The organism is Alteromonas sp. WD8-37, from assembly GCF_055326825.1.
Map to the genome: position 1 here is coordinate 922742 of NZ_JBUZOV010000001.1, position 57671 is coordinate 980412.

The following is a 57671-nucleotide window of genomic DNA, read 5'->3' on the forward strand; positions in this document are numbered from 1 at the left end:
TTGCTGGTAACGCTGCCCGGCCAGTTCATACTGGTGCAAATCCATGCGTAATTGCGCCTCTGTGACCAAGCTGTCGAAAGTGAGTGCGCCATGCTGGCGTGCCTGAGCCCAGTCAAACACCGCCCGTGCCAGTGGTAATCCTTGTTCGGGCTTATACTGCTGCTTATGTAACCAGGCTTTTAATAACAAAAAACGCTGTGCAACCGGCTCAGCCGGCCGCATGCCCAAGCCCTGCTCAATGGCAATAATACTCATTTTACTGTCGCCGGCCAAAACGCCGGCCATGGCCAGCTCCAGATACGCCTGAATTTTTACCTCATCGGTAGGCGCATCGCGCAAATCAGCATACGCTTTGGCCACGGCTCCCTCCGGGCTCTCCCGCAGCATCTGTGCGGTGTCAAACACCTCTGTTCCGGTAAGCGGCGGCAGTAATAATTCAGCCCGCAGCGCAGGAGCGCTGGCCACTATCAGCAAGCCTGTCAAAAACTGGGCGAAGCGGGTTAACCGGGGCATGGTGCCTGTCATCCTGTACCGGGCAATAAGTAATCTAACTATAGCAACGAACTGTACTTGTGCACGCTTATGAACCTAACCCCACATATTACAAGTATTTAAGCAATATCAGATGAAAGATTCGAGGGTCTATGAGCACACAAAGCATAATGGGATTGCTGGACACACTGGTTGACGAAACCAGCGATGAGGTAACGATCGGCGACGTAGTGGCCTGCTTTGAAGAGCGTGGCTTTGGCCCCCTGATGTTGGTCCCTGCCCTGCTGGTACTGCTGCCAACCGGCGCGATCCCCGGTGTGCCATCTTTATGTGGGATCACCTTATTTTTAGTCTGCTGCCAGTTGGCTGCTGGTCGCGATCATCCCTGGCTGCCTTCCGGGCTAAAGCATCGTTCGCTGTCACACGATAAACTGGTCACGGCCACTGACAAAGCGCGCCCATATGTGGATCAGGTGGAAAGCTGGTTTCATACCCGCTTGCCCCAGCTGGCCAAAAAACCGTTCAAAAATCTTGTAGCCCTTATTAGCGGGGTCGCTGCGCTGGGCATGATCCCGCTAGAAATCATGCCGTTGGCTGCCGCTTTGCCGGCGTTTGCGATTTGCGTCACTGCCATTGGTATCACCAACCGAGACGGTGCATTTATCATCGCCGGGCTGGTGCTACAAAGCGGGACTGCCTATCTGGTGTACAAAGCTATTGGCATGATGCAGGGTTAACGCAAACGCTCGTAGGCCGGTGTGGCGTAGTATTTATCTGGGTCCTGTTCACGCAACGCCGCCAGTTGCTGTTGTTTGTGCCGGCGCTGGTCGCGGCTACAGCCATATATTTCCAGATGTGCCTCATCAATCATTTGACGGGCATCAGCCTGGCTTAACACATTAAGCCTTTGCGCGGCGTGAATCATACCCTCCAACCGGTACCAGCGTGGCTCGTCCTCGCGCCCCTCACGGCTGGCCCGATAAACCTCACGCAACTCTGCCTGACAAAAATCAATTAATCCCTGACTTTCCTTCATTCTGCTGCTCCGTCTTGCGGCCACTGTGCTGTTAGCTGCGGCCAGTGTTTAAGCCATTGTTTTTGTGCTACGCGCTGGCGATACAGTTCAGGGCGCGGATAGCGTGGGTTGATACTGATTATTCCCGCCCAGTTGTGCCGGATCCCATAGGGCGCATATACCGCCAACTCATCGTTAGGGGCCAGCGCCACCGCCACACATGTTTCCTTTTCCACCCAGCGATCAATGCCGGCCCGGGTGCTGGTAAAAGGCTCACAGTCATGAAGCATATGCATGCGGGCCTGGTTGCGAACTTGCCAGGTGGTGCCTGGCACCCATGCAGATAATTGCTGTTCGATCGTCTGTTCGTGCTCTTTGCTGATGTCAGCCTGGTCAAAAAATACCACGTCCACATCATTGAGCCGCCCGCGCGGCTGGCGCTGATGCAGGGCATCCCAGATAAGATTGCGCACAAAACCGGCCCCAATCATGGCCTGAGGCAGGCGCAGGGTGCGTACCGCTGCCAAGCATGTCATCCAGTACGGCTCGGCTTTGATCAATGCACAGGTTGCTGCAATAAGGGATGGTTCATCCCCTGCCATGTTTTTGGCACCGGCTTGAGGATCAAACACCGGTTGACCAGGCGGATTAATAGTGTGCATACCATGAACTCATGCTGGTGATTCCCTGGGCAAAGACTGAATGTTTGGATGAATCATTAAGCCCTAGCCTATCAAACATTCTGTGTCACCTGTACTTAGGGCCAGTTTTTATCTACATTAAGCGCAAATTTTGACGAGACACTGTATGCTAAGCTGTGCTGTGCGTTTGCTAAGCGCGTTGTTTTTTGTAAGCTTTCCGGCGTTTTCTGCGCACTGTTTGTTTGGCTGCCCCACCGGAATCAGTGGGCTGCAGGTTGAACATGATGTGTACACCCTTAACAATAACTCACACACCAAGCTGGCCAACTGGGTTGCCTACGAGGTCACCGCTGTCAGTCTGGATGGCCCCTCGCGGTCGCGCTACTGGCGCGCCGATCCCTTACTGACTGACGCCAGTACCCTGGAGCCGGACGATTATAAAGACGCCTATGCCACATTAGGCACCGACCGCGGCCACCTGGTGCCGCTGGCCACTTTTAGCCAGAACCCAAGCTGGCGCGAGTTAAATTATCTGTCCAATATCGCCCCGCAGGCCAGTGGTTTGAATCGTGGGCCGTGGAAATATCTGGAAAGTGCGGTACGCAAGCTGGCCCGCGAGGGCAATACTGTGCACGTGGTGACCGGCCCGTTGTTTGAAAGTTGGTTTGGCGAGTTACCGCAGGCGGATGAAGCACATCAGTTGCCCAGCGGCTTTTTTAAAGTGATCAGTGTGAACACCGGCGGCAGTACCGCCAGTGTGGCGTTTATCATGCCCCAGCAAGCTCGCCAGCAAGACAATTTTTGCCAATACCGGGTTAGTCTGGAACAGGTGGAAGTGCGCAGCGGCATGGACATTATGCCCGGCCTGGCACCGGCGCTGTCGCTGGACGGGGGCGCGCTGCCCAGCCGCCTGGGCTGTTAACCCAAACTGTCAGCTGCTTGGTAAAGATGCTCCCATTCGGTGTCGGTTACCGGCATAACCGACAGGCGGCTGGCTTTTTTAACCAGCGGGATCTGCTCAATCTGCGGCATGGCTTTAATGGTTTTAAGGCTCAGCACACCAGGAAACTTGTGCGCAAACTGCACATCCACACACACCCAGCGCGGATCATCAGTACTGGATTTTGGGTCATAGTAATCTGACTCCGGGTCAAACTGACTGGGGTCCGGATAGGCGGCGCTGACCACGGTGGCCACGCCGGCAATGCCGACATCTTTACAACTTGAATGGTAAATAAACACTTTGTCGCCGGGCGCAATGTCATCGCGCAAAAAGTTACGCGCCTGATAATTGCGAATGCCGTCCCAGGGTTCGGTCTGGTTCGGGCGCTGCGCCAAATCGTCAATTGAAAATGCGTCAGGTTCTGTTTTAAACAACCATTTTGCCATGCAAAAATCCTTAGTGGGCTGGCAGGCGCCACGCCTGCTGCTGTGGATTATTAAAGTTTGCGTCAAAACAATGATTGTCGGCAACCCCGGTGGTACAATGCAGCCCGTTTTTTTTCACCAGTTGTTGTTTATGCAAGCCACCATCAAAGCCGACCGCGGCCTTTTTTCCTACCCTAAATACTGGCCGCACTGCTTTGGTACCGCGCCCTTTTTACCCATGTCGAGAGCCGAAATGGACGAATTGGGCTGGGACAGCTGCGATGTCATTCTGGTGACCGGTGATGCCTATGTGGATCATCCCAGCTTTGGTATGGCCGTCATCGGCCGGGTGCTGGAAGCGCATGGCTTTCGGGTGGGTATCATCGCCCAGCCTGACTGGACCAGCAAAGACGACTTTATGAAGCTGGGCAAGCCCAATCTGTATTTTGGGGTCACCGCCGGCAACATGGACTCCATGATCAACCGCTATACCGCGGACAAAAAACTGCGCCACGATGATGCCTACACCCCTGGCAATGTGGGCGGTAAGCGCCCGGATCGGGCAGTCACAGTTTATTCTCAGCGTTGCCGCGAGGCCTTTAAGGGTGTGCCGGTGATTGTAGGCGGCATCGAAGCCAGCCTGCGGCGTATCGCGCATTATGATTACTGGTCAGAAAAAGTGCGTCGTTCGGTGCTGTTTGACAGCAAAGCCGACATGCTATTTTTTGGTAATGCTGAACGTCCACTGGTCGAAGTCACCCATCGTCTGGCTGCCGGTGAAAACATTGCCGATCTTACTGATATCCGCGGTACGGCCATTATTGTGAAACAAGCCTTGCCTGAATGGCAAGGAGTGGATTCCACCTCATTGGATAAACCGGGCAAAATCGACCCTATTCCCAGCCCCTATCAAATGGAGCCGGAGTGTGACAAAGCCGACCAGGCATCTGCTGATTCGGAACCACAAGCCGCTAAGCCAATTGTGGTACAACCGGCTGAACGGCGTAAACCTTGGGAAAATGTGTATGTGAAGCTGCCGGCATTTGAAACCGTGCGTGACAACAAAATGTTGTATGCCCATGCTTCACGGATTTTGCACCAGGAAGTGAATCCTGGCTGTGCCCGGGCACTGATGCAGCGCCACGGCGATCGTCATATCTGGATCAACTCACCGGCCATGCCGCTGGAAACTGATGAAATGGACGCGGTATTCGATTTGCCTTATCAGCGGGTGCCCCACCCGGTGTATGGCGAAGAGCGCATTCCGGCGTACGACATGATCCGCTTTAGCATCAATATCATGCGTGGTTGTTACGGCGGCTGTACCTTTTGCTCCATCACCGAGCACGAGGGGCGCATCATCCAAAGCCGCTCGGAAGACTCCATCATCCGCGAGATTGAAACTATCCGCGATACGGTGCCTGGCTTTACCGGGGTGATTTCAGATTTGGGCGGGCCTACCGCCAATATGTACCGCCTGCGCTGTAAAAGTGCAAAGGCCGAAGCCACCTGTAAGCGGCCGTCGTGCGTGTACCCCAGTATCTGTGCCCACATGGACACCGATCACTCACCGACCATTGATTTGTACAAGCGGGCACGCGAGCTGCCGGGCATCAAAAAGGTATTGATTGCGTCGGGCGTACGCTATGACCTGGCGGTGGAAGATCCGCGATATGTCAAAGAGCTGGCACTGCATCATACCGGCGGCTACCTGAAGATTGCGCCTGAGCATACTGAAGATGGCCCCTTAAGCATGATGATGAAACCGGGCATGGGCAGCTATTACCGCTTTAAGGAATTGTTTGATAAGTATTCTGAAGAAGCCGGTAAAAAACAGTATCTGATCCCGTATTTTATCGCCTCACACCCGGGCACCACCGATGAAGACATGTTGGCCCTGGCCATCTGGCTAAAAGAGAACCGCTTTAAACTGGACCAGGTGCAGAACTTTTACCCTTCACCGATGGCCACGGCGACCACCATGTATCACACCGAGGTGAACAGTCTGCGTAAGGTGAAAAAAGACAGCGACGCGGTACCCTCAGCCAAAGGTGAAATCCACCGGCGCCTGCACAAAGCCATGTTGCGCTATCATGACCCGAAAAACTTTGCTCAGATCCGTCAGGCACTGACTAAGATGGGCCGTGAAGATCTGATTGGCCGCGGGCCCCAGCATTTAGTGCCACCGGAAAGCAAAGATGAAAAACGGGCAAAAGCCAGTAAAGCCGGCCGGGGCCAGCGCGCACTGACCAAACATACTGGTTTGCCGCCTAAGGGCTTCAAAACCCAAGGACGAAAGCCAAAGCCTGGCAGCAATGCGCGCAAACCGCAGGCTAAGCCCGCGAAGCCGTAAACGACCACAAGGCTCTTTGAGATATTGGTGCACAGCGCATCATTTTGAACACAGTCGGGGGAAGAAGAACCCGGCTGGTTCAAAGATTGGCTGTTTTATAGTTATCTGGTAGCTTAAATGCAGTGTTGTTACCCTACTGTCGTAAAGAGGTCGTAAGCGTGTCGCAGCAGTGACGTCACTAAACCATGGATAACCTGGTTATGCTGAACACAGATTCAACATAACAAGGCTGAGGCAGGGATATGAAAATACACGCACCAATAATTGTACAATTGCGCCATCAACATGGCTGGAGCCAACAGCAACTGGCTGACATTTGCGGGCTAAGTTTACGCACAATCCAGCGGGTGGAAAATACCGGTACCGCTTCACTGGAAACACGTAAAGCGCTGGCAGCCGCCTTTCACAAGTCTCATCACGAATTGCTGGTGTCACCAGCTCCCGCGGATAAACAGCCCTCCCATAAGCAGGCTCCACCCCACACCCGCTTTTTTCGCCGCCACCTCAAACAGGCCTCGCTGGGCATACTGGCTACCGCTTTAATAAGCAGTGTAGTGCTTACCAGCGCCACCACAGCTGCGCCTAATTTTTTAGTGGAGGCGAAAAAAATGCAGTTTAACACTGCACTGGGCCAACGGCTTTTAGAAGGGGAAGTCACCCTGGTATTGCCTGATGACATGGAGTTCACGTTATCTCCAACGTCGGACTCTCGCGAAAGCGAATACACCGCCGTGTTAACCACACCTGATGGCAAGATACGGTTAATCAAACCAACGATCGACCGCACTGATGAGGGGATCAGAATTCAAAGCGCAAAGGCGTTGTGGACAAGCCACGAGAAGGCAGAAAATTAAAATTATAGGCTAAAGTCGCTTATATCTGCTTTTTCGGTTTTAGTGAAAGATTACGGAACTCATCTGGCAGACAGTTATAAACGAGTTGCGGCCATTCACCGCACTCAAAGCGGTGATCCACTGACGACAAGGAACGAGCGGTCAAATTCTTCAGGCCGATGGGTAGTTTGGTTGTTAAAGGCATCTATCATAGTAGCAAACAATGATTGTGTTCACTTTCGATCAAGCCCACCGCTTTTGAAGTATGAAGATTAACATCTATGCATCCCGAGACTGGTTTGAAACGGTTACTCTCTACCATTTTTTTCATCAGTATTGTGGTTAGTATCAAAGGCCATGCAGATTATTTGCAAGGTTGTGATGACCCTGAATATCATCAATATATCGCGCAACGTTTTAAGTATTTTGAAACGAGAAACCGGCGATTATTGGACGATACACTGCGTGACTATCAATTGAGCCTGTCAATCAATAGTAACGTGTACCGGGTTATCACTAATTTAAGTCGGCATATTAAATACAGCGCTCAATTTGAGCCAATTGAATTGGTTAAATTGAAAATTGACCAAGCCTTTGAGCACGCAAGAAAAATGAGCCGAGAGCAACAAATAGCTGGCGATGTTTACGATGGGTTCAGTACTGAAAACCATTATGTAGATATTGCAAGAGCATGGATTGCCTATCGAGAAGGTGACCTCGAGCGTGCATTTGAACAACTGCACAACGCAATAGATGAGGTCGACTCAGCACATTTGGACACATTCGGTCCAGACTTTGATTTAGTTCGACAACTCTACAGCGATGGCTACATTGACCCGGTGGTCGCTTATATCAAAAAAACCGAGTCGTTCTGGACGGGTAAGCGCCCAGATGCCCTGCGCAATGCCTGGCTCGATATGATCGATGCTGGCTGTAAAATTCAGTTCGATTCGATTGATGCAATAAACGCAAAACAATTAGGTGTTAGCTCTATCAATGTCCAGGAGGCGCTAGGTCTAAATTAATATAAGCATTTTCACTTAGTAAAAAATCCAGGCGATTTTACCTACCTTATCTAACCAAAAGTTATTTTGACTGGCAGAAAAAGATAAACAGCAGACGATCGAGCTTCTTAAACCTGACAGCCGCTGTGGGCCACATAGCAGCCATTTACACCTGATACATTGAGTATGACATAGCGTCAATACTTCTTATACTCATGCGCTACACTCTTAGATATGCGACGATGAGTAGCTGCTACTATCTTCGATATTTTTCTGGGCCGCTAAAATTCATATTGCCAGACTCCCGAGTTTATAAGCCAATTTTTGGAAGTATCGGAGATAGCTTACAAAGCTATCTCCGAATTGGGAGATTAATCGTCACTCGTTTTATAGAGATGCACATCTCGCTGCGGATAAGGGATGCTAATCCCTTCTTCATCAAAGGCTTTTTTTACTTTTTCCTGCATATCCCAGTAGTAAGGCCATAAGTCATCTGTGGCAACCCAGGGGCGAAACATCAGATCGACTGAGTTGTCGCCTAATCCACCCACACAAATCCTGGGTGCTGGGTCGGACAATGATCGCTCATCCTCTTCAAACAGGCGCTGCAACACTGCCTTTGCTTTGTCGATATCGTCATCATAGCCTATACCAAACGTCATATCGCAGCGTCGCTTATCGTATACGCTGACGTTAGTTAACGTGGCATTAGACAGACTACCGTTGGGGATGACAATACGCTTATTGTCGAAGGTATTAATTATGGTATAAAGAATTTGTATCTCATCCACGGAACCCAAGTAACCTTGTGCTTCAATGGTGTCACCCACTTTGAATGGTTTGAAAATCAGTATTAGCACACCGCCAGCAAAATTCGCCAGGCTGCCTTGTAACGCTAGACCTATGGCCAAACCAGCTGCACCCACTACGGCAATAAATGAGGTTGTTTCAATACCGATCATAGAGGCGACAGAAATCAACAACATCAATTTTAAAATGACGCTAATAAGTCCGCATAAAAACTTATTTAAAGTGGGATCCTTTCTTCCCAGCCTGTGGTCCAATAAACTCACAAAGCGATTCACCAACCATAGACCCACCACCAAGGTAAGAATGGCCAATAACAATTTGGGGGTATAAGTCATCACCAATGATATGGCTTTTTCGGTTAAATCCGATAAATCGATATTAGTTCCGAAGAAATCTTCCATAAATACCTCTGTCATTTATTAAACATGTTGTTTACATTGAAGAAAGAGCTTTAGATCGTTTTGATTCAACCCGTGTGGAATTGGTCCGATTACTCCTTCAAATAACGCTTGTTACAGTATGAAGCTGCTGGCTCTAGTGCTACTGATTGACGACAAGCAGAGACTCGATTGAAAAAGTCCGCTACACGTACAAAGCGGACTGGTATAAATAACCAGCGATAGATCCGTGTCCGGCACAAAGCAAATTGGTAAGTTTGACCTGGACCTAAGGTGGCTCAAGCCCGCTAGAGCACAGCAAAGCTTATAAAAAAGCCGGCGTAATTCGCCGGCACACAGATATTCTCAATCTGGTTTTAATTGTCTTTTTCAAACAAGCCTTTGAGCTTTTCCTTGGCTTTTTCTTTGACCTTGTCTTTTAGCTCGTCAGTTTTTTCCTGCAGTTTTTCGCGGGCTTTTTCTTTTACTTTTTCCCGGGCCTGTTCTTTGGCCTGGGCAATCGCCTGCTCCAGCATACTATCCAGGATAGCCGCACCCACTTCGTTGGCCGGTAAGCCATCCGGCTTGCCCACCGGGCCGGCGGTAAAGGTTGGCAGGGTCACTTCGTAGTTTTTCTTGGTGATTTGCAGATCCGCAGTGTTAACCGCTTCAAAATCCAGACGCAATTTAGCATTGCTGATGGTAACCTGCTCCACAATGACCCGGGCCATGGGCTCGCCACTGTCGGGCTTGGGTTCTGATTCGGCTGGTAAATTATCCTGCAGGCGCTGCTTGAGCACCAACAGATTACTTTCATTTTGCGCATTCATTTCGTACAAAATTTCTGGCGCATCAATGGCCACATTTTGTACCACATAGGGCTCTGAGGTCACCGCGCCCAAATCGAAGGTCATGGTGCGCATGGTAATGGCATCACTGTCGGTGAACCCATCTGGATTGGCAATTTTGAAGCCGGTGATATCCATCTTGGCTTTCTGATAGGCAATTTCTACCGCCGCCACCGATACTGGGGTATCCAGGTAGGCCGTGCCTTTTTCCTCAATCTGGGTGCGGATAAAATCGCCCGCCCCGCTCAGTACATACCAAATAGCACCGGCTGCAATCAGCGCAATGACCAGTACAACAATCAAAACCTTTTTCATAGGGTGTCCTTTTACACGTAGCTAGAGTATTCCTTTAACCAGCCTAACCCTATAAAGATCAAAATAGTAGCTTTTATGACATACAGTTAAAAAAGCCGGCGGGTGCCGGCTTTTGTGCTATGAATTGTGCATGTCTTTTTCACTGAAAAACAGCGAATACAACACGGGCACCGCCACCAGCGTCAGCAGGGTGGCAAATGTCAGCCCGGCCATGATGGTCACCGCCATGCTGGCAAAGAACGCATCCCACAGTAGCGGTAGCATCCCCAGCACTGTGGTCAGTACTGCCAGGATCACGGGGCGCACCCGGCTTAAGCTGGCTCCAAAGATGGCGCTTTGCAAATCACTGGCAGTGCCGCGCCGAATATCGGCCTCATCCACCAGCACGATGGCATTTTTGATCAGCATGCCCGACAAACTGAGCAGGCCCAGCAACGCGGTAAAGCTAAATGGCAAGCCAGTTAATAACAGCCCGGCGGTTACCCCACAGATAGACATGGGCACGATGATCCAAATAAGAGCCGCCTGACGCAGTGCGTTGAACAGCAAGATGGTGATGAGGATCATGGATAAAAAGCTAATCGGCAGCTTGGTGCCCAGGCTCGACTGTGCTTCACGGGAACTTTCATATTCACCGCCCCACTCCAGACTATAGCCATCCGGCAACGGCATTTGCTCAATGGCCTCCACGACTGTGGCGCGGGCGGTGGCGGCGGTCAGATTGCCGGCCGGCTCGGCCTGTACGGTAAGGGTTCTAACCCGGTTGCGGCGGTGAATGATGCCGTTTTCAGACTGCACCTCAAAGTCTTTAACCACCTGGGTGACCGGAATAAAGCTTTGCTCGACCTCACTGTAAATCAGGCGGTCTTCCAGCCAGGCCATACTGCGGCGCTCTTCTGCCGGCGGCCGGATGACCACCGGGATCTGACGGTCTTCTTCGCGGTACACGCCGACCCGTTTGCCCACACTGGCAAACTCCAGCGCATCGGCAATATCGGTGCGCGATAAGCCCGCAATACGTGCTTTTTGCTCATCGATAATCGGCCGCACGATCATTTCGCGCTGACGCCAGGTTTGGCGTACATCAACAATACTGTCTGAGGCATACATGATGTTTTTGGCCTGTTCGCCCAACCCACGCAGCACTTCCGGATCGCTGCCCATAAAGCGCGCTTCAATTTTGGCCCCTTCTGCCGGGCCAAAAAAGATGCGCCGGGTATACACTTCTGCCTGCGGATGGCTGCGATTGACAGAGTTGCGTATTGTGTCCATTAGCGCTGGTATTTGTTCGCGCTCGGCGGTGCGTACAATAAACTGGCCGTAAGCCGGATTGGGCAATTCTGGGGCATAGGTGAGCATAAAGCGGCTGGCGCCCATGCCAATCAGGCTGGTAACATTCACCACCCCGTCCTGCTCAAGAATAACCTGCTCAATCTCTTTCATATCCTGCTCGGTAGCGCGGATATCGCTACCCTGGGGCAGATAATAATCCACATAAAAAATGGGGGTGTTGGAAGGCGGGAAAAATGATTGTTTGACCCAGCCGAACCCCACAACCGAGATAGCGGTCAGAGCAAACAGCGCCAGCAGAGTAAGTTTGCGATGGCGCAGCGCACTGCCCAGCAGGCCTTTGTACAGCTGAAAGCCACGGCCGCTGTAAAGATCATCATCGCTGCTGTTGCCGTCGGTTTTAAACAGATAATGGCCCAGCAGTGGGGTCACTGTTACAGCCAGTACCCAGCTCAACAGCAACGAAATCAGGATGACGGCAAACAGTGAAAACATAAAATCGCCGGTGGTATCCTGTGACAGGCCGATACCGGCAAACGCCAGGATCCCGATCACCGTGGCAGCCAGCAGCGGAAACTGGGTTTGCTGAGCCGCTTCTTCAGCCGCATCCGCTGAATCCTTGCCCTTTTGCATACTCAGCAACATCGACTCGCCCATCACAATGGCATTATCCACGAGCATGCCCATGGCGATAATTAATGCACCCAGCGAAATCCGTTCCATCTGAATCGAAAAGATCCACATAAACAATACGGTGCCCAGTACTGTGAGCAGTAAGGTGCCGCCCACGACCACACCAACCCGCCAGCCCATGACCAGCAAAAGCACCGCCACCACGATAGTCACCGAGGCAGCCAGGTTAATCAGAAAGTCATTGATGGCTTCATCAACCACTTTGTGTTGTTCATACACGGGCAAAATATTAACGCCCAGTGGCAGTTTTTCGCGCAGGGTATCCAGGTGGGCTTCGACGCGATTGCCGATATCCACAATATTTTTGTCGCTGCGCCCGGCAATGGCCAGGGTAAACGCAGACTCACCATTATGACGCACCAATTGCGTGGGTGTTTCAGACTCGGCCCGGTAGACCTCGGCGATATCCCCGATATGCAACTGCTCGGTGGTGCCAGGCACGCCGAATTTTAAATTACGGATGGTCTCAGCCGAGTCATCGCTGGGTGGGATCACCAAGCGGATCCGGCGCTGCTCCACCCGCACACTGCCAGTATCGGCAATGGCACTTTCGGTTTGAAATACGTTGGCAATCTGGTTGAGTGAAATGCCCAGGCTGGCCAGCTTTTCCTGGGTCACCTCCACATAAATGGTTTCCTCAGGCACCCCGCCCAGCTGCGCCCGGGTGACGCCGGGCACGGTGAGCACTTCGCGGCGAAGGCGTGACGCCAGCTCGCGTTTTTGACGATTAGAAAACCCTTCGGCAGTAACAGCATAATACAGCCCGTACACATCGCCAAAATCATCATTGACGATAGGGCTGGCCGCGCCCTGCGGCAACGACCGCGCGCCAGCCGCCACTTTACGGCGTAATTCGTCCCAGGCCTGGGGCAGATCATCGCCGCTAAAATCGCTGCGGATCTCGATGGTGATCTGAGATTGTCCGGGCAACGAGCGAGAAGTCACATCACCCAGCTGGGCTAACTGCTGGATCATAGACTCCAGCGGCTCAGTGACCTCTTCTTCTACTTCTTCAGCTGTGGCTCCCGGATAATAGGTAGTGACAATGGCTTGTTTGATGGCAAAAGCCGGATCTTCCAACTTGCCAATCTGTACCACAGCAAAGATGCCGCCAATAAAAAACAGCACCATCAACAGCCATACCGATAGCGGATTTTTAATCGAATAGGTGGCTATTCTCATAACACCGGGCTCTCACTGTCGAACGGGCGAACCTGCATGCCATCCTGCAATTCACGGATGCCGGCTGCCACAATTTGCTGACCGGCTTTGATTCCGGCTAACACCTGCGCTTGCTGGTCGCGGATCACGCCCAGTTCCACCGGTTGATAAGCCACCGTCTGCTGCTTAGCATCATATACCCATACGGCAAATTCGCTGGACCCGGAAGTATCCACCGCGCTCATGGGCACCCACCAGCTGGCAGCCTGATTACGCGTCACTTCGATGCGCGCGGTCAGCACCATGCCAGGCAGCAATTCCACGCCTTCCATACGCGGCAGTTTAAAGGTCACCCGATAGGTTTGCGTGGCGCTATTGACCTCAGTACGGTGCTCCAGATAGGTCAGGGTAAGCGGCTCACCCTGCGCATTGGTCACCTTCTCACCGGCTTTATCTTCCAAATACACCTGATAATGTGGCGCTTCTTCTACCGCCAGGCGCATCAACTGCTCCGGAATATTCACATGCACCCGCAGATAGTTGATATTTTGCACTCGCAATACCGGCTGATTGGGCTGTACGAAAGAGTATTTTTCCACCAGGCGATTGGTGATAAGGGCATCGAACGGCGCGTGCAGCTCAGTGTATTCCAGGTTGAGCTTGGCATTCTCCACTGCAATTTCGGCATTTTCAAAATTGGTCTGCAGGCCATCAAAGTCGGAATCACTGATGTAGCTATCCTGTTTAAGCTGCTGGCCGCGCTCATAATCCGATTTGGCTTTGCGCAGAGAAGACTCAGCCTGACGCAGCGCCAGTTCGTAGTCTTGTGGCTCCAGCGCAGCCAGTAAATCGCCTTCGGGGATCACCACGCCCTGCCGTTCTACCAGGGTATCGATGCGCCCGGCAACCTGAAACGATAAATCTACGGTACTCAAGGCGTCCACCCGGGCCACAAACCGGCGGGCAGTGGGTTGGGTGTCTTTGCCCACTTCATGCAACTGAACCAACGGTGCTGGCTTGGCTTTTATCTCTGCTTGCTGGTCAGAACACGCCATTAGCGCGCCCAAACAGGCTAATACAAAAATAAAAAAACGGGTTGGGTTAGTTATCACCGTGCGGCTCCCCTAAAGCATCAGCCATGCTGATTAATTTGTTACGAATGGTGTGGCGCTGCTCATCGCTAAACGGACTGACCGCCAATAATTCCTGAAAACTTAAGCCATCAATGGCCAGCCACAATACCAGAGAGTCAAAATACCGGTCAGGATCGCTTTGCAGCTCTTGTTCAAACTCCGCCAGATGGGCTTTGAACATGTCCAGCAGTGCCGGGTTTTCGTTCGCTGCCACCAGCAGAATACGCGCATAATCTAAATTGACATGATTATGCACCTGCTCGCGGGTGCGCAGCATACGGCAGATGGGCAGTAACTGGTCATTATCTTCACAGATGCGCTGCTCATAGCCTTTAAAGGTGTCCATCAGGTTATGTAATAACGCTTCCAGCAAAGCTTCTTTATTTTTGAAGTGATGCATCACCCCACCCTTGCTCATGCCGCAACGCTCGGCCACGTTGTCCAGCGTTAGCGTGCGCGGCCCCTGATGGATAGCAATATCGATTGCGGCATCCATGATTTTTTGCCGCGACTGGGTTTTGTCACGAGACATCATTTACCCCTTTACAAACCAACTGGTCGGTTTTTAGTTGAAATTCACGTAAATGTCAAGATTCTGGTGCATAAACAGCCGGCTGTAGCCCTAGGTGGCGCGGCTTTATGAGTGCTGGAATCAACGCCATTGGATACCCACCCAGTCATGTCAACGCCCAGTACACTGGATTACACTATGGGTTAGGGGATATCTCGTGAGGTGTATAGCTTGAACTTGGATAAGAAAAATACGATTGCCAGCTAAATTGTGACTCATTAGGAGCGTTACTTTTTCATTTAATTCAATGCCCGTCGAGAGCTTTATTTATAAGTTCGGAGGCGTCTTCGAGGTCAGTACCAGAAAAGACAGGAAAGCTAATTTACTGTCGTCTGTTGCAGGTGAAATTTTTTAACTTCACAAAAGGATGGGTTTGGGAGTATTTCGTTTCTAATAAGATATTAGTACTGATTATCTGCGCAGGCTGATGCTGACATGAGTGCAAGACAAAAAATGTAAAATTACGATAAATCATAACTTTAAATTTTCCCAATCTGTTTATAGCAGTTTTTTGATACGCAGGCACCAAGAGCTTTTCCATTTAGTCAACCTGACGCTTGAACGTATGCCATGAAGATAATTTTATTTACAATCAAAAAGAAATACTATCTTCGATATACGGCCAGTCTAAAATCTCAAACTAATTTACCTACTTAAAAATACGCTTATTGATAAGCTTTTATTTTCATGCCAACAGCTATAACAATTTCATTTAGCGAATGTTTTTTAAAAGGACATTTTTACATACACTACTGATTTTATATTCTGAATTTTCGACCAATGACAGACCATCAACACTGGACTGTCGGAACATCTTACAGCTAAATGCCGACTCTAAGGCGCAAATGACGCCATCGGACTCATCTACTTTTTGTACTGGTCATTTTTTAAAAATTGTCAAATTTGGTGTTTCATAGCAGAAATTATTGCTGAGAAATACATTTTCCCCTCATCACGCTTGCTATATAAAAAACTGATTTAATTAAAATTAATTACTCAAATACGAAGCGATCAAGCCAATACTGATGTCTTGCTATGGTTATAGAAAATATGGTCTGTTTGTGTGCGCGGTAGAGTAGTGTCGTCTTTTTTTACATTTTGACTACTTATTAATCATACTTAATAGCTAGACTAATGATTAACAAAGATTAATGCATAATGGCCTGGATGATGCTAGACGATCTAAACATTCAACGAGAAGAAACATGTAGGCTTGCATAACGCTCTGGATAAGAGTGAAAAAAATCAGCAAGGACGACGATTGCTTTAATAGAGGCGCTTACTGTATTCACCCCTTCGCAAGGCTCGGAGCTACCGGTGAACGATAAGTATAAATCCGTCATCCTAACTGGTTCACAACCAGTGCTCATGGATATGGCAAATGAGGCACTTAAGGAATTTATTCCCGTCGAAATTTTGCCATTCTCACATTTTGCTTTTGATCCGGACAATGCTGCCGAAGTCATGGCGTATGTGATGGACGATTTATCCGGTAAACATGTTTGTAATCTCGAGCTTTTAAAACAAGGTGGCTGTCGCTTTTTAGCGGTCTTTGCCGAACATCTGACAGTGCCGGCTATGTGCGAATTGATTCGGGTTCATGTCGACGATGTTTTTTTAACCCCGATCGGTATCCCAGAATGTGAGCGATTGCAGGACAAAGTGTTGCCAATATTAGGCTGCGACACCACCCGCAAGACCGGTGGTCTGCCGCGCATCACTGATACCCTGTCCCCACAAAATGCGATTAATTTCGAAGAAATCATCCAATTAATTGAAGAGCATTTTTGTGCCAAACTTTCCCTCAATCGAGTTGCTACTGAGCTGAACTTAAGCCCCAGCCGGGTCAGCCACCTGTTCAAAGATGTTTGTGGTCTGGGCTTTCGACAATATTTGACCTATCGGCGGCTGGAAGAAGCTGAAACCCTGTTAGCGTTGCCGCGAGCCAGCATTACCAGCATTGCATTCGGCCTGGGCTTTTCCAGTCCTTCCCATTTTTGCCGGGCTTTTAAAGAAACATTTGGTTTAACCCCTAAAGCTTATCTTTCAGGTAACCGGCAGCTTGTTGTCGACTCAAATTTCAAGCGCTACCAGCATTTGCGTGTAACCCTTCTTCCGCAAGTCCACCCGTCAACCCAACCGGGTTTGCCCCCGGCACGCGCACAATTTCACAATGTTATTTAGCCGCGCGTTTCGGACCTTACTGTTATTAGGCTTGTTCGCTTCGCCAGTAAGTGCAACCTCGACGTCCTCACCGGTACAGATGTGGTTCAGCGGGCAGCAGGCCAACCTGTCAGCACTGGAATTACTCAGCTTACTCAGTGACTTAGGCCATCGCGCTTCGCCCGAGCTAACTGACCGGGAGATGGCTGAGCCGGAAAAAACCGCACAATATCTTACCTCAAGCCTGATCACGCTTTCGCAAATTAACATTGGCCATCAGGTTCAGCGGCCATCGCTGTCTCCCTCACAAATTCTGGCAGCTTATCAACGCAACACCCTGACTGACTTAATCGACAGCCAACTACCTGATATGCCGGAGGTGTTGCAACTGCGCGCAGCAATTGCCACGATGCGCAGGCTGGCCTCGGATACTCATTGGCCCCACTTGGCGCCTGACTTTGAGCCCCGGCTTGGCCAGCGTCATCCCCAGGTAGGCGCATTGGTATATATTCTTCAAGCGCTGGGAGATTACCGGCTATCTGATCCTCGCTACAGTCAGGATTTTACGCCGGGCGTGGTGGCCGCGTTGAAACAATTTCAACATCGCCATCACCTGCCGGTAACCGGTCGGTTGGACCCGCCAACCCGTGACCGGCTCGCCTGGCACCCTGCGGACCGGTTAAAGATTTTACAAAAGAATCTCATGCGCTGGTTGTCGTTGCCATCACGCGCGCCTACCACTTACTTACTCGTAAATGTGCCATCTTTTGATCTTCGCTTGAGGGTCAACCAGCAGACAGTGTTTTCAACCCCTGTGGTAGTAGGTGCCCCCGCTACGCCTACCCCTATCATGTTGACCGAAATTGACCGGATTACAGTCAATCCTGCCTGGTTTCCGCCCCGCAGTATTGTCACGCAAGAATTACTGCCGCGATGGCAACGGGCCCCGGGGAAGATGCATGCAGAGCAATTCTTTTGGCAATCCCGCACCACGCAATCGCAAGCTGGCACCAAGCATCAGCCTGACATTGCGTCGTTGGCGGCACTGGATGATTACCGCCTGGTTCAGGCGCCCGGACCCGCCAACGCGCTGGGCAAGTGGCGCTTCAACATTAAAAATAACGCCGCAATTTTTCTACATGACACTCCGGTTAAGCAGGTTTTTGCTCAGCCTTACCGGGCGCTAAGCCACGGCTGTGTGCGAGTACATAATCCCAGTCAATTGGTGGCTGCCATTTTACCTCAATCAGCAAAAGCCAGGCAGTTTGTCACGCAGGCCAATACCTTGCAGACAGCTCATTTCACCCTGCCAGAACCAATTCCAACATACATCAATTACCAAACTGTACAAATCGTGAATCAAAAACGCTTCTGGCTTCGCGATATCTATCACAAAGACAGCCCTGCCAAATAGTCAGCCCCTTATTTTGCCGCGATGTCCGCCTGTTCAGCTTTTAATAGCCATTGCTACAACATCCACCAGTAAAACCGAAGATACAGATAATTTCTGGCAACGCAATTTGGTATCAGCCCCACGCAAATACATAGTGTAATTCGCAATTAAATGACAAAGAGCGCAACTGGGTGAAAGCGAAAGACACCTGCTGACAATTACACTTATCTTACCAACTAATCAGAGGTCGCATAGCGGTGATGGTTGGGTAGGTTCCTGAACTTAAAATCACTCATGTGGAGAAAAACATGAAAAATCTCAAAACATTCATCTTGGAGTTTGTTGAAGATGAGTCCGGCCTGACCGCCGTTGAATATGCCATTGCCGGTTCACTTGTGGTCGGCGGACTCGTGGCTGCATTTACCCAACTGGGTACTGTAACCGATGAAGCAATTGAAGATCTTTGTGCCGCTGCAAAACCTGGTGACAGCACTGTTGATTGTGCTGCAACACCACCACCACCAGCACCATAGAAATAACCCCGCCGCTGATAACTGCAGGATGTTTGCAGTTATCAGCCGCCAGGAGATTTAACCATGATTTTACTGCTTTTCTTAACCGCATGCTTGTTCATCATGGCCATTTGCTACGATCTTCGGTTTCACCGCATTCCAAATGCACTATGTCTCATCTTTTTTGTGACTGGTTGCACTGCTAACTTTTTCATCTTCGGCTGGCAAGGCCTGGCAGATGCGCTGTTTGGGGCCGTTGTTGTGTTTGCCCTGCTGATTCCCTTTTTTATCATCAAAACTTTAGGTGCCGGTGACATCAAACTCATGATGGCGGTAGGGGCCTTGTTGGGGGTAAGTACCACGCTATGGTCTGTGGCTTGGGGAGTGATTGTTGGTGGCGCCATTGCCCTGTTAATTGCCGCGCCGTCGCTGAGTTGGCAACGGGTGAAACGCACATTTGTGCGCTATTACCATTGTTTGTATTTGCGCACCTATTTACGACCCGCCGCCAACGAAATTGCGGCAGAAAAAGTGCCCTACGCGCCGGCGCTGGCAGCAGGATTTGCAATTACCTGCTACATCGACCCGGCCATTAGCCGCACATTACTCACTTTTTTCTCGTAAGGCGGCCGGACGATGTCACTCATGAACTCACAACAGCAAAGTGACGCAGTACAAGACACTGAAGCATTGTCCTTATTTAAGCAACTGCCTGACGATGCAGCGAGTCAAAGCACTGCATCAACACTGGTGCAATCTCCTGTCACCCTCGAACAGACCGGCGTTTCGCCCACCCTACTGATGGATCTGCTGATCAAACAGATGTATCTGGCGCAAGTCAGCACCATTGAAAGCTTGTGCCAATCAATTTGTTTACCCGGGCGGCTGGTCCAAGAATTACTGATGCAGGCTAAACAAATGATGTGGGTGGAAAACCGCGCGGCATCAGATCAGGCCCGCTTCAGTTTAAGCGGCAGTGGCAAGTCCTACGCAGAAAGCGCGTTGCAGCAAAGTGGCTATACCGGCCCGTCGCCGGTGTCTTTGCAAACTTACCAAAAGGTGGTCAAAGCCCAAAGCCACCGCAATACCCAGATTACCCGGTCATTGGTGGATACCAAACTGGCTGACGAATCTTTTGAGCCACAAACTCTGGATGCGATTGGCATGTCGCTTAACTCTACCAAGCCGGTGTTGTTATACGGCTTGCCCGGTACTGGTAAAAGCTATCTTTGTCGTCAGCTTATCAAAGTGTTTGATGACTCTATTTTTATGCCCTATGCGGTAGAGGTTAATCAAAAAATTATTCAGCTGTACGATCCTCAGGTGCACCACCGGTTAACAGTATCAGAACAGCATGCGGATCTGCGCTATCAGCAAATCCAGCGCCCCCTGATCGTTACTGGCGGTGAGCTAACCCTGGATATGCTCGAGGTTAGCTTCGACCATGCCGCGCGCCTTTACAAAGCGCCGTTACAAATGAAAGCCAACAACGGTGTTTTGCTCCTGGATGATTTGGGCCGGCAACGCTTGTCGCCCACCGCGCTGATTAACCGCTGGATCATTCCACTGGAGGAAAATAAAGATTATCTCAGTTTGTCCGACGGCACCCATTTTGAGGTGCCGTTTGAGCTGATGATGCTGTTTTCGACCAACCTGGCCCCGAAAGAGTTGGTGGACGATGCCTTTTTGCGCCGCCTGGGGTACAAAATCAAAATGCACCCCATGAGTCTGGAACGTTATCTGGCACTTTGGCACCAGGTGAGTGACAGTCTTGGTCTCGAGTGTGACGAAAGTGTGATGAGCTACCTGCTCACTGAGTGCCACGGACGGCACAACCGTCACTTTTTGCCCTGCTATCCCCGAGATTTATTGAACATTGTCAAAGATGCAACATTATTTTGGCAGCTCCCTCCCACCGTGACGCCTGAACTTATTGACAATGCCTGGCGCCACTATTTTGTAACAGCCACTAAAGGACAAGACGATGAGTAAAAATACCTGGTTATTCCTGTTGCTCTCAGCAGTGTTCGGGCTCGGCGCTGTTTATCTGGCAAATAACTGGTTGTCCGATGCCAATAGAAGCCCGGCTGTCGATTATAAGCAGGTTGTTGAAGTTGCGCAGACCGTACCCATCGGCACTATTTTGGAAGCCAAGCAGCTTCGGCTTAAAACCTACCCTGACAGCCTGGTGCCGGAGGGCGCCTTTACCAGTTTCGAAGCGGTATCGGGCAAGGTCGCCAAAGACACGCTGTATGCCGGCGACATTGTGCGGGCTGAGCGTATCGCCGAAAAAGGTCAAGGCAGCTCGCTGGCCAGCCTGATTGACGGCAATAAGCGGGCGCTTACCATTCGCGTTAACGATGTGGTGGGGGTTGCCGGCTTTTTGTTACCCGGCGATAAAGTGGATGTGCTTAATACATTTAAACAGGCCCGGGGCAAAAATACTGTTACCGAAGTAGTCCTGGCCAACGTCAAGATCCTCGCCATCGACCAAACAGCGCAAAACAACGAAAACCGCCCGCGGGTGGTACGTGCGGTCACTGTAGAGGTGACTCTGGCCCAGGCTGAAGAACTGATGAATGCCCGCTCCCGAGGCAATTTACAGCTGGCCTTGCGCAATCCAATCGATGACCGCGAGGTAGAAGTGGCCAAATACAGTAAAGCGCCGCTCGACGAACCCGATCCCTTACCAACGCTGCCTGAGCCAGTCGCACTGCCAGCTGCGGTACATATCAAATCCAAAGTTCACCTGATTCGGGGTGTGGCAGAAGAAATTATTTCAGTGGACAACGACCAAGCCGGAGGTAACCCGCAATGAGACCCTTACCTGACACTTTTAAATGTATTCTGGCGCTGTCGCTGGGGTTGCTGGTCTGGATGATGTTTTATTCTGACCGCGCCATTGCAGGTGGACCAACGGTAGACAAACATCGCTCCATCGAGGTCCCCATCTATAAATCGCGCAACCTTCACCTTAACAGTGATGCCCAACGTGTATCGGTGGGCAACCCGGACATTGCCGATATTTTGATTTTACGGCAAACCGAGTTGTATATCGTGGGCAAAAAATTGGGCACCACCAATGTCATGGTCTGGGACAAAGAAGACGCCCTGGTCAGTATTGTTAATGTGGAAATCACCCATGATCTAGCGAGTCTGCGCGAACGACTGCACACCTTCTTGCCGGACGAAAATATTGCTGTGCACTCTTCCCAGGGCCAGTTGGTGCTAAGCGGCGAAACCTCATCGCTGGCTCAGATGAACAAAGCCGTAGACCTGGCGACTGCTTACACCGAATCTGCCGGCGGGATCGAACAAGGCAGCCAGATCCTTAACCTGCTGAGTGTCGGCGGCGGCCATCAGGTGATGTTAGACGTGGTGGTGGCCGAAATGAGCACCGAAGTCAGCCGCTCGTTTAATGTGGATCTCAACATTATAAGTATGCTGGACGACAATCATTGGGATGCCAATCTTATTCGCGGGCCCGAGTTTTATAACTTTGTAACCCAGGGCACCCCGTATGAGTTTGCCAACGGCATCATCGGCGAATATGTGGATGGCAATGTATTTTTTAATGTTGCCTTGGATATTGCTAAAGAAAATGGCATGGCCAAGATTCTGGCTGAACCAAATCTTACTGCCTTAAGTGGCCAGAAAGCCGAGTTTTTATCGGGTGGAGAGTTTCCGGTTCCGGTGCCACGCGAAGACGGTATCACTATTCAGTTCAGAGAATTTGGTGTGGGGGTGGGATTCGTGCCCACCGTGCTGGACAGTGGCAAAATCAATCTGAACCTGAAAGTGTTTGTTAGCGAAATCTCCAATGCCAATACCGTCGGCATTACGCCTCGGGGGACTGACAGCCTGCTGGTGATCCCTTCCATTATCAAACGCTCGTCGGAAACAACCGTGGAGTTAGGAGACGGCCAGACCCTGGCCATTGGCGGTCTGCTGTCCGATAATCTGCGTGAAAGTATCGAGCGTTTTCCAGGCCTGGGTGATATCCCCATTCTGGGCCAGTTGTTTCGTAGCCAGCAATTTGTCAGTGGCCAGTCCGAATTGGTCATTATGGTCACTCCCCGCTTAGTACGCCCGTTTAACAAAAGCAATGTCCGGCTGCCCACCGATGGCTTTGTACCGGTTTCCGACCTTAAATTTTACCTGATGGGAGAAGCCACCCAACAGGTCACCCATGGTACTGGCGGCACGCCCTTCCAGCCCGCTGCCGGCCGGGAAATGCTGCCACCCACCGGCGGCACCGATAGCCGCTACGGCCACGATATTCGTCAACCAACAGGACATCCACAATGAAAGCACGTGTTTTAATTTTTTCAGCCTCTTGTCTGCTCGGTTGTGCGCAGGCCCCCGAATACCGGTTGGCGCAGTCTACCGAGCAAATAATGGCCTTGCAGACCCTGGACCCGGATGCTCCGATTAATAACGACGGCATAACCCGTGAGCTGCAGGGCGACTATGGTAAACATGCCGCTGAAAATTACCGCGCCAGTATTTATAACGGTAAAGAAGGCCGGACTGTCGAAACTCAGGGCGATGGAAAATAAGGAGCGGGATGATGAGCGCTCGATATGCATCCAGGTCGCGCCAGTCGGGCAATGTGGTGGTTCTGTTTTGCCTGAGTCTGGTGGCGTTGATTGGCACCGCAGCCATGGCCCTTGATGGCGGTCATCTGCTACTCAATAAGTCACGGTTACAACTGTTGGTTGACTCAGCCGCGCTAAGTGGCGCTACTGAGATTGATCAGGGGGGGTCGCACAGTGACGCCCGGGCCGCCACTGTGGCTATCTTGACTGAAAATCTGACCTTTTCAGAGTTCACAGAGATTGGCGACCGCCTCGATTTAAGTGCTGCCGACCATTTTAATGATGCCGTGACCGAGCGGTTGACGGTGGAGTTTTCAGAACGGCCTGACCCCTTTATTCCCACCAACAGTGCCACCGCTAATTATGTCAGAGTGAGCATTCAAAATATTGCACTCAACAATTTTCTGGCCCAGGTATTGGGCCTTAACAAACAGGTGGGCGCCGCGGCAGTGGCAGGCCCCAGTACTGCATTGGTGGAGTGCTATAGCAACCTGGTACCCATGGTGGTATGTGGCGCAAATGACAACCCGGCTGATAATTTTGGGCTGGAAACCCACCAGTTGCAGTTGCTGAAAATCAGCTCCGATATTAACTCCCCTATCGGGCCGGGTAACTTTCAGCTGGTGCGCTTAGAAGGCGCATCCGGTGCTAACGATGTTCGTAAAGCCATGGCGGGTGAAGATTATAACGGTGAGCAATGCTTTAGTGCTGAACCGGGAGTGGACGATGGTCAGATTGATACCGAGCCTGGCAATACTGTTGGCCCTGTCGCTCAGGGCCTCAATACTCGCATGGGCGACTGGCAGGGTGGCCAGCTCAATGAACTGGATCATCCCCGTGATCTGAACAATTGCCAGGGCGATCATATTCCGCTCAACGCGCAGGACGAATTAGACACTACCTCCAGCGAATATGCCAGCGCCTACCGCTATGCCGATTATCTTAGTGAAACACAGGCGGCCAATGGTGACCCAGCTAGTTGCGCCAGTGTTGACCATACCGGCGATATCGTGGCTCCAGACCCGGCTCGGGTCGAACGACGAATCTTGCAAATCCTGGTGGGTGACTGTGATGGCGAAACAAATGGCGCCAGTCAACTTGGCTATTTTGGCTCTGCCTGCTTCTTTTTAACCCAGGCAGTCGTACAGCAAGGCCAAGAAGCCTATGTCGTGGGTGAATACGTGGAGTCTTGCAATAGCAAAGGGATCCCGTCGGGCGAGGCAGAAGATAACGCCGGCCCCTATCGTCTTGTTCTTTATCATGCCGGGAGGACCGATGCGTAAATTATCTTTGTCATCTCCAAAACAGCAAAAGGGCTTAGCGGCTATCGAGTTTTCGATTATCGCACCGTTTATTTTTCTGTTGATGTTTGCCACCGCTGAGTTTGGCCGTCTGTTCTATCAGTATAACGCGCTCACAACATCGGTTAGGCAGGCCGCGCGATACATTGCCGATATGGCCTATAAAGGCAATATTGGCATTCCATCACTGACCGATGAAGAAAAAGCCAATGCCAGCAACCTGATTATTTCCGGAGACATTAACGGCCAGTCTGAACTAATGCCCAATTTGTCGACTGCGCTGATCACTTATCAGCTCAATGGCGATCTCATTACCATCACTGTGGCCTATACCTGGACCCCAATTTTTTCTGACACCTTATTCAGTGCGGTTGGCAACGACGGGATTTCACTGGATTTTCCTATGACCGTGTCTTACACCGTGAGGGCTTTACCGTGATACATCGCCAGCAAGGTATCTATTCAGTGGAATTTGTGGTGGTGGGTGCGCTGTTTATTACCGCGCTGTTTGCCGTGTTTGAAGTTGGCCGACTGTTTTTTACCTGGAATGTGGTGACCGAAGCCAGCCGCAGAATGGCCAGGCTGGCTGTGGTTTGTGACTTTGACCAGGAAAATCAGTTGGTGGACAACCAGGCAGTAGATTATGCCATGGCCGATTTACTGCCGTTGCTGCCTAATTTTTCTGCCGCAAATATCTCGGTTTCCTACCTTACCGAAGAAGGTGCCGCTGCCTTAAGTTATGCCCAGATCGACATGATCAGAGCAGAAATTGTTAATTATCAACATCAGTTTCTGGTCCCCGGCGCGACCTTTACGCTCGAGTCGCCGGCATTCGCCACCACCCTGCCCCGGGAAAGTCTGGGTGTAACCCGGTGGGGCTATACCGTCTGTGACGGCAATTAGGCAGGAGGACTAATCATGAAAGAGGAATCTCCAATGAAGCAACATAGCGCCCCGCACATCATTGAGTATCCGGGTAAAGCTGCGCTGCCGTTCACGCGGGCCAGGCTTTCAACACGATTACATATTCTGATTGTGGATGCACAACAGGATTTTGCCCCGTGCATTGCCGCCGCACTGCAAACCGATACCATGCTTACTATCACGCCGTGCGCCCACCTGCCATCTGATCTGAGTCGGTATGATCTGGCGCTGGTTTATCTGGATAGCGCCTGTGGCGAAGCGCCGTATATGTTGCAGTCACTTGCCCGCCATGTGCCCCATCGCATTCTGGTATGTCAGACCCTGACCTCAGAGATAGCCAAACTCGCGGTGCATTTTAAGGTTGATAATTTACTTACCTGTGACGATCTGGCCGAGCAGCTCTACTCGGCGCTGGCCAGTGTGGCCGAGGCAGTTCATAAGTCCCTGCTGATAGCGCCGCAGACCACGGTCATCAATGGTAAAGCCGGTTCGGGAGCAAGCTTTGTTACCTGTTGCATGAGTGAAGTCTTCAGCGCCCGGTTTGATAAAAAGCTGGCGCTCATCGATGCCGACTTTAATTACGGTTCATTGTCACACGGGTTGGGTATGCAGCATCACTATTCAATTGCCCAGGCGTTAGACGAGCTCGACAAGCTGGATGATGCAGCCATTCGATCGATGATGTCACGGCGCGATAATGTTCACTTACTGGGCAACACGCCGTTTTCGCGACTGCAACAAACAGAAGAAGCATCCAACCAGATGGACCAGCTGGATTGGAAAGTGCGGCAGGCCTTTGACGAAGTGTTGGTGGACATGTCGAAGGGCTTAGAAGTGCAGACCCTAGCGCTGCTTCGCCAAAGTACCACCATCTTAATTGTGATGCAGTTGAATGTAGCAGCACTGCGTGAAACCCAAGCCATGTTAACCGCGCTGCAAACCCATGTGGATATCCGCGATAAAAAAATTGCGATCATCGTCAACCGCTATGATGGCGGCCGCAGTGAAATACAGCTGAAGGATGTGCAAACCGTGTTGGGAGTGGACACCTTATTTACCATCAGCAACAACTTCCCGTTGGCCCGATTACGCACCGACCTGGGCCGGCCATTGAGCACCCTGGCAAATCACAAAGTCATTTACAAAGAAATAGCACAGATTGTGGACTTTGTTTCCGGAACCCCTGACAGCCACGCGGGCAATGAAAAACCTGGCTTTTTCGCGCGCTTACTAAGGACAAAACAATGAACGCTGAGCATCCTACCACCGACCCTTATAGCCAATTATCAGCCCACGACATTGACACTAAACATCAGGTGTTTAATGAGGTGCTGAATTTGCTTGATCCTTCCATGCTGGAAAAAATCGACGAAGATATTGCCCGTACGCAAATCACAGAATGCTGTCACCGCTTATTAGATCAACAACCCCGGCCCATTAACATGGCAACCCGTCAGATCATTATCCGGCTGGTGCTCGACGAAATCCTCGGGCTCGGACCACTGGAGGTATTAATGGCCGATCCCACTGTGTCGGACATTCTGGTAAACCGCTATGACAATATTTATATCGAACGTGGCGGCTGCCTGGAGCGCGCAGCAGCCCGGTTTTATGACAACCGCCATTTGCTCAGCATAATCGACAGAATTGTCTCACGGGTGGGCCGTCGAATTGATGAGTCCTCCCCCATGGTGGACGCGCGTCTTAGCGACGGTAGCCGGGTCAATGCGATCATCCCGCCGCTGGCGTTAGATGGCCCGTCTATCTCGATTCGCCGGTTTACCGTGGAAAAGCTGACCGCAGAGCAGCTCATCCAGTTTGATTCGATGACCGAAAATATGAATGTGTTAATTCGCGGCGCGGTGAAAGGCAAACTGAATGTGCTGATCTCTGGCGGCACCGGTAGCGGTAAAACAACCCTGCTGAATATTCTATCCGGCTATATCCCGGCCAATGAACGCATTATCACCATCGAAGATTCGGCAGAATTGCAGCTACAGCAGCCACACACGGTGCGCCTGGAAACTCGCCCGGCGAATATGGAAGGCCGGGGCGAGGTGACACAACGCGATCTGGTAAAAAACTGTTTACGTATGCGCCCCGATCGGATTGTGATAGGTGAGGTGCGTGGTGCCGAGGCCATCGATATGCTGGCGGCGATGAACACCGGTCATGAAGGGTCGCTTACCACGCTGCACGCCAATAGCCCGCGGGATGCCCTGGGCCGGCTGGAAAATATGATTTGCATGGGCGGCTTTGAGATGCCGGTCAAAAATATCCGCTCACAGATAGCCTCCGCCATTGATGTGGTGATTCAGACCCAGCGGCTCGAAGATGGTAAACGGCGCATTACCAGTATTCAGGAAGTTACCGGCATGGAGGGCGAAATGATCACCATGTCTGAATTATTCAGCTACGAACGCCGTGGGCTGGACAGTACCAACAGTATTATTGGCGATTTTAAAGCCTCGGGTGTGGTGCCACTGTTTCATCGCCAGCTTCTGGCCAAAGGCATTGAGCTACCCCACAGCATTTTTGATGTTGATACAGAGATGCGGTTTTAGGAGACGCTCATGAGTATGCAACTAATCTTTCTGGGGCTGGTATTTTGCGCGGTTGTCATGCTGTCCCAGTTGTTATTTGTATCGGTCAATAGCCCTCAACGCGCCGATAGCAAAGAGCTGAAAAGACAACTGGATGCGCTGATTGCTAAAGATCGCTACTTCAACAAGGACTTGTTGATAAATACCCGCTTACGCTCCCTGTCTGCATTCCGGCGTTCTCTTGAAAACATCCGTTTTATAAAAGGACTAACCTTCAAACTGGAACTAAGTGGTTCAAAAATGCTGGGGCACGAGTATTTTGCGCTGGCCACGCTGGTCAGCCTGTTCCTGGCTTTTTTAATTTGGGTGCTAAGCCGTGACCCGCTGTTTGCAACGTTATGTTTTGCTGCAACACTGATTGCCTTTCATATCAAGCTGCAACGAGGGATCGCTAATCGAATGGATCGGATTGAAGAGCAATTTCCCGAAGCACTGGATGTGTTGAAACGGGGTTTGCAGGCGGGTTACTCATTCAATGAAGCCTTAAAATTAGTCTGCGAAGAACTCAGTGGTGATTTAAGCCAGGAGCTAAAACTTTTGTTTCAACGCATCAACTTAGGTGCCGATATCAAGTTGGCCATGCTGGCCCTGGTACGGCGCATCCCCAGCACCTCAGCCATGGCATTTTCCAGTGCTGTGAATATACAAAAGGAAACCGGCGGCAACCTGGCCGAAAATATCGAAAATTTATCCGTGTTAATTCGTCAGCGATTTAAATTTCGGCGCAAAGTCAAAACACTGTCTGCCGAAGGACGGCTCAGTGGGTGGATTTTAGTCTTGCTACCCTTTGCCTTATTTGCCTTACTTTACCTTACCACGCCGTCCTATGTCAGCGAGCTGTTTACCACTGAAACCGGCCATGATTTGCTGAAAACCGGCCTCGGAGGAATGGTCCTCGGGACATTCTGGATCAAAAAGCTACTCGAGCTGGAGGCCTGACATGGAATACTTACGCGGTCTGGTGTACTCAGTCACCGGCAATGACAAAATGGTGACACTGGCGATTCTGGCCATCGCGCTTATGGCCGGCCTGATGCTTGCCATGGCAATTTTCTATCTCATTACCGGCGCGTATTCACCCATACGCCGCCAGTTACAGCGCATGCGTGCAGTTGCTCAGCCAGCGGAGGCAGATCATAACTACAAGGACTATCTGGAAAACTCGTTATCCAAAATCGGCGGTAACAGCCTGTTCAGTCACGCGGCTAAAAAAGACGATGCTAACCGTAAGTTGCTTATTCACGCTGGGTTTCATTCAGAAAACGCCCTGAAAGTGTATTACGGCTTACGCATACTGGCGGTGCTGGTCGGCGTTAGTCTGGCTGTATTTGTGGTGCGTTTTTTTCCTGACCTGAATACCTTGATTACTGTTTATTTGATTATGTTACTGGTCGGCGGCTTCTACATTTTACCGGGTTTAATTTTAAGCCGGGTCGCAGCCAACCGGATGCGTAACTTGCGCCGCTATTTTCCGGATGCCTTAGATTTACTGGTAGTGTGCTGTGAATCCGGCCTGGGGCTATTGGAATCTTTCCAGCGCGTCAGCAATGAACTTAAGGCTGCCCATCCCTATTTAGCCCACGAAATTGGCTTGGTGGTGAAAAAAGTCAAAGTGGGGATCCCGCTTTCCCAGGCATTGGGAGAATTCGGTCATCGTACCGGCCTGGATGATATTCGCGGGCTCAATTCGGTGATTGTTCAGAGCTTGCGCCTGGGCACCGGCATCGCCGAAACCATTCGGGTATATGCCGATGAGTACCGCGACAAACGGCTGCAGGCTGCCGAAGAGATGGCCGCTAAAATTGGTGTGAAGATGATTTTTCCAATGATGGTATGTATCTGGCCGTCATTTTTTATAGTGGCTATCGGACCGGCCATGCTCAAACTTATGGAAGTGTGGGACAAAGCCTTTTAGGAGATACCATCGTGAATAAGCCTATTTCTCTTGTTTTACTGGTTGGCTTGTTGAGTGGTTGCCAATCAACCCAATCATCCTCAACTCAAGACACTGTAGCAGAAGCACCGCAGGCACAAATTGTTGAAATGGCCGGCCATTACGAAAAAGCCGGTGAGTATGAAAAAGCGTTGGTATATTTTTTAAAGGCTATGGAAAGCGAGCCGGACAATATCCAGTTGCTCTACAAAATTGCGCAGCTACAAAAGATTATGGGTAAGCCCCAGTATGCCTTGCATATGCTGGATCAGGTTTTGGAAAAACAGCCTGAGCATGTAGCAGCGCTGACCGAAGCAGCGCTGCTGTTACTGGAAAACAAGCAAGTCGAGCGGGCCATTCAGTATCTGACCCGGGTTAAGCTCATAGACCAACAGCGCTTGCAGCAAGGGGCAGCGGCCAGTGGTTCTCTGGTCAGCCTGGATACAGAATCACCAATAGAAGCATATAACGGTCTGGGGGTGGCCCTGGATTTGGCCGGGCGCTACGCCGATGCTCAGCAACTGTATGATCTGTGTCTGGCGTTGGATAACTTGTCACCGGTAGTACTGACCAATATGGGCTATTCCCATTATCTGAATGGCAGCTATGCCACGGCCATTGACTATTTTCACCGGGCAATTGATGTTTCACCGGACCATCAGCGTAGCTGGTATAATCTGGGCCTGGTGTATTCCCGCATGGGCCGTTATAACAAGGCGTTTCAAACTCTGCGGCGGGTAATGAATGAAGAACAGGCTTACAATGATCTGGGCTATTTTTTAATGCTGGAAAAGCGCTACGAAGAAGCCGAGTATTTTTTTGAAAAAGCAATCAACGCCTCGCCCCGCTATTATGAGGTGGCATACAAAAACCTGAATAATGTACGCGAGCAATTGTCGGCCCAGCAACAAGACGATACTTTGCCTTGGTAAGCTGGGCCCGGGTAAGCTGGGCTTTGATTAGCTGGCATTTTATTCCCGACCGTTAGCGCCGTATTAAAATGCTGGCTAGTTGCTGTGCTCAGTGCCCGTAGCTGGCCACGCGATGCAGCAGCCAGCCTGAATCGGTGCGTTGCCAGATATTGGTAAAACCAAAGGTACCACAATCCTGTGTGCCATCCACCGGGTGGCAAAAAGTATGCTCGCCTATTTGCATAGCACCAAACCCGGGTACCGGGTACACCTGCATGCTATGTTCATCTAACGTGCGCACCAGCCCCAGCTGGCGATCGCACAGCTTTTGAGTGGCCACCATGTTTTGCGCATAATCGCTTAAGCCGGATTTATCATGATAAAACTCCAGCTGCGGTGAAAACATCTCTGCCAGGGTGTCGATATCACAGGCGTTAAATGCAGCAAAAAAGCGCGCGTCTGCCTGCTTGATCTGTGCGTACAACTCGCTGTGCTCTTGCGCTTGTGCCGGGCTCGCCGATAGCCAGCCGCACAAACATACCGCCCCTATAGTTTTACTGGTCATGCGTGATCTCCTTACATTTTGGTTGTTGTTTTCAGCGATTTGGTCAAATTCGCCACCAAACCAGGTGTTTCGCGCAAAAAGTATCGCGTCGGTTGCGCTTACAAACTGTAAAGTCAAAGATCATGCCAGTAACTTACGGTTACTTTAATTGAATTGATTCAGCGCCATAATGCGCGCCAGCCCTTTTTGCGCACTCCACTGATTACTACCAATATGCCCGATAAGGTAAGCAGTAGCCCCAGGCTGGCCATCAAAATCACCAGCGGATTATTAAAGTTGCTGCGTGACTCATAATCCATAATGTGCAACATCCACACAAAATCAAACCAGCGCCATACGTTAGAGCGTACAGCCACTATCTCGCCCGAGGTAGCCGATACATACACACTGGTCGCCAGCCAGTCGGTCATATTCACCTGCCATAATGGCAGGCGTCGACTGCCTGTTTCAGGTGCTTGTTCGCGCTGGGCGATGGCCACCACACTGTCTATGGCATGCTCGCTCTGATAATGCTGTTGCACCCATTGCTTTGCCTCGTCGGCAGAGAGGAGCGCAAGCGGCTTTGCGGTAAATGCATCCAGCCATAGCGGTTCACCATTTGTAATCACCTGATACGCCGGCCGCCCCAACCGTTGGCTAAGCAGCACAGTCTGCGCGTGCGGATGTTCCGCCACCAGAGCGTTGATATCATAGATTTCACTGGCCGGCAGGCTCTGGCTGGCCGGCGATGTCATAACATGTTCACCGCGCACAAACTCGATGGGCACAGCCGTCATATACAGGCCGCTAACCATCCAACACAGCACCTGGATCCCTACAATAATTCCAACGATTTTATGCACCTGCCGCAAGCGACGCTGAATTGCCATTGCTGATCCCTATCAATGAAAAAAACCAGTGTACAAAATTTTGCTCAGCTGGTCGCTGCGACATAGTGTCGCATAGCCATTTCCAATAGATGCTTGCTATGCCTGTCTATGCTTTTAGATGTGACTGTCCACGATGCCTGGCTGGCTTATAGGTGGGTGTCCAGCAACTGATGTGACTGTCCATTTTGTAATTTTTGTCGGCAACCCGGATAATAGCGGTATATTTAATCTAGCCTGAGCAGTGATGGCGCAACATCTTATTCGAAATACCGGCCTGGGCGGGGCCATAGTCATTGGGCTTGGCTCAATTTTAGGTACGGGCGCCTATGTCAGCGTAGGCATGGGTGCAGCCATTGCCGGTGATGCGCTGCTGTGGGCCATTTTAATCGCGGCGTTTACAGCCTTGTGCAATGGCCTTTCTTCGGCGCAGCTGGCGGCGGCCCACCCGGTAAGTGGTGGCACCTATGAATACGGTTACCGGTTTTTAAACCCGGCGAGCGGCGTTTTCGCCGGTGTATTGTTCATTGTGGCCAAAGCCGCGTCGGCTGCCACCGCTGCTCTCGCCATAGCCTGGTATCTGGTCGCCACATTTCTGCCCGGTGCGCCGTCGGGCCTGGTAAATCTGTTTGCCGGGGCTATCTTGCTGGTCTTTACCCTGTGCGTTTTGTCCGGGGTGCGCCGAACCACCAGGCTTAATATTGTGCTGGTCGCGGTAAGTCTAAGCGGCCTGTTGATGTTTGTGGTCACCGCATTTAACCAGCCTGCGCTACTGCCGGTGCCGCAGCCAGGCTCGGCGTTATCGGTCTTTGAAGCGGCCGCCTTGCTGTTTGTCGCGTTTACCGGCTACGGCCGCATTGCCACCATGGGCGAGGAAATCACCGCGCCAAAACGCAATATTCCTCGGGCGGTGATTATTACGCTGATTGTTGTTAGCAGCCTTTACGCCACCATTGGCCTGGCAATTTTGCATCTGGGCGGACTGGCGGATTTTTCCGGACAAAATTTTTCGCTGGCCCGGCTTGTGGCCGATGCATCAGGTAACTGGTTAATTGTCACCGGCGGCATTGTGGCAATGAGTGGTGTAGTGCTCAATTTGATCCTGGGAGTGTCACGGGTGGTGTTGGCTATGGGGCGACGTGGTGATTTACCGCGCCGCTTTAGCCGCCTGGATGCCGCACATAAAGCCGCCCCGGCGGCTACCTGGGTTACCTTTGCGATTATGGTAATCATTGCCTCGCTGGGTACGTTACAGATGGCCTGGACACTCAGCGCCTTTACGGTGTTGGTATATTATGGCATCACCAATCTGGCCGCTCTGCAGGTCGGTAAAAAAAAGCGTTTTATACCCAAAGCAATCTCAATTGCCGGCTTATTAAGCTGTACCGGGCTGATTGTGCTGGCGGCGCTGGCCTCCTGGATAGGATAAACCATGCTAATACTGAAAACCGCAGCGCTGTTTGTGCTGACTGCTCTGGCCGAAATTGTCGGCTGTTATCTGCCCTACCTATGGCTTAAAAAAGGCTATACTGCCTGGCTCCTGATACCCGCAGCATTAAGTTTGGCCCTGTTTGTGTGGTTACTCACCCTGCATCCGGCGCCCAGTGGGCGAGTGTATGCGGCCTACGGTGGTGTGTATGTGGCCACGGCGTTGGTCTGGCTGATGGTGGTCGATAAACAACCGCTGAATATGTATGACTGGCTGGGCGGTAGCATTGCGCTAACCGGCATGGCCATCATTGTCTGGGGTGGGTTTAAAGCGTAACAACGCCGCCCATAAAAAAGCCGGCCTCGAAGGCCGGCTCATTCATATTGCATCAGTTTAGGCAACCTCGGCAATTTCCTCTTCTGTTTTGTGGGTCAGCAAATATTCAAACGCCGCCAGTGAAGCTTTCGCCCCTTCACCCAGCGATACCACAATTTGCTTGTACGGCACAGTGGTCACGTCGCCAGCCGCATAAATGCCTGGTTCGGACGTATTGCATTTTTCATCCACAATGATCTCACCATACTGGGTCAGATCCAATTTTTCTTTGACAAACTGGCTATTAGGAATCAGACCAATTTGTACAAACACCCCGGCTAATGCCTGCGTGTGTTTCTCACCGGTAGCGCGGTCTTCATATTCCAGCGCACTCACCTTGCCATTTTCGGCCAGGATCTGTGTAGTGGCTGCGTTACGTACTATGGTCACATTACTGCGCTTTTCTGCCTGTTCTACCAATACCTTGTCGGCTTTAAGTTCAGGCATAAACTCGTACACGGTAACTGATTTTACGATGCCGGCTAAGTCAAGGGCAGCTTCAATGCCCGAGTTACCGCCGCCAATCACAGCCACATCTTTACCTTTAAAGAAGGGGCCGTCACAGTGTGGGCAATACGCCACGCCGTTACCGATATTTTCCTGCTCTCCCGGAATGCCCAGCTGTTTCCAGCGCGCACCGGTGGCGACAATTATCGAGCGGGTCTGAATAGTCTCACCCGATGATAAGGTAATCTCTTTAACATTCCCTTTTTCGATGCTGTCCACGCGAACGTGTTGACGCAGGGTAATGTCATAATCGTTCATATGCTCCATCAAATTTCCCACCAGCTCAGGGCCTGTGGTTTTTGAAACAGAGATTAAGTTTTCGATGCCCATGGTATCTTTTACCTGGCCGCCAAAACGGTCAGCCACCATGGTCACTTTTAAGCCTTTGCGGGCACTGTAGATAGCAGCGCTTACACCCGCCGGACCACCACCAATCACGGTGACATCCTGTAGCGGCAAGCTTTGCCCTTTATTGGCATCTTTTAGTGCCGGGTCACGTTCAATCAGCTTATCAATCAGGGTTGCTGCATCGACTTTCCCATTGGCAAACAATTCACCATTAAGGTACACCGCAGGAACACCCTGAATATCACGTTCTTCCACCACATTTTGGTATAAGCCACCATCAATCATCTCAGTCTTGATGTGCGGATTAACCAGCGCAAATTGATTCAGCGCTTGTACCACCTCCGGGCAGTTGTGACAGCTTAAGCTGATAAACACTTCAAAATTGAGGTCTTCTTTAACCCCTTTGACGATACCTTGCAGGCTCTCGTCCAACTTCAACTCGGTTCCTGAAGCGTGCAGCATGGCTAAGATCAATGAATTGAACTCATGACCGCCGGGAATACCTGAAAAACGGATACCCGTATCTTCACCATCGGCTTCCAGTAAAAAGCTCAGTGAGCTGCGCAGCTCGCCTTGAGTATCGCGCTGTTCCAACGAAATCTTGTCGCCTACACTGGCAATGTCAGACAGAAACGTCACGAGCTCGTCACGCTTGCTGTGTTCGCCGGTTTGCAGCACGAACGTTACCTCTTTTTTCATTGACTCAGCATAGCCTTTCAGCGCTTGCAATATTTCTTTTGTTAACACGTTAATACCTGCCTTTTCATTGATTCAGTGAAGGGGTGCAGGCGTAAGCCTGCACCACAAAGATTGTTGGCGTTGGTGGCGTTAAATTTTGCCGACCAGGTCCAGTGATGGCGCTAAGGTTTCTTCACCTTCTTTCCATTTGGCCGGGCAAACTTCGCCTGGGTGTTCTGCAACATATTGTGCAGCTTTTACTTTACGTACCAGGTCATCTGCATCACGGCCGATGCCTTCTGCAGTGATTTCCATCGCCTGAACGATACCGTCCGGGTCGACAACAAAGGTGGCACGGTCAGCCAGACCCATGTTTTCACGCATACAATCAAAGTTGCGGGTGATTTCGCCTGTTGGGTCGCCAATCATCGCAAACTGAATTTTGTTGATGGTTTCTGATGAATTGTGCCATGCAGCGTGGGTGAAGTGAGTGTCAGTAGATACTGAGAATACTTCTACACCGCGTGATTGCAGTTCTTCATATTTATCCGCAACATCGCCCAGTTCAGTTGGGCATACAAACGTGAAGTCGGCTGGGTAAAAGACAAATACTGCCCATTTACCTTTGATGTCTTCGCTGCTGACTTCAACAAATTCACCCTGTTTAAACGCATTCGCTTTGAAAGGTTTGATAGCAGTGTTAATCAATGCCATTGTTAATCTCCGTTTGGTTAATGTATTTGTGTGTGGTTTAAAGCCGACAATGGCTAAAAATCACAGTGAGTACGCATTGCGGGAATGGTCGGTTTGTTTTGCGTCACCGCCTTCCCTTCAACTTGGTGGCTAGAATAGCTAAGTGACTGAGAAAAGGATAATTGGTAAAGTTGAACGCCCTGATTAGATTTTCCAATTAATCTATAGATTATTGTGCAGATTTTTAGAACAGATAAGCTTGCCAGATCACCTTCTGTCTTGCAAGCAGGAGACACCTATGACCACGTCTTACTCCGCAGTCCGTCAGGACTGGATCAGCAATCACATTCAACATACTGATGGCTGCCCGCCCAGCCCGATGGTGAGCAAACATATAAAGATGGCGGATAACCCATTTGCGTTTTTTCGTGGCAGCGCACAGTTGTTTTATGCGGATTTACAAAACGAAACCATCATGACCCCGGCCAGTTTGCGCGACATCCCGCTCACCTGTATCACCGGCGATTGCCATCTGGCTAACTTTGGCTTTTTAACCGAAGAAGGCTCGCATGGCGATCACGTGATTTTTGCGCCCAACGATTTTGACGATGCCTGTGTTGGCTTTGCTCACTGGGACTTAATGCGCTATCTGGTTTCCGTGCTGCTGGCCGCCGAGTATTGCCAGGGGGTCGTGGCCGGCCGCTACCGGCACGAAAAAAACCACACCGAAAAACCGGCTATCGACAACGCGCTCGCGCGAGAAGCCATGCAACAGTTTTTAGCCGTGTATATCGCGACTTGCCGTGAGTTGGAACAAACGCCGGGACTGCGCCAGCAGGCAATTGATGATATCCCCAGTGGCAGCAAGCTTCTCAAAGCGTATAACAAAGCACGCCGCCGCGCTGCCGGCGGCGAAGAGTTTGTGACCAAAAGTGCACTGGCCAAAGCAGTGTTTATGGACAAGGACGGCTTAAGATTTATTCGTAAAACCGACAAATTCACGCCGCTGGCCCCACATTTTTACAAAGAAGTTGAACACGCATTCGCGCCATACATGGATGATGACATTATTGATATTGTGCAGCGCAATAATGCCGGTACAGGTTCGGTTAACATGGCGCGTTTTTACCTTTTAGTCGGCCCGGCGCGGCCCCATGATGCAACCAGTTTTTCGCGCTGCCACATTGTCGAGGTTAAACAACAGCGTGAAGCAGCGCCTTTGTTTTACTTTCCTGGCTTGTCGCCTGTCAACCGGCTCAATCCAGCGCATTTAACTGCCCGTTGTCAGCGACGGATGCAGCGGCGGCCGGATGTGTTGCTGGACGAGGCCATTTGGCAGGAACAACACTATCTGGTGCGTTCACGCCATCATGCCCGGGTGGGGATCAAACCTGAAGATATTGGTATTGGCCACAAAAGTGTCAGCGGCAGCTTTGTGGATTATGCCGGCATGTGTGGCAAAGCATTGGCCTTAGCCCATGCGCGCAGCGAACGCCGTTCCACCCGCTTTGAGCAAGCGGTTAGCGCGATACTGCCGGATGCCGGCGATACGCTGATCCACGCTGCGCAGCGTTATGCCGAACTGGTGCTGCAGGATTACCAGACCTTTGTCGAAACCTTACACGAGGCCAGTTAAGCCGGCTCCGGCATGGCCAGCTCCAGCTGTAAGGTTTTGCAATAAAGATCCCGTTTTTGCTGCAGGGCTGCTGGCAAATCGGCGCTGCTAAGCACCTTTACCGCTGCATGCATGGCATCTTGCTGGTCTGTGGTCAGTGGCCCCTGGCTGTGTAACTGGCACAGCACTTTCAACAGGCTCAGCGCCACCTGGCGATCCTGTGGGGCCAGCACCAGTGCCTGGCACAGATTATTGCAGGCGGGACCAAAGCGCTCTTCTTTATAATTGGCCGTGGCCATCTCTTTAAGCTCACGCGGGGTAAACTGGATGTCGCGCCGCTCGATGGCTTCCTGCTGCAAATATTCGTTCACTACCTGGCTGGAAAAGGTATCGCCTTCAATCTGAGCGCGCAGTTTGCCCAATATCGCCAGGCAATGTTCTTTCATGCCCAGCTCGTGAAAAGCTTTCATCCGATCCAGGTTATCTTCCAGGGAATGGCCATGTAAGGCTGGCTTTTTGGTCTTCATGATTGCCTCTGCCGCCTGCTTTTGACTGGCCAGGCACAACATGCGGGCATGAATAATGTCGAGCTGCTCGCGCCAGGCATAGCCCAGAGTATTGCTATTTTGCAGACTGTCGAGCCTTTGCTCTGCCTGCTGCAAAAGCCGCGGCCCTTCGGCCTCGCCAGCGTTACCGGCCAAATCCAGGGTGGCCCGCACCACGTTCAGCTGCAGTTCGGGCGAATCATGAATTGAGTTTTTGGCAAAGCGGGCCATATTTTTCACCGCCTGCAGCTGGCCTTGCTTATCATGGTTGAGCCGGGCCAAATCCCACAGTCGCTTGTTGCGCTCAATATTGCGCGGGGCCAGGCGGCTGGCTTGTTTCATGTTCTCGTAGGCTTTGTCGTACTGCGCCTGGTCTATGTGATAACGGGCCATCGCATCGAGCATCAAAAAGCGGGTATCCGGCCGTGCATACAGTGTTTCTGCTAGCGGCTCTGCTTGCGCCAGTTTATTTTGATGCAGCAGGCAGCGCACCAGACCCACATGGGCCCAGGCGTAATCCACCCGGGTAAGCAGGCCCGTGTAATAGTCTTCAGCCTGCGCAAATTCATGCAGCGCAATCAGGCACTCACCAATAACCCTGCGCAATTTGGGATGAAAATCGGCCAGGGCAGGATCAGATAACTGCCGCTCGGCATAGTAAATGGCCGAGGAATAGTCACGCCGCGTCAGACAATACAATAATTTATAAAGTTTTTTGCGCATGGCCAGCAGGTGGATCAAGCGCTGGACAATGCGTTTTTGGTCCAGCGGCTTGACCCAAAAGTCATCCGGCTGCATTTCAATGATGCAGTTAACCAGTTCGGCGCTGGTTTCGGCGCTTAAAAAAATGACACTGGTTTTGTCGCTGATATGCTGATAATGCCGTAGTTCTTCATACAGATGAAACCCGTCTTTATCGCTGTTGGTGTTAAAGGCGATAAAAATCAGATCGAAGGTCTGAGAATCGCATTCGCACAAGGCATGGTAGGCATTTTGTGCACTTTTGACCCGACTAATACCCACCAGGCGCAGGGCCTGGGTAATTTGGTCGTGGATCAACCCCTGGTTGTCAATAATTAACGCACTGAGGTCGCGCACATCCGGTGGAGGAGGAAATTTGTCCATTGCCGCTTCTTTACTTCACTGTTCACTGCTGCCCTTACTACAATCCGGCAGTAATCAGGCGCGCACTGGCATACTTTGGCTATAAAACTATCAGAACGCTGAAAAAAGTAAAATACAGAAACACATCTTAGTCGTGGTTGTCGGGCCACTGTTGGAAGAAATAGCCGTTGCGCCCGGCCGCTTTGGCTTTGTAGAGTGCACTATCAGCACTATCAATCAGTTCACGGCACGGCGGACTTGGCCGGCCCACCTGGTCAAACCGCGCAGTGAGCACACCAATACTGACGGTTAAAAAGTCTCGCTGGCGGGCCTGTGCGTGCGGTAGACGGGCTTCACGGAATTGGTCAACGATATACTCAGCACGCTGACGCGCCCCAGCAGCATCGGTATCGCTTAATATAATGCCAAATTCTTCCCCCCCCAACCGGCTGACCAGGTCTGTGCCACGGCGGGCACTGCGCAGTAAGATGCGGGCCACCGCGATCAGGCAGTCATCGCCTTTCCCGTGACCATAAAAATCGTTGTAGGCTTTAAAATCATCTATATCAATGATGAGCAGTGACAAGGGTTGCAGATTGCGCTGACTGCGATCCAGTTCCAGCTCTATGGCCTCGTCAAATTTGCGCCGGTTAGCCATGCCGGTGAGCGGATCGGTGGCCGCCAGCGACTCCAGTTGCCGAGCCTGGCGATACAGACGGGTGTGGGTTTGCACCCGGGCACGTAAAATCGGGGTATCCACAGGCTTGGTAATATAATCTACCGCGCCTAGCTCAAAGCCTTTGGTTTGCTGATTTACCGCATCCAGAGCGCTGACAAAAATAATCGGAATGCGGTGCGTACTGTCCATACTTTTTAGCTGTTTGCACAAGGCAAAGCCATCGATTTTAGGCATTACCACATCCAGCAAAATCAGATCCGGCTGGGCTTGTTTAGCCTGGTGCAGGCCATCTTGCGCGGTGGTAGCGATAATAATGTCATAATCACCGGTCAGCGCGTCGGCCATTAACCGTATGGTTGCCACATCATCATCCACGATGAGTACCCTGGCATGTAAGGGAGATACCGACATACATCCTTTTCCTTTGTCATCAGGCAAAATCCGGTGAAGGCAGCTATGCTTGGATCCTGTGCCAATGGATTTGTGCCATGAAAATTATTTTTATCCTGGTAAGTGTCGCCGCTGTCACGGCCCTGTTGAGCCAGCGTTTCCCTTTGACGCTTACCAGCTTTAATTCTGTACTACCGCAGCTTGCCATGGTGGCAGTCAACCTTATCGGGGTTGCGCTGCTGCTGCGCCTGCACCCGATGTTACCACCCGGCCTGCGCGCGGTCTGTACGCATTGCTCAGTGATCCTGGCCGCTGTAGCAGCCCTGGTTATCCTGCAACTTCTACCGCTGCCGGCAGTAATGAGTACCACAGCTAGCGCCCTGGCCGGTCTCGCTATTTTGATCAGCGCTGTATTGATTTATAGAACGCTTCTGCGCAACACGCAATGGACGCCGGCAACTTTTCACGCCTCTGCCTCAGATCCTGAGACTGTATCGCCAATCGCCGAGCCGCCGCCTGCCAACGTTGCGGCGACCCCGGTATTTAATGCGATGCCCATGGGGGTAATGCTATTTGATGCCGCCTCCTCGCAAGCTGATTTTTTGCTGCATTTTGCTAACCCTGCGGCACACCGGTTATGGCCTGAGCTGGTCAATGGCACACTGCCTTTGAGCCAGCTACCGGTAGAAGAAACGCTGATTGCACGCTGGGTCCAGGTTGCCCGGCACGGCGGCCCGCCGGTCACCAGCCATTGCTATATTCAGACCGGCTTAGTACAGGGCTGGTTTTGTCTGACCGGGTTTCAAAGCGCGCAAGGCCAGCTAATGCTGATTTTTGATGATATTACCGGCCAGGAAGAATCAAAGGCCTGGCTGCAAACCCAGCAACGGACAATTCACCGGGCTATTAACGGCTCCATCGCCGGGGTGTTTGTATACGATGTGACCCTGCGCTGCCACTACTTTATCAATGAACGTTATACCTCTATTACCGGCTATGAACACAGCGAGATTGCCCGGTTATCGCCGCGCCAGTTGCTAAAACGGGTGCACCCGGACGACCGCCACCGCTTTATCCGACATTTACGGGCCGTGCTGTACCCAGAAGCCCATGACAGCCAGCCAGCGCATATCCAGTACCGTTTTATGCACGCTCAGGGGCACTGGATTTGGCTGATGGCACAGGATGTGGTGTTTGCACAGGATCATCTGGACAATAACGTAAAATTTATGGGCAGTTTTTTTGATATTACGCCGATGCGCCAGCTGCAGGACCAGCTGCGCCAGGCCACCACAGCCGCGGAAAAAGCCAGCCAGGCAAAATCCGATTTTCTGGCCAATATGAGCCATGAGATCCGCACGCCGATGAACGCAATTTTAGCCCTCACGGAGCAATTGCTGACCATGGAACTGGGTACCAAGCAGCGCGCGCATATGCAACAGGTTAATAGTGCCTCGCAGTCATTGCTGCAAATTCTCAATGATGTGTTGGATTATTCCAAGTTGGAAGCCGGCAAGCTCGAACCGGCCAACGAACCGTTTGATTTATTTACCTGTGTGTCTGATATTTTGCATTTGTTTGCACCTACGGCCAGTCGGCAGGGCTTAAGCATTTATTGCGAAGTGGCTGATACCTGCCCGCGATACGTAGTGGGCGATATGGCCCGATTACGGCAGATCCTGACCAATCTGGTAGGCAATGCAATTAAATTTACCGAACATGGCAACATTCAGGTCACCCTGTCGGCCGACCTGGCTGAACATTCCCCTTCCCAGGTAAGCCTGTTAGTGCGTGACACCGGTATCGGCATTCAGCCAGAACATCTGGATGCCCTGTTCAATGAGTTTACCCAAGCGGACATGACCATTAACCGGCGTTTTGGCGGCAGTGGTCTGGGCCTGGCCATCAGCCGCCAATTGGCGCGCTTACTGGGCGGTGATCTTAAAGTGAGTAGCACGCCTGGCCAGGGCAGCTGCTTTACCCTGACATTGCCGCTTGCCGCAGACCCGGCACAATCCGAAGACAGCCTGGTAGAATCTTTCGACTTATGTGTGGTCCCGGCGCCGGGCGATGGCGCTTGCCCGCGGCTGCCAGCGGAGCAATTAGCAGCCTATTGCCAGCGGGCCGGCTATCAGGTGCAGCAGCACGCCAGCCAGGCTCATTTTGCTCTCGGTAATTTTGAGAACTGTGATTATGCTGTGGTGGATGTCAGTCATCTTGCCCCTGATGAGATGAAGCAATTGTTAGGCAATATTCTGGCCGGCCCGCATGTGAGTCGTATTCGCCAAGGGATCGTGCTTATCAGCCCACTCCATTCCCAGGCCGATGATATTTTGCTTAATTTGCCCTGCAAATGGCTGACAACGCCTATCTTGCCATCTGATGTGCAACTGGCACTGGTCAGCCTGCACCCTAATAGCACGCCTGTTGCTCAGGCGCCTCAGCCTGCTCGTTATACCCGCTGCCAGGCGCTCGTCGTTGAAGACAATGTATCAAATCAGTATGTCGCCACGCAGTTGCTAGAAGCAATGGGGTTTGAGGTCAGCCTGGCTGAGCATGGACGCCAGGCTATTGAGCAAGCCACACAGAACGATTTTGACATCGTATTTATGGATTTGCAGATGCCGGTGATGGATGGCTACCATGCCGCTGAAGCAATTAGACAACTGCCGGCCTATGCCTCTGTGCCAATAGTGGCTATGTCAGCGGCGGTCAGTGAACCGGATAAGCAGCGCGTGATCCAGGCTGGCATGGATGCCCATGTGCCAAAACCGGTTTGCCGGCAGCGCCTGCAACAAGTGTTGGCTACCTTACTGCCCAACCATGCTTTTCCGGACGCCGGACCTGCCGATATCGATAAAGAAGCGCTCGCCCGCTGGCAACACAGGTTACCAGATTTTGCCGTGACTGACGCGCTGGCCAGGCTGGGCGGCGATACGCGGCTATATCAGCAGTTACTACAAAACTTCAGCCGCCAGTACAGTGCTTTGAGTGACCACTACTGGCAACAACAAGATCCCGCCGGCCTGGCAGCCCAACTGCACACTCTCAAGGGGCTGGCACAGTCGATTGGTGCTGGTGTCTTGCATCGGCTATGTAGCCAGGCAGAAAAAAGCCTGCCGCAAACCTATTGGTTGGCTGCATTGAGCCAGCAACTGGCGCAAGTGGTAACCCGAGTGCAACACGGTTTAGCCCAGAGTGAAAATGACACCGCTCAGGCCACGCCATTGCCGTCCGACAGCCTACAAGAGCTAATTGCTCGGTTGCAGGCGCGCCAGTATGTGGGCGAGCAGGTGCTGACACGGATGCAACCGCTGCTGACAGCAGAATATGGTGCACGTATCGCCGAGGCAATCTGCGAGGCGGTGGTGCGGCTGGATTATCCGGGAGCCCTCGCCTTACTAGCGCCAGCCCCTCCGCGAACCGGCTCGGTCTAACGCGGCGGGTCCACCCGGCCGGCGCGGCTGGTATTGACCCGAAACCAGGAGGCGATAGAATGGCGCGGCTGGCTGGCCGGGCATACTTCATGAGGAAACTCTTCGCTTAAAAACACCACCAGAGTTCCCAGTTGCGGTTGCACCCGGATGCCGGTGGTATCATCAGCATCTTTATACAACACCAGCTCACCACCGGCATCGGCCGGCCAGTCCTGATTCAGATAGGTAACTAACGAGAGCACCCGATTGGATTCGCCTTTAAACGCATCCATATGGCGTTTGTAAAAATCACCCGGCTGGTAATAGGCAAAGTGACTTTCGACCGAAAACAAGCCCATGAACAGACGCCGGTTGAGCTGTTGTTTGAGGGCCTCCAGCCAGTCAATCCACAATTGCCCTATGGGCGACTCACCTGTTATCCAACACACTTTGTCGGTGCGCACCTGCTCATTTTGCTGAAAGCTTTGACGCCGGCCTATACCTGCTTCATCAAACTCGGCTGCACTGAGTTGCTGGTAATAGGTATACAGGGCCTGCGCCATGGACGCTGGCAGGGCCTGCGGGATGATGGCATAGCCCTGGGCATAAAGTTGATCGGCAATTTGGTCAAACAGCACAGAGGTATCGGCCGCCGGAAGCAGCGGCTCGATGGGCAGGTTTTCACATAGCATGGCAAGAAAGGACAGCCAATTAAAAGTAGCGCGACTTATACGCAAATAATGCTAGTCAGGCAAGATAATTAAGCGCAATATAGCAATTAATTTTAGCTGTCCCGAGACCTTCACTCGCACTAATCCAAACCCAGAGTCAGGCTGTATCAACAAGCACATAGCATTACCCAGCGCCAAACTATCAGGCGCGCATTTTATCCCACCCGTTATGATTTGTTTGAAAGGCGGTAACCAATGAGTCAGGACCAAACCAGCGTCGAAGAAACCGAACATCATCTTGAGCTTCGTAATCTGCGGCTGGATGACTATGAAGATGTCAGAACACTTATGGATAAGGTATACGTCAATGTTGGCGGTGCCTGGCCGTATAAAAACTTTAAAGCCCAGGTCAATACTTTCCCCGATGGCCAGATTTGTATTGAAGACAAAGGCAAGGTGGTGGCCTTTGCTATCTCGGTCATTGTGGATTACGAGCAGTTTGGCGACAAACACAGCTATGATGAGATCACCGGTGATGCCTACCTGTCGACTCATGATCCAAACGGTGATGTGTTGTACGGGGTTGAAGTGATTGTATGTCCGGATTACCGCGGTTTGCGGCTGGGTCGGCGTTTGTATGAGGCGCGCAAAGAGCTGTGCCGAAATCTCAACCTTAAATCCATCATGGCTGGCGGCCGCATTCCTAACTATGCCAATTACGCTGACCAGATGTCGCCATATGAATACATCGAGCAGGTAAAATCTAAGGATATTTACGATCCTATTCTGACCTTCCAGTTATCCAATGGATTTGAGGTCAAGCAGGTTCTGACCGCTTATCTGCCAGAAGATGAAGCCTCCAAAGGTTATGCAACCTTGTTGCAGTGGCACAATATTTATTACGAGCCCAATAGTCCCAGTTTGATTGAAGGCAAAAAATCCAGTGCGCGGATCGGCTGTATTCAGTGGCAGATGCGCTATTTCAATAATGTTGAAGAATTGCTGCAGCAGGTTGAATACTTTATTGATGCACTGTCGGATTATGGCTGCGATGTGGCCTTATTCCCGGAATTTTTCAATGCGCCGCTGATGGGTTTAAGCCCGGGCGACTCGTCCATCGATGCTATCTGGCATCTGGCCACCTACACCGATGAGATTCTCACTGCAGTGTCGCATCTGGCAGTGTCCTATAACATCAATGTCATCGCCGGTTCCATGCCGGTAGTGGAAGATGATGAGCTGTATAATGTGGCCTACATTTGTAAACGCGATGGCACCATTGAAAGCCAGCATAAGCTACACCCCACCCCGCATGAGAAAAAAGACTGGATCATGAAAGGCGGTGACAGCCTGCGGGTCTTTGACACTGACTTTGGCCGCATCGGCGTGCTCATTTGCTATGATGTGGAATTCCCAGAGCTGGCCCGCCTGCAGGCCGATCAGGAAATGCAAATCTTGTTTGTGCCGTTTTGGACAGACACCAAAAATGGCTATTTGCGAGTACGTCGTTGTGCCCAGGCCCGTGCCATTGAAAATGAATGTTATGTGGCCATCGCCGGCAGTGTAGGCAACCTGCCTAAGGTGGACAACGTGGACATCCAGTATGGCCATACTGCCGTTTTTTCGCCGTCAGATTTTGCCTTCCCGCACGATGCCATTGTGTCAGAAACCACGCCCAACACAGAAATGACGCTGATTGTTGATTTGGATCTGGATAAGTTGACCCGCCTGCAAAATGAAGGTTCGGTACGTAACTATCTGGACCGGCGCCGCGATCTGTACCGGGTGGAGTGGATTGGCAACCGTTCATAATCTGCCCGTCTTGCGTGCCTCTACCCATCTGCCGGGTGGGGGCATACCCCCCCTGCTCAGCCCCCGGCAGCTGGCTAAAATACCGGTTTTTAGAAGGTAGGCATGGAATTAGCTTACAAAGCACGCTAACATGCTGCGCAAAGGCTGTTTGCCGGTGTTTAACAGATTGTAAGAGAGACTATGGCTAACGATAAAAGAGATGACGAATTTCCAACTATTCGTTTAGACGACGAGGACCGTCGTGATTATCAGCAGGGCAAACATAAAGCCGCACACACTATCAAAAGTGATACGGCCAGCCCCAGCCCCAGTGATAATGCGTCTGCTTCATCGCGTTCAGGTGCCAGTACTGCGCTGGTAGTAGTAATTCTATTCCTTGCATTAGGTGCTCTGGGTGGCTGTTATTATCTGTTCACCCAGTTACAACAACAGCAACAGGTGGCTGCTCAGGCTGAAAGCCGGTTGGCTGAACTGGAGCGCAAACTCAGTGCCACTGACGAAGAAATGGGCGAATCTACGGTTGCGTTGCAAGTCAAAGTCAATGAGCTGGGCGAAAGAACCCAGGAATTGTGGGAGCAAATGGATAAGCTATGGGCTTCTGCCTGGCGCCGTAACCAAAAAGAAATTACCGATTTAGGTGATAAGGTCAATGCGCTGGACAAAGAATTATCTGGCTCTATTAAAACAGTTGCTGCTGATGTGGATACCCATCAAAGTCGATTAACCTCGATTAAAAACCAGCTGGCCTCGCTGGCCGACGAATTGCTGGCGCTGAATGTGGCGATTGAGCAGGTTAATAACGACAAAAATCAGCAGGAACGTTCGGTTAAGAATGTGAATGACAAGCTCAGCGTATTGGAAAAACGCAACAACACCCTGGCTAGTCGTATCAGCTCACTGGAAAACGAAATTCGTGAAATTGCTACCAAGGTGGTGAGCTCTCCATCTCCGGGTGGCCAGGCTCCCGGGCCAACACCACAACAATCACCTGCTGGCCAGTAGTTTCTGCCGCGGGCATTTGCCCAATAAAGCGTGCCGGATGAGTTCTCATTCGGCACGCTTTATTTTCGGCTTATAATCGCTTAAAGATAGAGCGATAAATCCATTCCATACACCTGCAATTCGCCATCATGTTGTTCCAACAGCAGCACTATCCTGTTATCGTGTTTATCAATTTCGATGCTGTCGCGAAAATAAAAGGCATCTTCACCCGCGGCATCCAGTGCAACCTGTAGACTCTGGCCATGGTAAAAGTCGCCAAATTGCCAGCGTTGGGCCTGATTCGATATCTGCTTGAAATAGTCCGGCCTCACCCGTACCGTGCTTAGGGTGTCGCCAAACAGCGATGCCAGGGCGTTGGTACCAAACAACCAGAGCTTCGTGCGGCCGCCACCATCAGCCATAGCATCCGGCGACAAGGGTATAGCATTGACACTGATGGGCTGACTATTTGCCAGTTGCGCCGAAACAAACTTCAAAAAAAGATCGTTGTGATGGCTTAACTCGGCCACAATCTGTGCTGCCGGCAGCGAAAACTGAGGCTGGCTGAGCGTAAAGCCAGTCACTTCCCGTCGTTTATATTGCTGATTATTGGCCAGATAGACTTCGGTGTGCAATGCCAGTTTTGCTTCCGCACTGGAGCTCTGTTGCTCTAGTTGAACAACTTTATCAGCAGCGACTTTTTGGCCTTTCGCCAGGCCACCGGCCAGCCAGGTACGATCATCAAAACGCTCTTCAAATGCCAGCTGATTGATAAAGGGATAACTGAACAGCTGCGACTGCGAGGTCACTTCAGCCAGCTGGCCATCGACAAAATACAGCCAGTGGCTGCGTCCATAGCCGATGATTTGCAGTCCCTTACCCACTGGCAGCTCTACTGAGGGTGTGCCAAATTGCTCTATCACCGCGGTAAGGGGGTCCCAAGCGGCAACCCGTACAGCCCGTTTTGCGCGGTAATCAGCGCATCCTCAGGCAGCATCGGTGCTGGTTTTTTAGCTTACAGGTCGATGGTGAAGCTGTACGACATGTCGGTCGACACATCAATCCCGATTTGCAGATCACCTTGTGCACTCAATGGCGTAGACCTGGCCTCGAAGCCATCCTGGGCTTTACAAGGTGCGATAAACTGCGCCTCTATCATAATCCGCTGGCGACCGGCCGCATCAGTGATATTTTTTTTCAGTCAGCGCGACCAGTTGCACTTCTTGTTCCTTAGCGTCACTGCGGATTTTGCTAATCAGCCGCTGTTTGTACTCATAATGGTCTTCTTCAGACACATGCTTTGGTAGTACCACCGACTTTTTTATCGTGTCTATTACCTGATAATCACACGCCGGATATTGGTTAATGATTTCAACAACCTGGACAGATCCAGCAGTGCAGATGGTAGCAATGATCGCTGACAAGGTTTTCCATGGAAACGAACGTTTTCCGATTGATTGATGCATACACTCATGTACTTATGTTTTTCACTACGCTAGCACAAATGAATAAACAATAACCAGTGCTGAGGATAGTGCAACTCCATCATACGCGTTTAGAGTTTGGACAGGCATCGAACGAGTGGGTGTCCACTAGTATTACTGTCTATCAAACAATGCTCTGGACAGGAACAATGCACTGGACAGGCACCGATAAGGTGGGTGGCCGGCAGCAGCAAGCAACGGCTATTGCCAGCCCTGTCGCCAGTGGGTGGGGTCCTTGAGATCACGCCAGTGGATAGCAAATTCGCGCTGGGTCATCACCGCCTGGAGCAAACATTCTTCTACCCTGCCAGCTTCGTCATACGTCACTTTAATGACCATAAAGTGCTTTTCTTTTTGCTGCGGCTGAGTGGCTGTCCATTTGCTATGTAGCAGTTTGGCCGGGTTGATGGGATTCATCAGCAATTCCTCACATCTGTGTTTACTGGGTAATTTCCCTGTTATGGCTAAAAGGTTGCTGTAGGTGCAACAAGCCCAGCCCGGCGGGTTTCAACACGCCGCCAGATTTTTTCATGAAAATAAAATGCCACAGTATTGATGGCCGGTTCAACCAGTGCCAGCAAACCACCCACCAGCAGGCTCCCCGTGAGCAAATAAGCCACAGTAAAAGCAACAGCAAAATGCATCAACGCAAAGGAAAACGTCTTTTTCATCTTATTTTCCTAATCCAGTTAAAACCAACACAGATCTGAATAATCAGGGTAATCAGGTAAAAAAGAAAATCAGTTTAACCAATCAGCACAATCGGCTTTTGCTGGTAGCTCTAATATAGGATTCACTCTAGGCTAATCATGGACTTACACCATCTTGACCAGGAAGTTCGGCCAGGGTGAACAATCTTTAGGGAGAGCACAATGTTTGTAGTAATTTATGAATTTGAAATTAAGCCAGGTTTGCAGGATGTGTTTGTTACCCACTGGGCGGCGACCACTCAAGGCATTTATAAGCATCGCGGCAGCCTGGGCTCAAGGCTGCATCAGGTAGATGCCCAGCACTTCATTGGCTATGCCCAATGGCCGGATGAAGAAACCTTTCGCCGTGCTCAGCATCAACCGCTAGCGCCCCGCTTCGAGCAACATCGGCAGGCGATGCGCAACACGCTTAATCTGGACAATACCAGGCAGATCTACAGTATGCCTGTCATTACAGACAAATTGCAGGCCGTCCCTTATACAGTGACCAGTAACTAACAGGCACAAAAAAAGCGCCTGCAGGCGCTTTTTTTACCGACAATCTTGTCTTAGCGACGGATGCCCAGACGCTTGATCAGGTCAAGATAACGGTTAGCATTTTTGCCTTTCAGGTAGTCCAGCAGCTTACGACGCTGGCTAACCATGCGCAGCAGGCCACGACGTGAGTGGTGGTCTTGCTTGTGGCTGGCAAAGTGAGACTGCAGTTTACCGATGTTGTGCGTTAACAGCGCGATTTGCACTTCTGGTGAACCAGTGTCGCCTTCTTTTACGCCGTATTCAGCAATGATATCTGCTGTTTCTTTTTTCGTTAGTGACATAATTTTCTCCTGATAGAAATGAAGATTGGCCGATCACTAATTCAGCCAATCTATGAGAGCGCGTATTATAAAGATGCTGACGCAAGACGCAAGCCCGATTTGACTTACAGCCCTACCAGACCACCCGGCGTTTCGGGTTGATAAACACTTTTGAGGAGTCACGGGCAGCCGGTTGATCTTTAGGGGCTATCACCCCTTCGCCCACACCTAAAAAGACATCGCCGGCATACACCCGGTAGGCCTGCCCGGCGACATAGTTTTCGTTCCTCTCGCCAGTCACGCTTTGGCCATTATCAAAACGCTGGCGTTGCTGGTCGCTGATGTGGACCGCCGGCAAGCGGTGCACTGCGCTGTCCATGGGCAGTAACAAGGCATCCAGCTGACTATAATCGTCATGTTCGACCTGCTCGCGCAGCTCTTCTAACGTTGCCAACGACACCATGCGGTCGGTGGGATAATCCGCCACTTCGGTGCGGTGTAAGCGCGACACAAACGCGCCACAGCCCAGCTGCTGGCCAATATCATCTACCAGCGAGCGGATATAGGTGCCCTTACTGCATTTAACGCGCATATCCACTTCTGGCAGCGCCATACGGGTGATGGTCAGCTCGTAAATTGTAATATCACGGGCCTCACGTTCCACCTCAATCCCCTGCCGGGCATACACATACAGCGGCGTGCCCTGATATTTTAATGCCGAAAACATTGAGGGTATCTGTTTACTGTCACCGATGAAGCTTTCGCACACTGAACGCACGGTGTCCTCATCCACGGTCACCGGGCGTTCGCTCACCACTTCACCATCGGCATCCGAGGTGGTGGTGCGGACACCCAAAGTGGCCGTGACCTCGTAGGTTTTTTCCGCATCCAGCAAAAACTGTGAAAACTTGGTGGCTTCGCCTAAACAAATCGGCAGCATACCGCTGGCCAGCGGGTCCAGCGCACCGGTATGGCCGGCTTTTTGCGCCTGATACAACCAGCGCACTTTTTGTAACAACTGATTAGACGAGCCGCCCAGCGGTTTATCTAGCAACACAATGCCGTTAATGGCACGGCCTTTACGACGTCTGGCCATTTACTCCTGCTCTTCGTCCGGGTTTTTCTGGCGGGCTTGATCTTTGGCCACCACATCTGAAACCAGCGAGGAAATTCGCATGCCTTCGGTAATCGAGGTGTCTTCAAAAAAGTGCAGGTGCGGTACCGAGCGCATACGCAGGCGCTTAGCCAGCAAACTACGCATAAAGCCTTTGTGATCTTCCAACTGCGCCACCTGGGCTTTGTTGTCCACATCTTCACCATAGATGGTCACAAAGATTTTGGCATGGGCCAAATCCCGCGACACCTCGACATCAGACACCGTGATCAGCGGCATATCGCCAATGCGGTGTTTGTATTCATTTTGAATAATGCTGGCCACTTCTTTGTGCACCTGCTGACCTACACGGTCAGTCCGGGAAAATTCTCGTGCCATGATAATACTCCTGTTGTTTATCACACAGACAAAAACGGGGGCGCCTGGCCCCCGCTTTTTCTTGTATGTGGTAGCCGCAGATTAGATCTCGCGGGCAACCTCAATCACCTGGAACACCTCGATTTGGTCACCGACCTTCACATCGTTGTAGTTCTTCACGCCGACACCACATTCCATGCCGTTACGCACATCCTGCACATCGTCTTTGTAGCGACGCAGTGATTCAAGTTCACCTTCATAGATAACAACGTTTTCACGCAGTACCCGGATCGGTGCGCTACGCTTGATAACCCCTTCGGTCACCATACAACCGGCAATCGCGCCCAGTTTTGGTGACTTAAAGACATCACGCACTTCGGCCAGACCGATGATTTCCTGTTTGAATTCAGGTGCCAGCATACCACTCATGGCAGCTTTGACTTCATCAATCAAGTGATAGATAACGCTGTAGTAGCGTAAATCAATCTCTTCGGCTTCCAGCACTTTACGGGCAGACGCATCAGCACGGACGTTGAAGCCCAGCATGATAGCGCCCGACGCAGCTGCCAGTGACGCATCAGTTTCGGTGATACCACCCACACCACTGCCGACGATGTTCACTTTTACTTCGTCAGTAGACAGCTTGGTCAGCGATTCTGCAATGGCTTCAACAGAGCCTTGAACATCAGCTTTCAGAACAATGTTCAGTTCGCTCACTTCACCGGTCGCCATGTTAGCAAACATGTTTTCCAGTTTGGCTTTTTGCTGACGGGCCAGCTTAAGCTCGCGTTTTTTCTGATGACGCTTAGAGGCTACTTCACGGGCTTTACGCTCGTCACGAACCACAGCAGCATCTTCACCGGCAATCGGAACACCTGACAAGCCCAGTACTTCTACCGGAGTAGACGGACCGGCGACTTTGATTTCAATACCGTTTTCGTCACGCATTGCCCGTACACGGCCATATTCTTCGCCGCATAACAGGATATCGCCCAGGCGCAACTCGCCTTCCTGAACCAATACCGATGCTACCGGACCACGGCCCTTATCCAGACGCGATTCAATCACGATGCCGCGGCCGGCGCCTTTTTCAACTGCCTTCAGATCCAGCAGTTCTGCCTGCAGGTTGATAGCTTCTAACAGCTCGTCCACACCCATACCAGTCTTGGCCGAGACATTCACAAACTGGTGCTCGCCGCCCCACTCTTCTGAAATCACTTCCAGCTGAGACAGTTCGGTTTTCACGCGATCCGGATCGGCAGTTTCTTTATCCATCTTGTTGACCGCAACAATCAGCGGTACACCCGCGGCGCGGCTATGCTGGATAGCTTCTTTGGTTTGCGGCATTACACCATCATCGGCAGCCACCACCAGAATAACGATATCTGTGGCGGTTGCACCACGTGCCCGCATGGCGGTAAAGGCGGCGTGTCCTGGGGTGTCTAAGAAACAGATATCACCCGAGTCGACATTTACCTTGTACGCACCGATATGCTGCGTGATACCACCGGCTTCGCCAGCAGCCACTTTGGCACGGCGGATATAATCCAGCAGTGACGTTTTACCATGGTCAACGTGACCCATGATAGTTACTACCGGCGCACGCGGAGTAACTTCACGATCCGCTTCTTCGGCCAGCAGTTCTTCTTCCAGTGCGTTGTCGTTGACCAGCTCGTATTTGTGGCCCATTTCTTCAACCACCAGTACCGCCGTGTCCTGATCCAGCACCTGGTTGATGGTGGCCATCTCGCCCATTTTCATCATGGCTTTGATGACAGCATTAGACTTCACCGCCAGGCGGCTTGCCAGTTCGCCCACTGTAATAGTGGCGCCCAGTTTGACTACACGCTCAACAGGTTGAGCGGGTTTATTAAAGCTTTGCTTCAAATGTTCTCCTGCGTTTTTCTTCGACTTCTTACGACGTCGTGAAGAGCGCTCGACCTGCATGTCCTCTTCGTCTTCAGCTTCCTGTGCATAGCGATTGGAATGCAGGTGAACTTCTTCGGCTTCAGCGCGCTTACGACGCTCTTCTTCTTCCTTCCAGCGACGCTCATTTTCTTCAGCCAGTTTACGGGCCTCTTCGGCAGCGCGCTGCGCATCTTCTTCATATTTCTTCTGCGCTTCGGCTTCCTGCGCCTGGCGAAGACGTTCTTCTTCTTCGCGCGCAGCTTTGGCAGCGGCTTTTTCTTCCTCAGTCATGTGAGATTCATCGATCTCAGCTGCCTGAGCAGCTTCTTCAGCACGCTTGGCCTTGGCTTTTTCAGCCGCTTTTTTCGCTTCTTCAGCCGCTTTTTTGGCAGCGGCTTCCTGCTTAGCACGTTCTTCGGCCTGGCGCTTGGCTTCGGCTTCCGCGGCAGCTTTTTGCTCGGCTTCCTGCTTGGCGCGCAATTCTTCTTCTTCCTTGCGCTTTTGCTCTTCCACTTCGCTGCGTTTTACATAGGTGCGCTTTTTACGCACTTCAACCTTTACCGATTTGGATTTGCCCACACTCAGCGTACTGGTTGTCTTACGCTGCAATGTCATGCGTTTAGGTTCGCCTGTGCTGCCGGAGTTGCCGTGCTGCTGGCTTAAATGATCCAGCAGCTGTCGTTTTTCGTCTTCGGTCACCTGGTCGCCGGCACCTTTGCTGATGCCTGCATCTTTAAACTGAGTTACCAGACGGTCAACGGTTGTTCCGATGTCACTGGCGAGTTTTTCTACAGATACTTCTGCCATTACGTGTTAATCCCCTTGTTGACCTTATTCTTCGTTAAACCAAACGATATTACGGGCCGCCATGATCAGCGCACCGGCAGATTGCTCGTCCAGTTCATCAATATCGCTAATATCGTCTGTGCCCTGCTCAGCCAGCTCTTCCAGATCAGCGATGCCACGGCTGGCCAGCACATAAGCTACGTGCTTGGTCATGCCTTCTAAATTCAGCAGTGCTTCAGAAGGTTCAGCCCCTTCCAGGGTTTCTTCTGAAGCCAGTGCACGGGTGGTGAGGATGGCGCGCGCCCGATTACGCAGTTCTTCCACCATGTCTTCGTCCATGCCCTCGATGGCCAGCAATTCACTGACCGGCACATAGGCCACTTCTTCTAACGTGCTGAAACCTTCATCAATCAATACCAGGGCAAAATCTTCGTCGATATCCAGGTATTCAGTGAAGAGCTGCAGTACCCGCGAGTTCTCTTCTTCGTGCTTGGCATTCAGATCGTCGATGGTCATCACGTTCAGCTCCCAGCCAGTCAGCTGGCTGGCCAAACGTACATTTTGACCACTACGGCCGATGGCCTGGGCCAGGTTGTCGGCTTCGACTGCCACATCCATGGTATTGCGGTCTTCATCCACCACAATCGAGGCGACTTCAGCCGGGGCCATCGCATTGATAACAAATTGTGCCGGGTTTTCATCCCACAGCACAATATCAACACGCTCGCCGCCCAACTCACCAGATACTGCCTGTACCCGTGAACCACGCATTCCCACACAGGCACCAACCGGGTCCAAACGCTTGTCGTTGGTTTTAACTGCAATCTTGGCGCGTGAACCTGGATCCCGAGCCGCAGATTTGATTTCTAATGTTTCTTCAGCAATCTCCGGCACTTCCAGACGGAACAGCTCTACCAGCATGTCCGGATGGGTACGGCTGATAAACAGCTGCGCGCCACGAGCTTCCGGGCGGATCACATACAACAGACCACGCACCCGGTCACCTGGACGGAATGTTTCGCGTGGCAGCATATCATCACGGTAAATCACGCCTTCGGCGTTGTTACCCAGATCCACAATAATATTGTCGCGGTTAACCTTTTTCACCGTACCGGTGACCAGCTCTCCCACTTTGTCTTCGTATTCAGCGATCATCTGCGCACGTTCTGCTTCACGTACTTTTTGCACGATGACCTGTTTGGCAGTCTGCGTGGTGATGCGGTCAAATTTAATCGATTCGATTTGCTCTTCCACATAATCACCCGGCTGCACATCCGGCTCGTCAATCTGTGCAGCTGACAGGGTCAGCTCTGCATACGGGTTGGTTTGTTCCTGATCATCAGGAATTACCTGCCAGCGGCGGAAGGTATCAAAATCACCGGTGGTCTGATCAATGCTGACCCGTACTTCGATGTCGCCCTCGTTTTTCTTTTTCGTGGCGCTGGCAATTGCAAATTCCAGCGCTTCAAAGATTTTTTCCCTGGGCACTTGTTTTTCATTTGAAACGGCTTCCGCCACTAACAAAATTTCTTTATTCATTTTCGCCTCACTGATGCTTCCTAATGAAAGCGCGTGCTGTTCCTTTAGTCGTAAGTGGGAACAACGTTAGCTTTATCGATATTCGCCACAGCTAACTGGAACTGCTGGCCATCCACTTCAACACTCACCGTGCCGTTTTCACAGCGGGTAAGTCGTCCTTTAAAATTGCGTCTGTTATCCATTGGCATGGTCAGACGAATCTGCACTACTTCACCTACAGCCTGTTGAAAATGATGTTCTTTGAACAGCGGTCGCTCCATGCCCGGAGAAGACACTTCTAGGTTATATTCGGTGCTAATGGGGTCTTCGACATCAAGAATGGCACTGGCCTGATAACTGACGTCCGCACAATCATCGACGGTAATCCCATTTTCATGATCAATAAAAACACGCAAGATCGAGTGTTTACCGGCACGAACAAACTCTACCCCAACCAGTTCAAAGCCCAAGGCTTCCACGGCTGGCTCAAGCATTTCGGTCAGTTTATCTTCAAGTTTTGCCAATCCTAATCTCCAAAAACAAAAAAAGGGCCTAAAAGCCCAACCGTTGTGTATAACCTTGCCAGAGCAAAATGGCTCACAATTCATACAACAAAAAGCCCCGGACCAGCGGGGCTTTCTATACAAAACTGAACCCTAACCACCAGACCGGCAGTTACACACATTCAGCCTTCGCGACACTGCAAGGCCAAACGGCTGAGCACCAAACATTGCGTAAAAGCAGCTGGCCCCAGCAAGTAGTTGGTGCACAGTATACTGATTCAGCACCGCTTTGACAACCTGCCTAGTCATCTTTCCAACGAGCTTTGATGGATAAAATCTGCTCCAGATTCTGCTCCAGCAGCTTAATCAGGCGCGGTTCAAAATGCCGGCCCTTTTGTTCATGCATCAGCGCCATGGTTTTCTCGACACTCCAGGCATCTTTATAGGGGCGCTTGCTGGTCAGTGCATCAAACACATCGGCCACCGCCACAATACGTCCCTCCACCGGGATGTTCTCACCGGCCAAGCCATTGGGGTAGCCACTGCCATCCCATTTCTCATGATGGGTCAGTGCCACT

56 protein-coding genes (2 of these 56 running past the window's edge) are annotated in these 57671 nt (G+C 51.3%); 28 read left to right on the forward strand and 28 right to left on the reverse strand.

Annotated features, from left to right (window positions below):
- Positions 1-513, reverse strand: the 5' portion of a protein-coding gene (locus tag ACTUJZ_RS04080) for a GGDEF domain-containing protein (protein WP_463634978.1). It extends 1332 nt beyond the left edge of the window; only the first 513 of its 1845 coding nucleotides appear in the window; it begins with the start codon at positions 511-513; its stop codon lies off the left edge, out of view.
- 131 nt (positions 514-644) lie between these two features.
- Between ACTUJZ_RS04080 and ACTUJZ_RS04085 the strand changes: the two genes are divergently transcribed.
- Complete coding sequence (locus ACTUJZ_RS04085; RefSeq protein WP_463634979.1) at positions 645-1229, forward strand: exopolysaccharide biosynthesis protein; 585 nt, start codon at positions 645-647, stop codon at positions 1227-1229.
- Here ACTUJZ_RS04085 and ACTUJZ_RS04090 read toward each other — a convergent pair.
- Together ACTUJZ_RS04090 and ACTUJZ_RS04095 are read right to left on the reverse strand one after the other, a co-directional pair.
- A complete protein-coding gene (locus ACTUJZ_RS04090) occupies positions 1226-1528 on the reverse strand; it encodes a hypothetical protein (protein WP_463634980.1) in 303 nt (100 codons plus the stop codon). The two genes, ACTUJZ_RS04085 and ACTUJZ_RS04090, sit on opposite strands and share 4 nt — an antisense overlap.
- Positions 1525-2169, reverse strand: coding sequence for a nucleotidyltransferase family protein (locus ACTUJZ_RS04095; RefSeq protein WP_463634981.1), 645 nt, complete (start codon positions 2167-2169; stop codon positions 1525-1527). Before ACTUJZ_RS04095 ends, ACTUJZ_RS04090 begins: the two co-directional genes overlap by 4 nt.
- Positions 2170-2314: 145 nt before the next feature.
- Between ACTUJZ_RS04095 and ACTUJZ_RS04100 the strand changes: the two genes are divergently transcribed.
- Positions 2315-3070 carry a DNA/RNA non-specific endonuclease gene (locus ACTUJZ_RS04100; RefSeq protein ID WP_463634982.1) on the forward strand — a complete coding sequence of 252 codons (756 nt, stop codon included), beginning with the start codon at positions 2315-2317 and terminating at the stop codon, positions 3068-3070.
- Here the strand turns inward: ACTUJZ_RS04100 and ACTUJZ_RS04105 are convergent.
- A complete protein-coding gene (locus ACTUJZ_RS04105) occupies positions 3067-3537 on the reverse strand; it encodes an EVE domain-containing protein (protein ID WP_463634983.1) in 471 nt (156 codons plus the stop codon). The two genes, ACTUJZ_RS04100 and ACTUJZ_RS04105, sit on opposite strands and share 4 nt — an antisense overlap.
- Before the next feature lie 130 nt (positions 3538-3667).
- Here ACTUJZ_RS04105 and ACTUJZ_RS04110 point away from each other — a divergent pair, with 130 nt between their 5' ends.
- The 3 genes from ACTUJZ_RS04110 (at position 3668) to ACTUJZ_RS04120 (ending at position 7727) form a co-directional block, all read left to right on the forward strand.
- On the forward strand, positions 3668-5869 hold the full coding sequence (locus ACTUJZ_RS04110; RefSeq protein ID WP_463635242.1) for a YgiQ family radical SAM protein: 2202 nt from the start codon (positions 3668-3670) through the stop codon (positions 5867-5869).
- A gap of 242 nt (positions 5870-6111) precedes the next feature.
- On the forward strand, positions 6112-6723 hold the full coding sequence (locus ACTUJZ_RS04115; protein WP_463634984.1) for a helix-turn-helix transcriptional regulator: 612 nt from the start codon (positions 6112-6114) through the stop codon (positions 6721-6723).
- Between the two features lie 260 nt (positions 6724-6983).
- Positions 6984-7727, forward strand: coding sequence for a hypothetical protein (locus ACTUJZ_RS04120; RefSeq protein ID WP_463634985.1), 744 nt, complete (start codon positions 6984-6986; stop codon positions 7725-7727).
- Between the two features lie 350 nt (positions 7728-8077).
- On the opposite strand, the gene ACTUJZ_RS04125 is transcribed toward ACTUJZ_RS04120, so the two are convergent.
- From ACTUJZ_RS04125 to ACTUJZ_RS04145, 5 genes are all read right to left on the reverse strand, one after another.
- Positions 8078-8917: a mechanosensitive ion channel family protein gene (locus ACTUJZ_RS04125; protein WP_463635243.1), complete on the reverse strand. Its 840-nt coding sequence runs from the start codon at positions 8915-8917 to the stop codon at positions 8078-8080.
- Between the two features lie 353 nt (positions 8918-9270).
- A complete protein-coding gene (locus ACTUJZ_RS04130; protein WP_463634986.1) occupies positions 9271-10056 on the reverse strand; it encodes a DUF748 domain-containing protein in 786 nt (261 codons plus the stop codon).
- A 117-nt stretch (positions 10057-10173) separates the two neighbouring features.
- Positions 10174-13221, reverse strand: a complete 3048-nt coding sequence (locus ACTUJZ_RS04135) for an efflux RND transporter permease subunit (RefSeq protein ID WP_463634987.1) — start codon at positions 13219-13221, stop codon at positions 10174-10176.
- Complete coding sequence (locus ACTUJZ_RS04140) at positions 13218-14255, reverse strand: efflux RND transporter periplasmic adaptor subunit (RefSeq protein ID WP_463634988.1); 1038 nt, start codon at positions 14253-14255, stop codon at positions 13218-13220. Before ACTUJZ_RS04140 ends, ACTUJZ_RS04135 begins: the two co-directional genes overlap by 4 nt.
- 46 nt (positions 14256-14301) lie before the next feature.
- Positions 14302-14865: a TetR/AcrR family transcriptional regulator gene (locus tag ACTUJZ_RS04145; RefSeq protein ID WP_463634989.1), complete on the reverse strand. Its 564-nt coding sequence runs from the start codon at positions 14863-14865 to the stop codon at positions 14302-14304.
- 1356 nt (positions 14866-16221) lie between these two features.
- On the opposite strand from ACTUJZ_RS04145, the gene ACTUJZ_RS04150 reads away from it, so the two are divergent.
- The 16 genes from ACTUJZ_RS04150 (at position 16222) to ACTUJZ_RS04225 (ending at position 31263) form a co-directional block, all read left to right on the forward strand.
- Complete coding sequence (locus ACTUJZ_RS04150; protein WP_463634990.1) at positions 16222-17088, forward strand: helix-turn-helix transcriptional regulator; 867 nt, start codon at positions 16222-16224, stop codon at positions 17086-17088.
- Positions 17078-18481, forward strand: a complete 1404-nt coding sequence (locus ACTUJZ_RS04155) for a L,D-transpeptidase family protein (protein ID WP_463634991.1) — start codon at positions 17078-17080, stop codon at positions 18479-18481. Before ACTUJZ_RS04150 ends, ACTUJZ_RS04155 begins: the two co-directional genes overlap by 11 nt.
- A 287-nt stretch (positions 18482-18768) precedes the next feature.
- Positions 18769-18993 (forward strand): Flp family type IVb pilin, encoded by a 225-nt coding sequence (locus tag ACTUJZ_RS04160; RefSeq protein ID WP_463634992.1) that lies wholly within the window; start codon positions 18769-18771, stop codon positions 18991-18993.
- Between the two features lie 63 nt (positions 18994-19056).
- Positions 19057-19596, forward strand: a complete 540-nt coding sequence (locus ACTUJZ_RS04165) for an A24 family peptidase (protein WP_463634993.1) — start codon at positions 19057-19059, stop codon at positions 19594-19596.
- 12 nt (positions 19597-19608) lie between these two features.
- Positions 19609-20964 carry a P-loop NTPase family protein gene (locus tag ACTUJZ_RS04170; protein WP_463634994.1) on the forward strand — a complete coding sequence of 452 codons (1356 nt, stop codon included), beginning with the start codon at positions 19609-19611 and terminating at the stop codon, positions 20962-20964.
- Positions 20957-21790, forward strand: a complete 834-nt coding sequence (gene cpaB / locus ACTUJZ_RS04175) for a Flp pilus assembly protein CpaB (protein ID WP_463634995.1) — start codon at positions 20957-20959, stop codon at positions 21788-21790. Before ACTUJZ_RS04170 ends, cpaB begins: the two co-directional genes overlap by 8 nt.
- The gene (locus ACTUJZ_RS04180) at positions 21787-23280 is read left to right on the forward strand and encodes a type II and III secretion system protein family protein (protein WP_463634996.1); all 1494 of its coding nucleotides are present in this window, start codon (positions 21787-21789) and stop codon (positions 23278-23280) included. The genes cpaB and ACTUJZ_RS04180 overlap by 4 nt, the downstream gene beginning before the upstream one ends.
- Positions 23277-23531, forward strand: coding sequence for a hypothetical protein (locus ACTUJZ_RS04185; protein ID WP_463634997.1), 255 nt, complete (start codon positions 23277-23279; stop codon positions 23529-23531). The genes ACTUJZ_RS04180 and ACTUJZ_RS04185 overlap by 4 nt, the downstream gene beginning before the upstream one ends.
- Before the next feature lie 8 nt (positions 23532-23539).
- Positions 23540-24853 carry a TadE/TadG family type IV pilus assembly protein gene (locus ACTUJZ_RS04190; RefSeq protein ID WP_463634998.1) on the forward strand — a complete coding sequence of 438 codons (1314 nt, stop codon included), beginning with the start codon at positions 23540-23542 and terminating at the stop codon, positions 24851-24853.
- Positions 24846-25310, forward strand: coding sequence for a TadE family protein (locus ACTUJZ_RS04195; protein WP_463634999.1), 465 nt, complete (start codon positions 24846-24848; stop codon positions 25308-25310). Before ACTUJZ_RS04190 ends, ACTUJZ_RS04195 begins: the two co-directional genes overlap by 8 nt.
- Positions 25307-25774, forward strand: a complete 468-nt coding sequence (locus tag ACTUJZ_RS04200) for a TadE/TadG family type IV pilus assembly protein (protein WP_463635000.1) — start codon at positions 25307-25309, stop codon at positions 25772-25774. The genes ACTUJZ_RS04195 and ACTUJZ_RS04200 overlap by 4 nt, the downstream gene beginning before the upstream one ends.
- A 15-nt stretch (positions 25775-25789) precedes the next feature.
- Positions 25790-27043 carry an AAA family ATPase gene (locus ACTUJZ_RS04205; RefSeq protein WP_463635001.1) on the forward strand — a complete coding sequence of 418 codons (1254 nt, stop codon included), beginning with the start codon at positions 25790-25792 and terminating at the stop codon, positions 27041-27043.
- The gene (locus ACTUJZ_RS04210) at positions 27040-28359 is read left to right on the forward strand and encodes a CpaF family protein (RefSeq protein WP_463635002.1); all 1320 of its coding nucleotides are present in this window, start codon (positions 27040-27042) and stop codon (positions 28357-28359) included. The genes ACTUJZ_RS04205 and ACTUJZ_RS04210 overlap by 4 nt, the downstream gene beginning before the upstream one ends.
- Positions 28360-28368: 9 nt before the next feature.
- Positions 28369-29337 carry a type II secretion system F family protein gene (locus ACTUJZ_RS04215; RefSeq protein WP_463635003.1) on the forward strand — a complete coding sequence of 323 codons (969 nt, stop codon included), beginning with the start codon at positions 28369-28371 and terminating at the stop codon, positions 29335-29337.
- A gap of 1 nt (position 29338) precedes the next feature.
- Positions 29339-30313, forward strand: coding sequence for a type II secretion system F family protein (locus tag ACTUJZ_RS04220; protein ID WP_463635004.1), 975 nt, complete (start codon positions 29339-29341; stop codon positions 30311-30313).
- 11 nt (positions 30314-30324) lie between these two features.
- A complete protein-coding gene (locus ACTUJZ_RS04225; protein ID WP_463635005.1) occupies positions 30325-31263 on the forward strand; it encodes a tetratricopeptide repeat protein in 939 nt (312 codons plus the stop codon).
- A gap of 88 nt (positions 31264-31351) precedes the next feature.
- On the opposite strand, the gene ACTUJZ_RS04230 is transcribed toward ACTUJZ_RS04225, so the two are convergent.
- Both ACTUJZ_RS04230 and ACTUJZ_RS04235 read right to left on the reverse strand, forming a co-directional pair.
- Positions 31352-31807, reverse strand: coding sequence for a nuclear transport factor 2 family protein (locus ACTUJZ_RS04230; protein ID WP_463635006.1), 456 nt, complete (start codon positions 31805-31807; stop codon positions 31352-31354).
- 158 nt (positions 31808-31965) lie between these two features.
- The gene (locus ACTUJZ_RS04235; protein ID WP_463635007.1) at positions 31966-32676 is read right to left on the reverse strand and encodes a hypothetical protein; all 711 of its coding nucleotides are present in this window, start codon (positions 32674-32676) and stop codon (positions 31966-31968) included.
- Between the two features lie 244 nt (positions 32677-32920).
- On the opposite strand from ACTUJZ_RS04235, the gene ACTUJZ_RS04240 reads away from it, so the two are divergent.
- On the forward strand, positions 32921-34102 hold the full coding sequence (locus ACTUJZ_RS04240; protein WP_463635008.1) for an APC family permease: 1182 nt from the start codon (positions 32921-32923) through the stop codon (positions 34100-34102).
- A gap of 3 nt (positions 34103-34105) precedes the next feature.
- A complete protein-coding gene (locus ACTUJZ_RS04245) occupies positions 34106-34438 on the forward strand; it encodes a YnfA family protein (protein WP_463635009.1) in 333 nt (110 codons plus the stop codon).
- Positions 34439-34495: 57 nt separating this feature from the next.
- Here ACTUJZ_RS04245 and ahpF read toward each other — a convergent pair whose 3' ends face one another.
- Complete coding sequence (gene ahpF / locus ACTUJZ_RS04250; protein ID WP_463635010.1) at positions 34496-36079, reverse strand: alkyl hydroperoxide reductase subunit F; 1584 nt, start codon at positions 36077-36079, stop codon at positions 34496-34498.
- A gap of 81 nt (positions 36080-36160) precedes the next feature.
- A complete protein-coding gene (gene ahpC / locus ACTUJZ_RS04255; RefSeq protein WP_463635244.1) occupies positions 36161-36718 on the reverse strand; it encodes an alkyl hydroperoxide reductase subunit C in 558 nt (185 codons plus the stop codon).
- Between the two features lie 283 nt (positions 36719-37001).
- Between ahpC and ACTUJZ_RS04260 the strand changes: the two genes are divergently transcribed.
- Complete coding sequence (locus tag ACTUJZ_RS04260) at positions 37002-38339, forward strand: DUF2252 family protein (RefSeq protein WP_463635011.1); 1338 nt, start codon at positions 37002-37004, stop codon at positions 38337-38339.
- Here ACTUJZ_RS04260 and ACTUJZ_RS04265 read toward each other — a convergent pair.
- Together ACTUJZ_RS04265 and ACTUJZ_RS04270 are read right to left on the reverse strand one after the other, a co-directional pair.
- Complete coding sequence (locus tag ACTUJZ_RS04265) at positions 38336-39988, reverse strand: response regulator (protein WP_463635012.1); 1653 nt, start codon at positions 39986-39988, stop codon at positions 38336-38338. The two genes, ACTUJZ_RS04260 and ACTUJZ_RS04265, sit on opposite strands and share 4 nt — an antisense overlap.
- A gap of 127 nt (positions 39989-40115) precedes the next feature.
- Positions 40116-41057, reverse strand: a complete 942-nt coding sequence (locus ACTUJZ_RS04270) for a diguanylate cyclase domain-containing protein (RefSeq protein WP_463635013.1) — start codon at positions 41055-41057, stop codon at positions 40116-40118.
- A 77-nt stretch (positions 41058-41134) separates the two neighbouring features.
- Here ACTUJZ_RS04270 and ACTUJZ_RS04275 point away from each other — a divergent pair, with 77 nt between their 5' ends.
- Positions 41135-44473 (forward strand): ATP-binding protein, encoded by a 3339-nt coding sequence (locus tag ACTUJZ_RS04275; RefSeq protein ID WP_463635014.1) that lies wholly within the window; start codon positions 41135-41137, stop codon positions 44471-44473.
- Here the strand turns inward: ACTUJZ_RS04275 and ACTUJZ_RS04280 are convergent.
- Positions 44470-45144, reverse strand: coding sequence for a 2OG-Fe(II) oxygenase (locus tag ACTUJZ_RS04280; protein WP_463635015.1), 675 nt, complete (start codon positions 45142-45144; stop codon positions 44470-44472). The genes ACTUJZ_RS04275 and ACTUJZ_RS04280 overlap by 4 nt on opposite strands.
- A 234-nt stretch (positions 45145-45378) precedes the next feature.
- Here ACTUJZ_RS04280 and ACTUJZ_RS04285 point away from each other — a divergent pair, with 234 nt between their 5' ends.
- Positions 45379-46935, forward strand: a complete 1557-nt coding sequence (locus ACTUJZ_RS04285; protein WP_463635016.1) for a GNAT family N-acetyltransferase — start codon at positions 45379-45381, stop codon at positions 46933-46935.
- 180 nt (positions 46936-47115) lie between these two features.
- Entirely contained in the window at positions 47116-47937 is an 822-nt protein-coding gene (locus tag ACTUJZ_RS04290) for a hypothetical protein (protein ID WP_463635017.1), read from the forward strand.
- Positions 47938-48017: 80 nt separating this feature from the next.
- On the opposite strand, the gene ACTUJZ_RS04295 is transcribed toward ACTUJZ_RS04290, so the two are convergent.
- From ACTUJZ_RS04295 to ACTUJZ_RS04315, 5 genes are all read right to left on the reverse strand, one after another.
- Positions 48018-48839 (reverse strand): hypothetical protein, encoded by an 822-nt coding sequence (locus ACTUJZ_RS04295; RefSeq protein WP_463635018.1) that lies wholly within the window; start codon positions 48837-48839, stop codon positions 48018-48020.
- 92 nt (positions 48840-48931) lie between these two features.
- Positions 48932-49075, reverse strand: coding sequence for a hypothetical protein (locus ACTUJZ_RS04300; RefSeq protein WP_463635019.1), 144 nt, complete (start codon positions 49073-49075; stop codon positions 48932-48934).
- A 22-nt stretch (positions 49076-49097) separates the two neighbouring features.
- Complete coding sequence (locus tag ACTUJZ_RS04305) at positions 49098-49382, reverse strand: hypothetical protein (RefSeq protein ID WP_463635020.1); 285 nt, start codon at positions 49380-49382, stop codon at positions 49098-49100.
- Between the two features lie 219 nt (positions 49383-49601).
- Positions 49602-49817 (reverse strand): TIGR02450 family Trp-rich protein, encoded by a 216-nt coding sequence (locus tag ACTUJZ_RS04310; RefSeq protein ID WP_463635021.1) that lies wholly within the window; start codon positions 49815-49817, stop codon positions 49602-49604.
- Between the two features lie 47 nt (positions 49818-49864).
- Positions 49865-50071: a DUF2061 domain-containing protein gene (locus ACTUJZ_RS04315; protein ID WP_463635022.1), complete on the reverse strand. Its 207-nt coding sequence runs from the start codon at positions 50069-50071 to the stop codon at positions 49865-49867.
- A 201-nt stretch (positions 50072-50272) separates the two neighbouring features.
- Between ACTUJZ_RS04315 and ACTUJZ_RS04320 the strand changes: the two genes are divergently transcribed.
- Positions 50273-50608, forward strand: a complete 336-nt coding sequence (locus tag ACTUJZ_RS04320) for an antibiotic biosynthesis monooxygenase family protein (RefSeq protein ID WP_463635023.1) — start codon at positions 50273-50275, stop codon at positions 50606-50608.
- Positions 50609-50658: 50 nt separating this feature from the next.
- Here ACTUJZ_RS04320 and rpsO read toward each other — a convergent pair whose 3' ends face one another.
- From rpsO to ACTUJZ_RS04355, 7 genes are all read right to left on the reverse strand, one after another.
- Positions 50659-50928, reverse strand: coding sequence for a 30S ribosomal protein S15 (rpsO, locus tag ACTUJZ_RS04325; RefSeq protein ID WP_463635024.1), 270 nt, complete (start codon positions 50926-50928; stop codon positions 50659-50661).
- A 112-nt stretch (positions 50929-51040) separates the two neighbouring features.
- Positions 51041-52003: a tRNA pseudouridine(55) synthase TruB gene (gene truB / locus ACTUJZ_RS04330; protein ID WP_463635025.1), complete on the reverse strand. Its 963-nt coding sequence runs from the start codon at positions 52001-52003 to the stop codon at positions 51041-51043.
- Positions 52004-52399, reverse strand: coding sequence for a 30S ribosome-binding factor RbfA (rbfA, locus tag ACTUJZ_RS04335; protein WP_463635026.1), 396 nt, complete (start codon positions 52397-52399; stop codon positions 52004-52006). It lies immediately after the preceding gene.
- Between the two features lie 81 nt (positions 52400-52480).
- Positions 52481-55093 carry a translation initiation factor IF-2 gene (infB, locus tag ACTUJZ_RS04340; protein ID WP_463635027.1) on the reverse strand — a complete coding sequence of 871 codons (2613 nt, stop codon included), beginning with the start codon at positions 55091-55093 and terminating at the stop codon, positions 52481-52483.
- Positions 55094-55117: 24 nt separating this feature from the next.
- Positions 55118-56611 carry a transcription termination factor NusA gene (nusA, locus tag ACTUJZ_RS04345; RefSeq protein WP_463635028.1) on the reverse strand — a complete coding sequence of 498 codons (1494 nt, stop codon included), beginning with the start codon at positions 56609-56611 and terminating at the stop codon, positions 55118-55120.
- Positions 56612-56655: 44 nt separating this feature from the next.
- Positions 56656-57114, reverse strand: coding sequence for a ribosome maturation factor RimP (gene rimP / locus ACTUJZ_RS04350; RefSeq protein ID WP_463635029.1), 459 nt, complete (start codon positions 57112-57114; stop codon positions 56656-56658).
- 280 nt (positions 57115-57394) lie between these two features.
- On the reverse strand, positions 57395-57671 hold the final stretch of the coding sequence (locus ACTUJZ_RS04355) for a response regulator (protein ID WP_463635030.1). 716 nt of this gene lie beyond the right edge of the window; only the last 277 of its 993 coding nucleotides appear in the window; its start codon lies beyond the right edge, outside the window; it ends in the stop codon at positions 57395-57397.

What these genes read in the sequence shown, in the direction of transcription:
- ACTUJZ_RS04285 (WP_463635016.1), top strand. Translation starts at nt 45,379, where the DNA reads ATGAGTCAGGACCAAACCAGCGTCGAAGAAACCGAACATCATCTTGAG.
- ACTUJZ_RS04300 (WP_463635019.1), bottom strand. Translation starts at nt 49,075, where the DNA reads ATGATAGAGGCGCAGTTTATCGCACCTTGTAAAGCCCAGGATGGCTTC.
- ACTUJZ_RS04165 (WP_463634993.1), top strand. Translation starts at nt 19,057, where the DNA reads ATGATTTTACTGCTTTTCTTAACCGCATGCTTGTTCATCATGGCCATT.
- ACTUJZ_RS04135 (WP_463634987.1), bottom strand. Translation starts at nt 13,221, where the DNA reads ATGAGAATAGCCACCTATTCGATTAAAAATCCGCTATCGGTATGGCTG.
- ACTUJZ_RS04270 (WP_463635013.1), bottom strand. Translation starts at nt 41,057, where the DNA reads ATGTCGGTATCTCCCTTACATGCCAGGGTACTCATCGTGGATGATGAT.
- ACTUJZ_RS04125 (WP_463635243.1), bottom strand. Translation starts at nt 8,917, where the DNA reads ATGGAAGATTTCTTCGGAACTAATATCGATTTATCGGATTTAACCGAA.
- ACTUJZ_RS04220 (WP_463635004.1), top strand. Translation starts at nt 29,339, where the DNA reads ATGGAATACTTACGCGGTCTGGTGTACTCAGTCACCGGCAATGACAAA.
- infB (WP_463635027.1), bottom strand. Translation starts at nt 55,093, where the DNA reads ATGGCAGAAGTATCTGTAGAAAAACTCGCCAGTGACATCGGAACAACC.
- ACTUJZ_RS04140 (WP_463634988.1), bottom strand. Translation starts at nt 14,255, where the DNA reads ATGGCGTGTTCTGACCAGCAAGCAGAGATAAAAGCCAAGCCAGCACCG.
- ACTUJZ_RS04180 (WP_463634996.1), top strand. Translation starts at nt 21,787, where the DNA reads ATGAGACCCTTACCTGACACTTTTAAATGTATTCTGGCGCTGTCGCTG.
- ACTUJZ_RS04240 (WP_463635008.1), top strand. Translation starts at nt 32,921, where the DNA reads ATGGCGCAACATCTTATTCGAAATACCGGCCTGGGCGGGGCCATAGTC.
- rpsO (WP_463635024.1), bottom strand. Translation starts at nt 50,928, where the DNA reads ATGTCACTAACGAAAAAAGAAACAGCAGATATCATTGCTGAATACGGC.
- ACTUJZ_RS04280 (WP_463635015.1), bottom strand. Translation starts at nt 45,144, where the DNA reads ATGCTATGTGAAAACCTGCCCATCGAGCCGCTGCTTCCGGCGGCCGAT.
- ACTUJZ_RS04100 (WP_463634982.1), top strand. Translation starts at nt 2,315, where the DNA reads ATGCTAAGCTGTGCTGTGCGTTTGCTAAGCGCGTTGTTTTTTGTAAGC.
- ACTUJZ_RS04230 (WP_463635006.1), bottom strand. Translation starts at nt 31,807, where the DNA reads ATGACCAGTAAAACTATAGGGGCGGTATGTTTGTGCGGCTGGCTATCG.
- ACTUJZ_RS04215 (WP_463635003.1), top strand. Translation starts at nt 28,369, where the DNA reads ATGAGTATGCAACTAATCTTTCTGGGGCTGGTATTTTGCGCGGTTGTC.
- ACTUJZ_RS04205 (WP_463635001.1), top strand. Translation starts at nt 25,790, where the DNA reads ATGAAAGAGGAATCTCCAATGAAGCAACATAGCGCCCCGCACATCATT.
- ACTUJZ_RS04210 (WP_463635002.1), top strand. Translation starts at nt 27,040, where the DNA reads ATGAACGCTGAGCATCCTACCACCGACCCTTATAGCCAATTATCAGCC.
- ACTUJZ_RS04115 (WP_463634984.1), top strand. Translation starts at nt 6,112, where the DNA reads ATGAAAATACACGCACCAATAATTGTACAATTGCGCCATCAACATGGC.
- ACTUJZ_RS04085 (WP_463634979.1), top strand. Translation starts at nt 645, where the DNA reads ATGAGCACACAAAGCATAATGGGATTGCTGGACACACTGGTTGACGAA.
- ACTUJZ_RS04185 (WP_463634997.1), top strand. Translation starts at nt 23,277, where the DNA reads ATGAAAGCACGTGTTTTAATTTTTTCAGCCTCTTGTCTGCTCGGTTGT.
- ACTUJZ_RS04310 (WP_463635021.1), bottom strand. Translation starts at nt 49,817, where the DNA reads ATGAATCCCATCAACCCGGCCAAACTGCTACATAGCAAATGGACAGCC.
- ACTUJZ_RS04120 (WP_463634985.1), top strand. Translation starts at nt 6,984, where the DNA reads ATGCATCCCGAGACTGGTTTGAAACGGTTACTCTCTACCATTTTTTTC.
- ACTUJZ_RS04160 (WP_463634992.1), top strand. Translation starts at nt 18,769, where the DNA reads ATGAAAAATCTCAAAACATTCATCTTGGAGTTTGTTGAAGATGAGTCC.
- ACTUJZ_RS04145 (WP_463634989.1), bottom strand. Translation starts at nt 14,865, where the DNA reads ATGTCTCGTGACAAAACCCAGTCGCGGCAAAAAATCATGGATGCCGCA.
- nusA (WP_463635028.1), bottom strand. Translation starts at nt 56,611, where the DNA reads ATGAATAAAGAAATTTTGTTAGTGGCGGAAGCCGTTTCAAATGAAAAA.
- ACTUJZ_RS04235 (WP_463635007.1), bottom strand. Translation starts at nt 32,676, where the DNA reads ATGGCAATTCAGCGTCGCTTGCGGCAGGTGCATAAAATCGTTGGAATT.
- ACTUJZ_RS04320 (WP_463635023.1), top strand. Translation starts at nt 50,273, where the DNA reads ATGTTTGTAGTAATTTATGAATTTGAAATTAAGCCAGGTTTGCAGGAT.
- ACTUJZ_RS04190 (WP_463634998.1), top strand. Translation starts at nt 23,540, where the DNA reads ATGATGAGCGCTCGATATGCATCCAGGTCGCGCCAGTCGGGCAATGTG.
- ACTUJZ_RS04260 (WP_463635011.1), top strand. Translation starts at nt 37,002, where the DNA reads ATGACCACGTCTTACTCCGCAGTCCGTCAGGACTGGATCAGCAATCAC.
- ACTUJZ_RS04130 (WP_463634986.1), bottom strand. Translation starts at nt 10,056, where the DNA reads ATGAAAAAGGTTTTGATTGTTGTACTGGTCATTGCGCTGATTGCAGCC.
- ACTUJZ_RS04305 (WP_463635020.1), bottom strand. Translation starts at nt 49,382, where the DNA reads ATGCATCAATCAATCGGAAAACGTTCGTTTCCATGGAAAACCTTGTCA.
- ACTUJZ_RS04105 (WP_463634983.1), bottom strand. Translation starts at nt 3,537, where the DNA reads ATGGCAAAATGGTTGTTTAAAACAGAACCTGACGCATTTTCAATTGAC.
- cpaB (WP_463634995.1), top strand. Translation starts at nt 20,957, where the DNA reads ATGAGTAAAAATACCTGGTTATTCCTGTTGCTCTCAGCAGTGTTCGGG.
- ACTUJZ_RS04245 (WP_463635009.1), top strand. Translation starts at nt 34,106, where the DNA reads ATGCTAATACTGAAAACCGCAGCGCTGTTTGTGCTGACTGCTCTGGCC.
- rbfA (WP_463635026.1), bottom strand. Translation starts at nt 52,399, where the DNA reads ATGGCACGAGAATTTTCCCGGACTGACCGTGTAGGTCAGCAGGTGCAC.
- ACTUJZ_RS04090 (WP_463634980.1), bottom strand. Translation starts at nt 1,528, where the DNA reads ATGAAGGAAAGTCAGGGATTAATTGATTTTTGTCAGGCAGAGTTGCGT.
- ACTUJZ_RS04315 (WP_463635022.1), bottom strand. Translation starts at nt 50,071, where the DNA reads ATGAAAAAGACGTTTTCCTTTGCGTTGATGCATTTTGCTGTTGCTTTT.
- ACTUJZ_RS04275 (WP_463635014.1), top strand. Translation starts at nt 41,135, where the DNA reads ATGAAAATTATTTTTATCCTGGTAAGTGTCGCCGCTGTCACGGCCCTG.
- ACTUJZ_RS04265 (WP_463635012.1), bottom strand. Translation starts at nt 39,988, where the DNA reads ATGGACAAATTTCCTCCTCCACCGGATGTGCGCGACCTCAGTGCGTTA.
- truB (WP_463635025.1), bottom strand. Translation starts at nt 52,003, where the DNA reads ATGGCCAGACGTCGTAAAGGCCGTGCCATTAACGGCATTGTGTTGCTA.
- ACTUJZ_RS04095 (WP_463634981.1), bottom strand. Translation starts at nt 2,169, where the DNA reads ATGCACACTATTAATCCGCCTGGTCAACCGGTGTTTGATCCTCAAGCC.
- ACTUJZ_RS04170 (WP_463634994.1), top strand. Translation starts at nt 19,609, where the DNA reads ATGTCACTCATGAACTCACAACAGCAAAGTGACGCAGTACAAGACACT.
- ACTUJZ_RS04290 (WP_463635017.1), top strand. Translation starts at nt 47,116, where the DNA reads ATGGCTAACGATAAAAGAGATGACGAATTTCCAACTATTCGTTTAGAC.
- ACTUJZ_RS04195 (WP_463634999.1), top strand. Translation starts at nt 24,846, where the DNA reads ATGCGTAAATTATCTTTGTCATCTCCAAAACAGCAAAAGGGCTTAGCG.
- ACTUJZ_RS04110 (WP_463635242.1), top strand. Translation starts at nt 3,668, where the DNA reads ATGCAAGCCACCATCAAAGCCGACCGCGGCCTTTTTTCCTACCCTAAA.
- ACTUJZ_RS04155 (WP_463634991.1), top strand. Translation starts at nt 17,078, where the DNA reads ATGTTATTTAGCCGCGCGTTTCGGACCTTACTGTTATTAGGCTTGTTC.